The following is a 57477-nucleotide window of genomic DNA, read 5'->3' on the forward strand; positions in this document are numbered from 1 at the left end:
TGGCGGCTTCCGCCGGGACGACCGCCCCCAGGGCGGCGGCTTCAACCGCGACCGTGACGACCGCGGCGGTTTCAACCGCGACCGTGGCGACCGTCCCCAGGGTGGTGGCTTCAACCGCGACCGTGGCGACCGTCCGCAGGGTGGCGGTTTCAACCGTGACGACCGTGGCGGCGACCGTGGCGGCTTCCGCCGGGACGACCGCCCCCAGGGCGGCGGCTTCAACCGCGACCGTGACGACCGCGGCGGTTTCAACCGCGACCGTGGCGACCGTCCGCAGGGTGGCGGTTTCAACCGTGACGACCGTGGCGGCTTCCGTCGCGACGACCGCCCCCAGGGTGGCGGCTTCCGCCGGGACGACCGCCCGAGCGGGTTCCGTCGCGACGACCGTGACGACCGTCCGCGTCGTGACGACCGTCCGTCCTACGGCGACCGTGGCGACCGTGGCGGCGACCGCGGCGGTTTCAACCGTGACCGTGGCGACCGTCCGCAGGGTGGTGGCTTCAACCGTGACCGCGGTGGCGACCGTGGCGGCTTCCGTCGGGACGACCGCCAGGGTGGCGGCGGCTTCCGTCGTGACGACCGTCCGTCCTACGGCGACCGTGGCGACCGTGGCGGCGACCGCGGCCGTGGGGACTACGACGACCGTCGTGGCAACTTCGAGCCGGTCAAGCGCCTGCCGATCCCGGAGGACGTCACCGGCTTCGAGCTGGACGCGGACGTGCGCCAGGAGCTCAAGAGCCTGCCCAAGACCCTCGCGGACGACGTCGCGCGCAACCTGGTGATGGTGGCCCGGCTGCTCGACGGCGACGCGGAGGAGGCCTACCAGTACTCCCGCGTCGCGCTGCGGCTGGCGTCCCGCGTGCCCGCCGTCCGTGAGGCGGCCGGTTTCGCCTCGTACATGACGCAGCGTTACTCCGAGGCGCTGACCGAGTTCCGCGCCGCCCGTCGGATGACCGGTCGTGCCGACCTGTGGCCCGTGATGGCCGACTGCGAGCGCGGTCTGGGCCGTCCGGAGCGGGCGCTGGCGATGGCCGGCGAGCCCGAGGTGAAGCAGCTGGACAAGGCCGGCCAGGTGGAGATGCGCCTGGTCGCGGCCGGTGCCCGCAGCGACATGCAGCAGTTCGAGGCGGCCGTCGTCACCCTGCAGAGCCCGGAGCTGGCCTCCAGCGCCGTGCACTCGTGGACCGCGCGCCTGCGGTACGCCTACGCCGAGGCGCTGATCGCGGCCGGCCGTGGCGACGAGGCCCGTGACTGGTTCGCCAAGGCCGCCGAGGCCGACACCGAGGGTTCGACCAACGCCTCGGAGCGCCTGGCCGAGATCGACGGCGTGGAGTTCACCGACGCGCTCGACCCGGAGCTGGCCGACGAGGACGTCGACCGCGCCGAGGCCCCGGCGAAGAAGCGCGGCGGCGACGTCTCCGACGACCGTGTGATCTTCGAGGACGAAGAGGACGTCGAGGAGTTCTACGACGAGGACGACCTCGAGATCGACGAGGACTTCGACGGCCTGGTCCCCGAGCGCGCCGCGGACGCCAAGGCCGACGAGGCCGAGAAGGCCGACAAGGCCGAGGCCAAGGGCGACGCCCAGGCCTGAGCGTCCTGAAACACGCCGTGAGGCCCTGCCGATGCCCCTTCGGGGGAGATCGGCAGGGCCTCACGGCGTCCGGGGGTTCCTGCTGCCCGGCGGGCCGGCCGGTGGACCGGCCCCGGCGGCCTAGCCCAGCGGAAGGCTGCGCAGCACCAGCCCGGTGGCCGGCTTCGGCCCGAACGAGGTGGACTTGCGCGGCATGGTGACGCCCTGTTCGGCCAGCCTGCGCACCACGCTCTCCCGGACCGGGTGCAGCAGTACGGCGGTGCCTCCGGTGCGGGCGGCCTCGCGCTCGGCGGCCGCGGCGGTGTGCAGGTAGCCGATGTCGTCGGGGCCGTCGGGGACGTGCCAGGTGTGGTCGAGCAGGGTGGCGTGCAGCACGGTGGCGTCCAGGCGGCGCCACTCCTCGGGCCGGTCGTGCGGCACGGTGGCCCCCAGCAGGGCCTCCTCCGGCTCGCCGAGCAGCCAGAACACGCCGTCGCCGCCGGTGAGGACGAAGCCGTTGCCGCCGTGCCGCTTCTGCTCGGCGAGGGCCTGGAGGGCGGCGGTCAGCGGACCGGGGACCTCCTTGACCTTCCACTGGTCGCCGAGCTTCTCCAGGGCCTCGGCCACCGGCAGCCGGTACAGCACCCGGTGGATGGCCCGGACCCGCAGCGGGTAGCGGGCGGTGTCCACCAGCAGCACCATGCCGCGGTCCCACGGGCTGCGGGGCAGGTGGCGGTGCTCGCGCTGGAGCCGCAGGTACATCTCCCAGCGGTGGTGGCCGTCGGCGATCAGGGCCCGGCAGGTGGCCAGGTCTCGGCTGATCTCGCCGAGGTCGGCGGGGTCCGTGACCGCCCACAGGCGGTGGTGGGTGCCGTCGGTGGTGGCGGTGGAGAGCAGCGGCTCGCCCTCGACGGTCCGCTCGATGACGCCGGAGGCGCCGCCGTTGCCGCGGTAGGTGAGCAGCAGCGGTTCGAGGTTGGCCCGGGTGGTGCGCATCAGGCCGACCCGGTCGGCGACCGGCCGGGGCATCACGTCCTCGTGGGGGAGGACGACGCCGGCCTCGGGGCCGCTCACCGCGAGGGCGCCGATCAGGCCGCGCTGGAGCAGCTCGGGCGTGTCACCGTTGCCGGGGACCCGCTGCTCGTAGACGTAGATGGCCGGCTCCGGGTCGGCGGCGAGGACGCCCTCGCGCTGCCAGGCGGCCAGCAGCCGGGCGGCGTGCCGGTACTTGGTGTCGCGGTCGGGGCGGTCGCCGGCGTCCTCGGGCTCCGGGCGGGGCAGGATCAGCCGGACCACGTTGTGCGGGTCGGCGGTCTCCAGGTCGAGCCGGCGCCCCGGGTCGACGACGTCGTACGGCGGGGACATCACCGAGGCCAGCGCGCCGACCCGGTCGGGGACGTAGCGCAGGCCACGGAAGGGGGACAGGGACAGGCCTGCGGTGGCGACGTGCCCGGGATCGCCGGGGCCGCCCACGGGAGTCTCGACTCCGTCTTCTGCACTGGGTGTGCTCATTCTGGGCATCGTAACCGGGTACGCGTTGTTGAGAGATCGGAATCCCCGTGCCGAACGGTCGGACGGGTGTACGACCGAGGGCGAGGTACGGCATGGAGGACGGGCAGGAACGGTTGGACGGCGGTGCGTCGGGGGAGCGCGTGCCGACGGGCGGCGTGCCCGCCCAGGGGCGGACCGGGGAGCCGGTCGGGGACGTCTACGACTGGTTCCGCCGGGGCGCGAAGCTGCTGGCCCAGGGGCACCCGGCGGCGGCCGAGCAGTTGCTGGCCCGGGCGGCGGAGGCCGAGCCGCACTCGCGCAGCATCCGGGAGGCGCTGGCCCGGGCGCAGTTCGACGCCGGTTCGTACGCGGCGGCGCTGGAGAACTTCCGGGCGGTGGCGCAGGCCGATCCCTCGGACGACTACGCTCAGTTCGGGTGGGGGGTCGCGGCGGCCCGGCTGGGCGACTTCGAGACCTCCGCCGAGCACCTGGCGCTGGCGGTGGCCATGCGGCCGGGGACCGACCACTACCAGGCGGCGCTGCGGCAGACCAGGGCGACCCTGGCGGCCCGCGCCGGGGCCTACGGCCCACTGCTGCCGGGGGCGCCCGGCTACCGTGGGCCGGGGGTGCCCGGGCAGGTCGGGGGAGGGCCCGGCGGCGTCGACGAGGACGCCTGACCGGGCGGGCAGTGACGAGCAGACGAACCGCGGTGAACGCGGACGAACCGCAGTGAATGAGGTAGGGCAGGCATGACCGAGACGGCCACCCCCGCGCGACGGACCACCCCCGGCGGCAGCGACCGCCCGCTGACCGAGGCGTACGACACGGCACTGCTGGACCTGGACGGCGTGGTCTACGCCGGCCCGCACGCGATCGAGCACGCGGTGGACTCGCTGGCGACGGCCCGGACGGCCGGGATGCGGCTCGCGTACGTGACCAACAACGCCTCCCGCCCGCCGCGGGTGGTCGCCGAGCACCTGACCGAGCTGGGTGTGCCGGCCGAGCCCGCAGACGTGATCAACTCGGCCCAGGCGGCTGCCCGGGTGGTCGCCGAGAAGGTGCCGGCCGGGGCGAAGGTGCTGGTCGTGGGCGGGCTGGGCCTTGAGGAGGCGCTGGCCGAGCGCGGGCTGGTCGCGGTCCGCTCGCTGGCCGAGGAGCCGCTCGCGGTGGTGCAGGGCTTCGACCCGTCGGTCGGCTGGGCGCAGCTGGCGGAGGCCGCGTACGCGGTGCGCGGCGGGCTGCCGTGGGTCGCCTCCAACACCGACATGACGGTGCCGACGGCCCGCGGCATCGCGCCCGGCAACGGGACGCTGGTGGCGGCGGTGCGGGCGGCGGCGGGGGTGGACCCGGAGGTCGCGGGCAAGCCGCTGCCGCCGATGCACCGGGAGACCGTGCTGCGGACGGGTGCGCGGCGGCCGCTGGTGGTCGGGGACCGGCTGGACACCGACATCGAGGGCGCCTTCAACGGCGGGGTGGACAGCCTGCTGGTGTTCACCGGGGTGACCACCCCGGTGCAGCTGCTGGCGGCCCCGGTCGAGCACCGGCCGACGTACCTGGCGGCCGACCTGCGCGGCCTGCTGGTCGCGCAGCCGGCGGTGACGGCGGCGGGCGGCGGCTTCGGCTGCGGCGGCTGGACGGCGGTGGCGGAGGGCGGTGTGCTGCGGCTGACCGGTGCCGGGGACCGCTGGGACGGCCTGCGGGCGCTCTGCGCGGCGGCGTGGACGGCGCTGGACGCGGACGGCGGGCCGGTGGACGGGCGGAAGGCGCTGGCCGAGCTCGGGTTCTGAGGTCGCTCGGGACGGTCGTCCGGAACGTTTGTCCGGAACGTTTGTCCGGGACGGTCGTTCGAGACGGCTGTCCCGGACGGTCGTCTGAGTCGTACGTCCGATTCAGACGTCCAGGGCGGGGCCGGGTATCCAGGGCAGGGCCTTCGCAGCAGGCGTCTGACACGGACGTACGAACCGTTCCTCGGTACAGACGTCCGTGTCAGACGCCCGGCCCGGCCCTCAGAGCAGGGTGCGCAGCCGCAGCAGGTCCCGGAGGCCGGCTTCCAGCTTGATCCGGCCGCTCGCCCACGCGGAGGCGAAGTTGAGCTCTCCGCCGACCAGGGCGAGCAGGTCGTCGCCGGCCATGGTGAGCCGGATCGCGGCCTTCTCGGTGGGCGGGCCGGGCACGGCGGACACGTCCTGGATCCGGCCGTCGCGCAGCTGCCCGGTGAAGGTCAGGTCGAGGTCGGTGATCCGGCAGCTCAGCGAGCGGTCGAGGGCGGCGGCCTTCCGGACGTCGCCGGTGGCCTTCGCCATGTTCCGGCTGAGCTGCTCCAGCGCCTCCCGGCACTCCTCGGCGTTCGCCACGGCGCTCGCTCCATCCCCAGGTCACTACGGTGCGGACTGCCGGGCCACGGTACCTCAGGAGGGTTTTGGCGGTAGCGTCGTCGGTGGGGTGCCCGGAATCGCCCGGGTGCCGAGGGCGACGGAGCGCGGCGCGCTGTGCGCGCGCAGGCGCGGAGGAGGCACCCGGATGCTGCCGAGGACGGTGCGGGGAGCGGTGGCGGCCGCCGCCGTGGTGGTGGAGGAGGTCGGCAAGCGGGTCGTCGACACGGCGGCCGCGGTCCTGGAGAAGACCGGCGTCGACGTGGCCGAGGTCGAGCGCAGGCTGGGCGGCCAGTTCCCGCCGTCGGCGAAGACGCTGCAGACCCTGGCGGAGGAGGCCGTCACCGCCGGGCGGGCCGGGGTGGACCTGGCGGTCGGGGTGGCGCGCAACGAGGTGGAGAAGGCCTTCGAGAAGGTCGGGGACCAGGTGACCAAGGTCGGCGTGGTGCTGGCGTACCTGGAGAGCAAGCTGCGCGAGGTCGAGGAGGAGCCCGTCGCGGCCAAGGCCGGGCCGGGCCCGGCCTCGACCGGGTACCCGGCGGAGGAGCCGGTGCCGGCGCCCCGGGCGGACGACCTGTTCGGACGCGGCTGGGAGTTCGAGGACGAGCGTGTGGCGGCGGAGCCGATAGTGGCCGAGCGGGTCGAGGTGGACGAGCCGGTCGAGGTCGATCCGCCGGTGGCGCCGCCGGAGAAGGCCGCGGGGGAGAAGAAGGCCGCCGCCGCGAAGACCACTGCCGCCGCGAAGGTCGGCGCGGCGAAGAAGGCGACCACGGCGAAGAAGGCCGGTACGGCGAAGAAGACGGCCGTCGCCAAGAAGGCCACGGTGAAGAAGACGGCCACCGCGAAGCGGACCGAGGCGGACGGCCGGGCCGGGGCGGCGGCCGAGCGCACGGCGACCAGGAAGACCACCGTCCGCAAGGCCAGCAGCACGAAGAAGCCCGATGACCGGGACGAGTGAGCCGGGCGCACCGGCCGAGCCCGCCCAGCTCGTCGAGCCCACCCGGCCCACCGAGCCCACTGAGTCCACTGAGCCCACCGAGCCCACCGAGCCCACCAAGTCCACTGAGCCCACCAAGTCCACTGAGTCCACCGAGCCCGCCCGGTCCGCCGTGGCGGAGGGGCCGCTCGGCGTCGAACTGCTGCCCACCGGGCACCCCGGAGTGGATGCCGGGCTGGCCCGGTTGGAGGCTTTGGACGGGGTCCCGGCCGAGGCGCACGTCGCGGTGTACGAAGATGTTCACCAGCGGCTCGCCGACGCGTTGGCCGCGCTCGACCAGGAATGATCCGCAGGACCCGTAGGAGCTGAAACACCAGTGGCAGTGGCACGACGCCGACTCGACGCGGAGCTGGTCCGCCGCAAGCTGGCCCGGTCGCGTGAGCACGCGTCCGAGCTGATCGCGGCCGGCCGGGTGACCGTGGGTGGTACCACCGCGACCAAGCCGGCCACCCAGGTGGAGACCTCGGCGGCGGTCGTGGTGGCCAAGGACGACAACGACCCCGACTACGTCTCGCGCGGCGGGCACAAGCTGGCCGGGGCGTTCGCGGCCTTCGTGCCGCAGGGCCTGGTGGTCGAGGGCCGCCGGGCGCTGGACGCGGGCGCCTCCACCGGGGGGTTCACCGACGTGCTGCTGCGGTCCGGGGCGGCCCGCGTGCTGGCGGTGGACGTCGGCTACGGGCAGCTGGCCTGGTCGCTGCAGAGCGACGAGCGGGTGACGGTGATGGACCGCACCAACGTCCGCGAGCTGACCCTGGAGACGATCGGCGGCACCCCCGTCGACCTGGTCGTCGGTGACCTCTCCTTCATCTCGCTGGGCCTGGTGCTGCCCGCGCTGGCCGCCTGCGCGGCCGCGGACGCGGACCTGGTGCTGATGGTCAAGCCGCAGTTCGAGATCGGCAAGGAGAGGCTCGGCAGCGGCGGGGTGGTGCGCAGCCCGCAGCTGCGCGCCGAGATGGTCCGGCAGGTCGCCGGGCAGGCGTGGGAGCTGGGGCTGGGCGTGCGCGCGGTCACCGCGAGCCCCCTGCCGGGGCCGTCCGGGAACGTCGAGTACTTCCTCTGGATGCGCCGGGACGCCCCGCAGCTGGACCCCGCGGACGCGGACCGGGCCGTGGCGGAGGGGCCCCGATAGGGTGCTCTGCGAGCGTCCGGCCCGTCATGCTGGATGGCGCGGCCGCACCGGGCCGAGGGCGACCCGGCAGGCGTAGGGAGAGGGCAGCGGCATGAGCGATGGAGAACGCACGGTCTTCCTGATCGCGCACACCGGCCGGGAGGCGGCGCTGCGCAGCGTCGAGGCCCTGGTGCACGGGCTGCTGAAATCGGGGCTGCGGATCAGGCTGCTGGAGACGGAGGCGGTGGACCTCGACCTGCCGGACGGGGTCGAGAAGGTGGCCGAGGGGCCGGGCGCGGCGGACGGCTGCGAGCTGATCCTGGTCGCCGGCGGGGACGGCACGCTGTTGCGCGGCGCGGAGTTGGCGCGCTCGCACGGGCTGCCGATGCTGGGCATCAACCTCGGCCGGGTCGGTTTCCTGGCCGAGGCGGAGCGGGACGACCTGGCCGTGGTGGTCGAGCGGGTGGTGGACGCCGACTACGAGGTCGAGGAGCGGATGACGATCGACGTCATCGTCCGCACCAACGGCGACGTGGTGCACGAGGACTGGGCGCTGAACGAGGCGTCGATCGAGAAGGCGTCCCGGGAGCGGATGCTGGAGGTGGTGACCGAGGTGGACGGCCGTCCGGTCTCCAACTTCGGCTGCGACGGGGTGGTCTGTGCGACGCCGACCGGTTCGACGGCGTACGCCTTCTCGGGCGGCGGGCCGGTGGTGTGGCCGGAGGTGGAGGCGCTGTTGATGGTGCCGATCTCCGCGCACGCGCTGTTCGCCCGGCCGCTGGTGACCTCTCCGGACTCGGTGCTGGCGGTCGAGGTGCAGCCCAAGACCCCGCACGGGGTGCTCTGGTGCGACGGGCGCCGCTCGGTCGAACTGCCCGCCGGGGCGCGGGTGGAGGTGCGCCGGGGGAAGACGCCGGTGCGGTTGGCCAGGCTGCACCGGGCGCCGTTCACCGACCGGTTGGTCGCCAAGTTCGCGCTCCCGGTGACGGGTTGGCGCGGTCGCTCGAACACCCCCTGCTGACGGTCCGCCGGATCGTCCGGGCGGCTCAGACCGCCAGTGCCTGGCCCTCGTCGGCCGCGCCGAGCCGGCCGCCCGCGGTGGCGCGGGCGGCCACCGCGGCCAGCCGCCGCACGGCGGCGGGGACGGCGGCGGCGGGCACGGTGAGCGGGATCCGGATGTGGTGTTCGAAGGCGCCGTCCGAGCCGAACCGGTTGCCGGCCGCGATCCGGACCCCGGCCCGTTCCCCGGCCTGGGCCAGCGCCGCGCCGGACAGGCCGTCGGTGGTGACCCAGAGCGCGAGGCCGCCGGGCGGCAGCGGGAAGCTCCACTCCGGCAGCTGCTCGGGCAGCGCGGCGGCGAAGGCGTGCGCGGTGGCCCGCAGCCGGTCCAGCTGGTGGGCGCGGACGGCCGGGAGCGGTTCGCCCAGCAGTTCGGCGGCGATCAGCTGGTCGAGCACCGGGGTGCCGACGTCGCTGTAGACCCGCTCGGTGGCCAGCCGCCGGACCAGCGCGGGCGCGGCCCGGACCCAGCCGATCCGCAGGCCGCCCCAGAGCAGCTTGCCGGCCGATCCGACGGTGACCACCTGGGCGGCCCGGTCCAGTGCCGCCACCGGGCGCGGCAGCGGCGTGGACTCCGGTACGCCCCAGCCCAGTTCGGCGGTGGTCTCGTCCACCAGCACGATGCTCCCGACGGCCCGGGCGGCGGCCAGCAGCCGGCGCCGCTGGTCCTCGTCGATCAGTGCGCCGGTCGGGTTGTGGAAGTCCGGGATGACGTAGGAGACCTTGGGGGCGGCCCCGCGCAGCACCCGCTGCCACTCCTCCAGGTCCCAGCGCCTGGGGGCCGCGGAGGCGTCGTACGGGACCGGCACCAGGCGGGCGCCGGTGAGGCGCAGCGCCTGGAGGGTGTGGGCGTAGCTGGGGGCCTCGACGGCGACCCGGTCGCCGCGGCCGACCAGGACCCGCTGGACCAGGTGCAGTCCGCCCATCGCGCCGGTGGTGACGAGGATCTGGTCGGGGGCGGTGGGCAGGCCGCGCTCGGTGTAGCGGCGGGCGACGGCCTCGCGCAGCACCGGGACGCCGGTGGGGTAGTGGCCGTGCCCGGCGGCGTACTGCGGCAGCAGTTCGACGGCCCGGGCGGCGGCCCGGCCCAGCCAGGGCTGGGGGGCGGGCAGGGCGGCGACGCCGAGGTCGAGGATCCGGCCCTGTTCGTCCGGCGGGACGGGGTGCAGGGCGTCGCTGGGCGGCGGGGCGCCCTCGGGCAGGGCGGTCCAGCTGCCGGCGCCGCGCCGGCTGAGCAGGTAGCCGTCGCCGCGCAGGGCCTCGTAGGCGGTGGCGACGGTGGTGCGGCTGAGTTCCAGGGCGGAGGCGAGTTCGCGTTCGGCGGGCAGTCGGGCGCCGACCGGGAGCCGGCCCTCGGTGACCAGCAGCCGGATCTGCCCGGCCAGGGTGCGGTAGGCGGGGCGGCGGGCGGTGGCCGGTTCGGGCAGTCGCGCGGTGGCGAGCAGCCGGGCCAGCGCGGGCGGGGTGACGGTGGTGTGCCAGTCGGCCATCGCTGATCAGTCCACTTGCTCGGAATTGGCCCTGTCGGGGGCCGTATTGGCTCTCTCATCATGGCAGTGCGGCCGTCGAGTCCGCCACCGTCGGGCGCGACCCGGCGGTGCAGCACCACCCGCAGGAGCACCAGTGGCCACCACGACCGCACCCACGACCGCACCCACGCCGCCGCCTGCCGTCGGGCCCCGCCCCGGCCTCGCCGTCCGGGTCCTCGGCGACACCCACGCGCTGGGCCGCCGGCTCCCCCAGCTCGCCGTCGGCCTCGCGCTGTACGGGGCGAGCATGGCGCTGATGCTCCGCTCCGGCCTCGGCCTCGACCCCTGGGACGTCTTCCACCAGGGCCTGCAACGGGTGTTCGGGCTCACCGTGGGAGCCTGGGTGACCGTCTGCGGCGCCCTGGTGCTGCTGCTGTGGATCCCGCTGCGCCAGCGCCCGGGGGTGGGCACCGTCGCCAACGTGCTGGTGATCGGCGCGGCGATGGACCTCACCCTGCGGGTGGTCGACGGCCCGCAGGGGCTGCCCGCCCGGGCCGCGCTGACGGCCGCCGCGGTGCTGCTCAACGGCGTCGCCTCCGGCCTCTACATCGGCGCCCGGCTCGGCCCGGGCCCGCGGGACGGCCTGATGACCGGACTGCACCGGCGCACCGGGCGCTCGCTGCGGCTGATCCGCACCGGCATCGAGGTCACCGTGCTGGCCGTCGGACTGCTGCTCGGCGGTACCGCCGGGGTCGGCACGGTGGTGTACGCGCTGCTCATCGGCCCGCTGGTGCAGCTCTTCCTGCCATGGTGCACGGTGCCCACCGCCGCTCAAACGCCCCGGAAGGAGTGAACCCGGCGGCACGGAGTTGCCGCGCGCCGTTGCCGCTCGTCGCGCTCCGGGGGCGGAACCTCGTAAGGTCGTCTCCGTGTTGGACGAGATGCGGATACGGGATCTTGGGGTCATCGACGATGCGGTGGTCGAGCTGGCTCCCGGCTTCACCGCCGTGACCGGTGAGACCGGCGCCGGCAAGACCATGGTGGTGACCAGCCTCGGCCTCCTGCTCGGCGGCCGCGCCGACCCCGGCCTGGTGCGCCACGGGGCCGGCCGCGCCGTGGTGGAGGGCCGGCTGGAACTGCCCGCGGACTCCCCGGCGGCGGCCCGCGCCGTCGAGGCCGGGGCCGAACTGGACGACGGAGCGCTGCTGATCAGCCGGACCGTGTCCGCCGAGGGCCGCTCCCGGGCGTACGTCGGCGGGCGGGCCGTCCCGGTCGGGCTGCTCACCGAACTCGGCGAGGACCTGATCGCCGTGCACGGCCAGACCGACCAGCAGCGGCTGCTGCGCCCGGCCCGCCAGCGCGGCGCGCTGGACCGCTACGCGGGCGGGACGGTCGCCGAGCCGCTGGCCCGCTACCGGGAGACCTACCGCGCCCTGCGCGAGGTCGCGGCCACCCTGGAGGAGCTGACCACCCGGGCCCGCGAGCGCGCCCAGGAGGCCGACCTGCTGCGCTTCGGCCTGGACGAGATCGCCGCCGCCGAGCCGGTGGCCGGGGAGGACGTCGAGCTGGCCGCCGAGGCCGAGCGGCTCGGCCACGCCGACGCGCTCTCCTCCGCCGCGACCCTCGCCCACGCCGCCCTGGCCGGCGACCCGGCCGACCCGGAGGCGCTGGACGCGGGCACCCTGCTCGCCCAGTCCCGGCGCGCCCTGGACGCCGTGCGCCACCACGACGAGCGGCTGGCCGCCCTGGCCGACCGGCTGAACGAGGTCGGCTACCTGCTGGCCGACGTCGCCGGGGACCTCGCGGGCTACGCCGACGACCTGGACGCCGACCCGGTGCGCCTCGCCGCGGTCGAGGACCGCCGGTCCGTGCTGGCCCAGCTGCTGCGCAAGTACGGCGGCGAGGACAACGACCTCGCCGAGGTGATCGCCTGGGCCGAGGCCGGGTCCGCCCGGCTCGCCGAACTCGACGGCGACGACGAGCGGATCGACCAGCTCGGCGCCCAGGAGACCGAGCTGCGGGCCGAGTTGGCCGAGCTGGCGGCCGAGGTCTCGGCCGCCCGGCAGGCCGCCGCCGGACGCTTCGCCGAGGCCGTCTCCGCGGAGCTCGCCGAACTCGCCATGCCGCACGCCCGGGTGACCTTCTCGATCACCCGGGTCGACGACCTGGCCGGCATCGAACTGGACGGCCGCACCGTCGCGTACGGGCCGTACGGCGTGGACGAGGTCGAGGTGCTGCTCGCCCCGCACCCGGGTGCCCAGCCGCGCCCGATCGCCAAGGGCGCCTCGGGCGGTGAGCTCTCCCGGGTGATGCTCGCCGTCGAGGTGGTCTTCGCGGGCGCCGATCCGGTCCCCACCTACCTGTTCGACGAGGTGGACGCGGGCGTCGGCGGCAAGGCCGCGGTCGAGATCGGCCGCCGGCTGGCCAAGCTGGCGGAATCCGCCCAGGTCGTGGTGGTCACCCACCTCCCGCAGGTGGCCGCGTTCGCGGACCGGCACCTGGTGGTGGAGAAGACCCACGACGGCACCGTGACCCGTTCCGGGGTCAAGGTGTTGAACGACGAGGAGCGGGTGCGGGAACTCTCCCGGATGCTGGCCGGCCTGGAGGACTCGGAGCTGGGCCGGGCCCACGCCGAGGAGCTGCTGGCCGCCGCCCGGGCCCCTCGCCACAGCTAGGCCCGGTCCGGCCCTGGCCAGCGGATCTCGGCGGATCGGCCCGCCGGGATCGGCCGGACGGGGTCGGCCGGAACCGGCGGTCCTCCCCGCCGGGACGGCGACGCGCCCCCCGTGGCGCCGACTGTCCAAGAGGGCCGCCGACCTGGCATGGTGGCGGCTGGACACTGGCTTTCCAGTCCCGAGCGCCGCCGGGCGGGCAATCCTCGCGAAGCGGCGCGCGAACCTGATCGAGTCGGATGCGAGACGACGTGGACCATTCCGCCGCCCGGGCCACCGCGGCCGCCCCGGAACCGGGGCAGCTGCACGTGGTACTCGTCCTGGCCGCCAGCACCGGCGGCATCGGTGCGCACGTGCGTTCCCTGGCCCAGGGCCTGGTCGCGCACGGGGTGACCGTCACGGTCTGCGCACCGGCCGGCACGGACGCGCTGTTCGGTTTCTCCCGCACCGGCGCGCGGTTCCACACCGTCGACATCACCCCCACCGCGGGGGCCCGCAGCGACGCCACCGCGATCGGCGAGCTGCGCCGGGCGTTCACCGGCGCCGACGTGGTGCACGCCCACGGGCTGCGGGCCGGCCTGCTGTCCGACCTCGCGCTGCGCACCGCCGGCCGCTTCCCGGGCCTGCGCCCGGAGACCCCGCTGGTGGTCACCTCGCACCACGCGCTGCTGGCCACCGGCATGGAGCGGCGGCTGCAGCGGTTGATGGAGCGCCGGGTGGCGCGCGCCGCCGACCTGGTCCTCGGCGCCTCCTCCGACCTGGTCGCCAGGGCCCGTGAACTGGGCGCCACCGACGCCCGGCTGGGCCCGGTGGCCGCCCCGCCGATGCCGGAGGGGCGGCTCGGCCGGGCCGAGGCGCGCGCCGCGCTGCTCGGCGACGGCCCGGACCGCCCGCTGGTGCTGGCGGTCGGCCGGCTCGTCCCGCAGAAGGCCTTCGGGACGCTGCTGGACGCCGCCCAGGAGCTGTCCGCGCTGGACCCGGAGCCGCTGCTGCTGCTCGCCGGGGACGGTCCGGAGGCGGGCCCGCTGCGCGAGCGGGTGGCCGCCGAGAAGCTGCCGGTGCGCCTGCTCGGCTACCGCACCGACGTCCCCGACCTGCTGGCCGCCGCCGACGTGGTGGTGGTCTCCAGCCGCTGGGAGGCCCGCTCGCTGGTGGTCCAGGAGGCGATGCGGGCCGGCGTGCCGGTGGTCGCCACCGCCGTCGGCGGCATCCCCGAACTGGTCGGCGACGCCGCCCTGCTGGTGCCGCCGGGGGACCCGGCGGCGCTCGGCCGGGTGGTGCGCGGGCTGCTCGCCGACCCGGCCCGCCGGGAACAGCTGGTGGCGGCCGGCCGGCAGCAGGCCGAGACCTGGCCGGACGAGGCCGCCACCGTCGCCCAGGTGCTCAGCACCTACGACGAGTTGGTGCAGCGGGGCTGAGCACCCCCGGCGGTGGGCCTCAGACGCCCGCCCGCTCCACCCGCTCCGCGGCCCGGTCGGCCTCGGCGCCGTCCGGCTGGGCCGACAGGTAGGCGGCGCCGCAGGCGGTCAGCCGCAGGGCGGTGTCGATCAGCGGGACGTGGCTGAACGCCTGCGGGAAGTTGCCGACCTGGCGCTTGAGCCGAGGGTCCCACTCCTCGGCGAGCAGCCCGAGGTCGTTGCGCAGCGACAGCAGCCGGTCGAACAGTTCGCGGGCCTCCTGCACCCGGCCGATCATGGCGAGGTCGTCGGCGAGCCAGAACGAGCAGGCCAGGAAGGCGCCCTCGTGGCCGGACAGGCCGTCCACGTTGTTGCCCGACTCGTCGTGGGTGGGGTAGCGCAGCACGAAGCCGTCCTCGGTGGACAGTTCGCGCTGGATCGCCTCGATGGTGCCGATCACCCGCTTGTCGTCCGGCGGCAGGAAGCCGACCTGGGGGATGAGCAGCAGCGAGGCGTCCAGCTCCTTGCCGCCGTAGTACTGGGTGAAGGTGTTGCGCTCGGGGTCGTAGCCCTTCTCGCAGACGTCCCGGTGGATGGTCTCGCGCAGCACGCGCCAGCGCTCCAGGTGGCCGTCGGAGGGGGCGTCCTCGGGGGTCTGCTCCAGCAGCTTGATGGTGCGGTCGACGGCGACCCAGGCCATCACCTTGGAGTGGACGAAGTGCCGGCGCGGGCCGCGGACCTCCCAGATGCCCTCGTCCGGGTTCTGCCAGTGGTCCTCCAGGTACTCGATCAGGCGCAGCTGGAGGTTGTGGGCGTGGTCGTTGCGGACCAGGCCGGTCATGTGGGCCAGGTGCAGGGCCTCCACCACCTCGCCGTAGACGTCGAGTTGGAGCTGTCCGGCGGCGCCGTTGCCGATCCGCACGGGCAGCGAGCCCTCGTAGCCGGGCAGCCAGTCCAGCGAGGACTCGGTGAGCTCGCGCTCGCCGGCGATGCCGTACATGATCTGCAGGTTCTCCGGGTCGCCGGCGACCGCGCGCAGCAGCCACTCGCGCCAGGCGCGGGCCTCCTCGCGGTAGCCGGTGCGCAGCAGCGAGGAGAGGGTGATCGCGGCGTCGCGCAGCCAGGTGTAGCGGTAGTCCCAGTTGCGCTCGCCGCCGATGTCCTCGGGCAGCGAGGTGGTGGGGGCGGCGACGATGCCGCCGGTGGGGGCGTAGGTGAGGCCCTTGAGGGTGATCAGCGAGCGGACCACGGCCTCGCGGTAGGGGCCCTGGTAGGTGCACTGGCCGGCCCAGTCGTGCCAGAACTCGGCGGTGGCGTCGAGCATCGCCTCGGCGTCCGGGACGGCCGGCGGCTCCAGGTGGGAGGCCTGCCAGGTGAGGGCGAAGGCGATCCGCTCGCCGGCCCGGACGGTGAAGTCGGCGTAGGTGGTGAGGTCGCGCCCGTAGGTCTCGGCCTCGCCGTCCAGCCAGACCGAGTCGGGCCCGGCCACGGCGACGGTGCGGTGGCCGCCGTCGGCCTGCTCGACCCGGTGCACCCAGGGGACGATCCGGCCGTAGGAGAAGCGCATCCGCAGCGCCGAGCGCATCCGCACGGTGCCGGCCACGCCCTCGACGATCCGGATCATCTGCGGCACGGAGTCCTTGCCGGCCAGCGGGCGGGGCGGCATGAAGTCGATCACCCGGACGGTGCCGCCCTGGGCGTCCCACTCCTGCTCCAGGATCAGCGAGTCGCCCCGGTAGCGGCGGCGGTCGGCGGGCACGGCGGGGGCGGCGGCGGTGGGCGGCGGGACGCGCGGGCCGGCGGTGTCGCCGAGGCGCGGCAGGGCGGCCTCGGCGGGGGCGGCGGCCGGGGCGGGGAGCTCGGTCGCCACCGCCTCGGCCGGTCCGATCCGCCAGAAGCCGTGTTCATCGGTGCCGAGCAGGCCGGCGAACACCGCCGGCGAGTCGAAGCGGGGGAGGCAGAGCCAGTCCACCGCCCCGTCCCTGCTGACCAGGGCAGCGGTCTGCATGTCCCCGATGAGTGCGTAGTCCTCGATACGGCCGGCCACGTGGATCTCCAGTTCGCAATGTGGTCAGGGCATCGGCGAACCAGGGAGCGAGCGGGTCTGCGGGGCCGGGGGTTCACCCCGGGACGTCCGGCCCGCCGGGGGGTGGTGGCGGGCCTTGCTGGAGTGTCCGCGCGGGGCTCGGTCGAGCCCCAGGGGGTGGGTGGGGAGGAGCTGGATAACGGGGAGGTCCGGTCGCGCATCGGGGACCGGGAGTGTCCTGACGCTCCCACGCCCTCCGCGTGCTCGTGCTGTCGCGATGCGTCCGTGCAGCTTACGACGGACGAAAGGGGCGAAGCACGCGGGCGCAGCCTCGTGTGGCGCCGCAATTCGGCGGAAATGCCGTGCATCGCGGGGGCGCGGCGCAGGATGGTCCGGAAGGATCAGCTCCGGGTGGCCGTAACGGAGGGGCTGGCATGGCCCGGTCGGAGTACTCCGGCTGGCCCGGTCCGGTGGGTGGTGCGACCGGTGTGACGCGTGCGGCGGATGGTGCGCCGGTGGTGCGCCCGGCGCACGCTCCCGGAGTGCCGGGCGCGGGCCGAGCGCGGGCCGAAAGGCGTCCCGGTCAGGTCACTGTTACCCTGGTATCCCGTGGACCGGCGGGATCAAAACGCCCCGGACCAGCCGAACCGACGACCCTTCGAGCGCCGCGCAGCCTGCCGGCCTCCCGTCGCCCGGCGAGCCCCGAGCCTCCCGCCCACGTCACTTTCGACACGCGACCCACGGGAGCCCCCTCTTGGCACAGCCCCATTCCGGCAAGGCAGCGAACGGCCGCGCCGTGACGACCAAGCACCTCTTCGTCACCGGGGGTGTTGCCTCTTCGCTCGGAAAGGGGCTGACCGCCTCCAGCCTCGGCGCGCTGCTCAAGGCCCGCGGCCTGCGCGTGACGATGCAGAAGCTCGACCCGTACCTCAACGTGGACCCGGGCACCATGAACCCGTTCCAGCACGGTGAGGTCTTCGTCACCGACGACGGCGCCGAGACCGACCTGGACATCGGCCACTACGAGCGGTTCCTCGACACCAACCTGCACGGCTCGGCGAACGTCACCACCGGCCAGGTGTACTCGACGGTCATCGCCAAGGAGCGCCGAGGCGAGTACCTGGGCGACACCGTCCAGGTCATCCCGCACATCACCAACGAGATCAAGTCCCGGATCCGCCGGATGGCGACCGAGGACGTCGACGTCGTGATCACCGAGGTCGGCGGCACCGTCGGCGACATCGAGTCGCTGCCGTTCCTGGAGGCCGTCCGCCAGGTCCGCCACGAGGTCGGCCGGGACAACGTGTTCTTCGTGCACGTCTCCCTGCTGCCGTACATCGGCCCCTCGGGCGAGCTCAAGACCAAGCCCACCCAGCACTCCGTCGCCGCGCTGCGCAACATCGGCATCCAGCCGGACGCGATCGTGCTGCGCGCCGACCGCGAGGTCCCGCAGGCGATCAAGCGCAAGATCTCGCTGATGTGCGACGTGGACGAGGAGGCCGTGGTCGCGGCCATCGACGCCAAGTCGATCTACGACATCCCGAAGGTGCTGCACGGCGAGGGCCTGGACGCCTACGTGGTGCGCCGCCTGGACCTGCCGTTCCGCGACGTGGACTGGACCACCTGGGACGACCTGCTGCGCCGCGTCCACGAGCCGCAGCACATCGTCAAGGTCGCTCTGGTCGGCAAGTACATCGACCTGCCGGACGCCTACCTGTCGGTGACCGAGGCGCTGCGCGCCGGCGGCTTCGCCAACAACGCCCGGGTCGAGATCAAGTGGGTCACCTCGGACGACTGCGAGACGCCCGAGGGCGCCCGCGAGCAGCTCGGTGACGTCGACGCGATCTGCATCCCCGGCGGCTTCGGCGACCGCGGCGTCAACGGCAAGGTCGGCGCCATCACCTTCGCCCGCGAGAACAAGGTCCCGCTGCTGGGCCTGTGCCTGGGCCTGCAGTGCGTGGTCATCGAGGCCGCCCGCAACCTGGCCGGCCTGCCCGAGGCCAACTCCACCGAGTTCGACGCCGCCGCCAAGCACCCGGTCGTCTCCACCATGGCCGAGCAGCTGGCGATCGTCGACGGCAAGGGCGACCTGGGCGGCACCATGCGCCTGGGCCTCTACCCGGCCAAGCTCGCCGAGGGCTCGATCGTCCGCGAGGTCTACGGCGGCGAGCCGTACGTCGAGGAGCGCCACCGCCACCGCTACGAGGTCAACAACGCCTACCGCGCGGACCTGGAGAAGACCGGCCTGCAGTTCTCCGGCCTCTCGCCCAAGGGCGACCTGGTCGAGTACGTCGAGTACCCGCGCGAGGTGCACCCGTACCTGGTGGCCACCCAGGCCCACCCGGAGCTGAAGTCCCGCCCGACCCGCCCGCACCCGCTGTTCGCGGGCCTGGTCAAGGCCGCCATCGAGATCAAGACGGCCCCGGCCGCGGAGTAGTCCTCCTGCTCCCGGCCCCGGTCGCGCACCGGACGGCGGCCCCGCGATTCCCGCGGGGCCGCCGTTCGGCGTTAGATTGTGTCGTACTGACGAAAAGGGGAGAGCGATGGACGAGCAGAGCGACCTGGTGATCGCCGACACGGCCGAGGAGTGGGAGGTCCGGGCGAGCTCGACGCCGTTCCAGGGCCGGGTCACCGGCGTGCGCAGCGAGGAGGTCCGGATGCCCGACGGCAGCTGGTCCCGGCGCGACTACCAGACCCACCCCGGCTCGGTCTCCGTGCTCGCCCTGGACGACGAGCAGCGGGTGCTGGTGCTGCGCCAGTACCGCCACCCCGTCCGCCAGCGGCTCTGGGAGCTGCCGGCCGGCCTGCTCGACGTACCCGGCGAGAACCCGTGGCACGCCGCCCGGCGCGAGCTGTACGAGGAGGCCCACTGCCGGGCCGACACCTGGCGGGTCCTCGCCGACTACTACACCTCCCCGGGCGGCACCGACGAGGCGCTGCGGATGTTCCTGGCCACCGACCTCGCCGAGGCCGAGGGCCGGCGGTACGAGGCCGAGGGGGAGGAGCAGGAGATCGAGGTCGCCCGGGTGCCGGTGCCCGAGCTGATCCGGCTGATCCAGGCCGGGCAGCTGCACAACCCGACCCTGGTCACCGGCGTCCTCGCCGTGCACGCCGCGCTGACCTCCCCGAACGGCCTGGACGGGCTGCGCCGCCCGGACGCGCCGTGGCCGGCCCGCCCCTTCGAGGTCTGACCGCCCGTCGGGGCGTGGGCGAACCAGCGGGGTTGATGCCTTGGGGTGATTCACCGGTTCGTACGACCGGATGTCACCTCCGATCAGTCGGACGGTCGAACTACGCTTCGCAGACAGGGCGCCCGTCCCGGGCCGCCTCCGCCGAGCGCAGCGGGCCTTCCGGCCGGACGCCGGGCGCGGGATGACGTCGGGAGTGGCACGGGTGGCGAGGAAGACGGCGACGATGGACCCCGGCCCCGACGCGCCCGCCGGCGCCGTCCCGGGGCTCGACCGGCTGCCCGCCGGGCCCGCCCTGTTCGCCGGGCGGCGCACCGAACTGGCCGCGCTGCGGGCGGCCGCGACCCGCCGGGTGAGCGGCCGCTGCCCCGTCCTGGTGCTGGCCGGGCGCCCCGGCTCGGGCCGCACGGCGCTCGCCGCCCGCTTCGCCCGGACCGCCGCCGCCGACTACCCGGACGGCGTGCTGTTCGCCCGGCTGTCCGCCCCGGACGGCGGGCGGGTGCCGCCGGGCCGGGCCGCCCGGCTGCTGCTGGAGCAGCTCGACCCGCAGGCCGCCGTACCACTGCCCGGCGCCGTCGAGGACGGACGGGACGAACCGGGCGGCGTGGCCCTGCGGGAGGCCCTGGCGGGACGCCGGGTGCTGCTGGTGCTGGACGACGTCCGGGACGCCGGGCAGCTGTGGCCGCTGCTCGCCGACGAGCCCGGCTGCCTGGTGCTCGCCACCACGGCCGGGCCGCTCACCGGCATCGAGGACATCGACCCGGTGATCCTCGGCGGGCTGGACCGGCAGGCCTCCGGGGAACTGCTGGCCGACCTGGTGGGCGGCACCCGGGTCTCCTGCGACCCGGTCGGCGCGGCCGACCTCACCGAGGCCTGCGCCGCCGGGCCGGCCGCGCTGCGGCTGATCTCGCGGTGGCTGCGCGGCAACCCGAAGATCGCGGTCACCGACGCGGCGCGCGAGCTCACCCGGGCGGTGGGGGAGGAGTCCGAGGCCTCGGGCGCCAAGGGCACCGGGCGCGGCCGGGCGGGGAAGGCCGGGAAGGGCGCGAGGACCGCGAAGGCCGGCCGGACGCCGAGGACCGACGCGGCACCGGAGAAGAAGGAGGAGGGCGCCCAGGCGCAGGACGGGGCCGCGGAGCCCGCCGCCGCGCCCGAGCCGGCCGGCGACCCGTCGACCTGGGTCAAGCCCGAGCCCGCGCCCGCCGAGCCGGTGCCCGTCCCCGACAACGACCCGCTGCTGGGCGCCTTCACCCTGCTCTACCGGGGACTGTCGGCCGCCCAGGCACGGATGCTGCGTACCCTCACGCTCGCCCCGGCGCAGACCGCCGACCCGCGCACCGCCTCCGCCCTGGTCGGCTGCCCGGCGCCGGAGGCGGCCGCGACGCTGGCCGCGCTGGCCGAGCGGGAACTGCTCGGCGAGGAGGCTCCGGCCGCCGACGGCACCCCGCGCTACCGGGTGCCCGGGCGGCTCTACCAGCGGCTGGTCCGGCTGCGGGAGCAGGAGGACCGGCCCGCCGAGACCGAGCTCGCCCGGGCCCGGCTGCTGGAGCGGCTGGTCCGGCTGACCGAGTCGGCCCGCGCCCTGCTGGACCCGGCCGACGGCCCGGCCCCCGACCCGCTGCCCCCCGCGCTGCGGCTGGACTCGGCCGGGCACGCCCGGGACTGGCTGACGGCGGAGCGGGAGCTGCTGCTCGGCGCGGTGGCCGACGCGATCGGCCAGGGCGACCTGGACGGCTCGGCCGGCCGGCTGGTCACCGCGCTGCTGCGGGCCCTGCCGCTGACCGGCACGGCCGCCCCCGCCGACCTCTACCGGCTGCACGAGCTGGTGCTCACCGTCGCCGAGCGCAACGGGCGCCCCCGCCGGGCCTCGGCGGCGCTGCTCAACCTGGGCGACCTCCAGGCCTCGGCGGGCCGCTGGGAGCAGGCCGCCGGGCACTACCGGGCCGCCCTGGAGCACGCCCGGGAGGTCGGCGACGAACCGCTCTGCGCCCGGGCCCTGGAGGGCGCGGCGGGCTGCCACCGGGCGCTCGGCGACGCGGTGCGCGCCGCCGACTGGTACGGGCGGGCGCTCGGGCTGCGGCGGTCGCTGGGCGACCACGCGGCCGAGGCCCGGCTGCTGGCCCGGGTCGCCGAGGCGCACACCGCCCAGCGCCGCTTCGAGGAGGCCGACCGGGAGTACCGGGCCGCGCTGGCCGTGCTGCGCCGGATCGGCGACGAGCGCGGCCGGGAGGCGGTCGGCAGCGCCCTCGCCGACCTGCGGGAACGCGTCGACGGCGGGTGGTGAGGGCGGTTTCGGAGGTATCGTCGAAAGTGCCCTGTTACGACACCTATGACAGGTAAGTTCCAGTGGAAGCCTACGAACCTGCCAATGCCTTCGGCGAAATTGTTAGATTTGGAAGGCTGACAGGCCGCCTGGGCTTCATTACACTCGAACCCAGTCGCGCAGCGATCCCCTGCCCCGGCATGCCCGGAGGCTTCCCCACGTGCGCGTCGCCCACCGGTCTTCTCCGGTCGGGACCCCCATGGCAAGAGGACGTGTTCAGTCGTGAAGGTCGGCATCCCCCGCGAGGTCAAGAACCACGAGTACCGCGTGGCCATCACGCCCGCCGGCGTGCATGAGCTGGTCCGCAACGGCCACGAGGTCTACATCGAGGACAACGCCGGTCTCGGCTCCTCGATCCCCAACGAGGAGTACGTGGCCGCCGGCGCCACCATCCTCCCCACCGCCGACGAGGTGTGGGCCACGGCCGACCTGCTGCTGAAGGTCAAGGAGCCCATCGCCTCCGAGTACCACCGGCTGCGCAAGGGCCAGACCGTCTTCACGTACCTGCACCTCGCGGCCGACCGGGCCGGCACCGACGCGCTGGTCGCCTCCGGCACCACCGCGATCGCGTACGAGACCGTCCAGCTGGGCAACGGCGCGCTGCCGCTGCTCGCCCCGATGTCCGAGGTCGCGGGCCGGCTGGCCCCGCAGGTCGGCTCGTACCACCTGATGCGCCCGGCCGGCGGCCGCGGCGTGCTGCCCGGCGGCGTGCCCGGCACCCACCCGGCCAAGGCCGTCGTCATCGGCGGTGGCGTCTCCGGCTGGCACGCGGCCACCATCGCCATCGGCATGGGCTACGACGTGACCCTGCTGGACCGCGACATCAACAAGCTGCGTGAGGCCGACCGGATCTTCGGCACCAAGATCAAGGCCATCATGTCCAACTCCTTCGAGCTGGAGAAGGCCGTCCTGGACGCCGACCTGGTCATCGGCGCCGTGCTGATCCCGGGCGCCAAGGCCCCGAAGCTGGTCACCAACGAGCTGGTCTCCCGGATGAAGCCGGGCTCCGTGCTCGTCGACATCGCCATCGACCAGGGCGGCTGCTTCGAGGACTCGCACCCCACCACGCACGACGACCCGACCTTCCAGGTCCACAACTCGGTCTTCTACTGCGTGGCCAACATGCCGGGCGCCGTCCCGAACACCTCCACCTACGCGCTGACCAACGCCACCCTGCCGTACGTGCTGGAGCTGGCCAACCGGGGCTGGAAGGAGGCGCTGCGTCGTGACGCCGCGCTCGCCAAGGGCCTGAACGTCCACGAGGGCCAGATCACCTTCCCGGCCGTGGCCGAGGCCTTCGGCCTGGAGTCGGTCACGCTGGAGAGCGTGCTCGCCTGAACTCCCTGACCGCACGGCGGTCGTTCGCCCCCGACCCGATGCCCTCGGGTCGGGGGCTTCGCCGTGCCCGTGAACAGCGGGTGGACCGGGCGGGTCGCTCTGTCGTCAATTTCCGTCGGTGGTGTCACCCGACCCTCGGCGTCCCGCAGAAACGTTAGGGTCATGGGCCTGCTCATCCCTTGACAGCAGCCCGCCCGATAGTCGACACATCGTGCCCACTACCGTGGATTGTGTTGCTGCGAACGCCTTGAACGGCCTAGAGTCGCAAACCGTCGGCATGCTGCCACGCTGACGAATCGACATAGAGTCCTGGATCCCCAAGGAGGTAAGACGACTTGTGAATGAGTCGACAATTGCTCCCGGGGGTGGTCAGCCAGGACTGGCGGAGCTCACCGCCGGCCAGCCGAGTGAGGAGCCCGGGGCCCGGCAGGCATCCGTGGGCTCGGCCGAGGTCGGCTCGGTCGCACTCCGTACCTTCGAAGCACGCCAGAACACAGCGCAGGTGACCACGGTGACCGATCACGACGCCGACTTGGCGGCCTACGGCCTGGCCTACGGCGAGTTCGCCTACGGCGCCTACGACGACCCGGACGCCGAGTACGAGCCGGACCCGGAGTACGCGGCCACGCTGGCCCCCGACGCCGCGCGCCAGCGCCGCGAGCGGGTCGGCCCGACCGGCCGCCCGCTGCCGTACTTCCCGATCCCCGCGCCGGTCGCCGAGCACGGACCCGCCCAGATCATCGCCATGTGCAACCAGAAGGGCGGCGTCGGCAAGACCACGTCGACCATCAACCTGGGCGCGGCGCTGGCCGAGTACGGCCGCCGGGTGCTGCTCGTCGACTTCGACCCGCAGGGCGCGCTCTCGGTCGGCCTCGGCGTCAACCCGATGGAGCTCGACGTCACCGTCTACAACCTGCTCATGGAGCGGGGCCTGACGGCCGATGAGGTGCTGCTCAAGACCGCCGTCCCGGGCATGGACCTGCTGCCCTCCAACATCGACCTCTCCGCCGCCGAGGTGCAGCTGGTCAGCGAGGTGGCCCGGGAGTCCGCGCTGGCGCGCGCCCTCAAGCCGCTGCTGCCGGACTACGACTTCGTCATCATCGACTGCCAGCCCTCGCTGGGCCTGCTGACGGTCAATGCGCTGACGGCCGCTCACAGCGTGATCGTCCCGCTGGAGTGCGAGTTCTTCGCACTGCGCGGGGTCGCGCTGCTGACCGAGACCATCGAGAAGGTGTGCGAGCGGCTCAACCCCGAGCTGCGCCTGGACGGCATCCTCGCGACCATGTACGACTCGCGCACCGTGCACAGCCGCGAGGTGCTGGCGCGGGTCGTCGAGGCGTTCGGCGAGCACGTCTTCCACACCGTCATCGGGCGGACCGTGCGCTTCCCGGAGACCACCGTCGCCGGCGAACCGATCACGACCTACGCCACCAACTCGGTCGGGGCCGCCGCCTACCGCCAGCTCGCCAGGGAGGTGCTCGACCGGTGCCGCCCCGCCGAGTGAGTCTCCCGGGTGCCGACGAGCTGTTCCGGACCACCGGCGGGATGGCGCTGTCGCCGTCCCTCGCCCCGCGTCCGGCCGCCGAGGCATCCAGACCGGAGACCGCGCGGACCGTCAACGGCACGGAGGGCGCCGAGGGCACCGAGGCCGCCCAGGGGGCCCAGGACGACCGGCAGGCGCCCCAGGAGCAGCACCAGGGCGCCGCGGTGCCGCCGCCCGGCCAGCCGCCCGTCCAGCGGGCCGCCGGGGGCCAGGGCGCCGCCCCCGCGCCGGCGGGCCGCTCCCACGCCGGCGCCGCCGAGGAGCAGGCCGGCGCCGCCGGACGCGCCCGGCCGCGCAGCCGCGCGCCGCGCCGCCCGAGCGGGCGCGAGCGGCACGACGAGAAGATCACCGTGTACGTGTCCGCCGAGGAGCTCATGGACCTGGAGCACACCCGGCTGGTGCTGCGCGGCGAGCACGGCCTGGCTGTGGACCGCGGGCGGATCGTCCGGGAGGCGATCGCGGTCGTCCTGGCGGACCTGGAGCAGCGCGGCGAGGCCTCGATCCTGGTCCGGCGGCTGCGCGGCCGCTAGGGCCTGTTGCCCAGGTCTGTTTCCCGGGCCCGTCCGTCGGGCCTGCCCCGGCCGCCGGTGGCGGCGTGCCGCGGGTCCGTGGCGGGCCGGTCGGCGGCGTGTCGCCGGGCCCGTGGCCGGACGGCCGGTGCGGGCGGGTGAAGATGGACCGCCATGCCGAGCACCGTCGAACCAGCTGCCAGCGCCGTGAACGCCACCGTCGTGAAGGCCACCGAGGAGGAGCCCCGGGGCGGCTTCCGGGTACGGCTGGACAACTTCGAGGGCCCCTTCGACCTGCTGCTCGGCCTGATCGCCAAGCACAAGCTGGACGTCACCGAGGTGGCCCTGGCCACCGTGACGGACGAGTTCCTGGCGCACATCCGGGCGATGGGCCCGGACTGGGACCTGGACGCGGCGACCGAGTTCCTGGTGGTGGCCGCCACCCTGCTCGACCTCAAGGCCGCCCGGCTGCTGCCGGTGGCCGAGGTCGAGGACGAGGCGGACCTCGCCCTGCTGGAGGCGCGTGACCTGCTGTTCGCACGGCTGTTGCAGTACCGGGCGTACAAGCGGGCGGCCGCGCTGTTCGGCGAGCGCTGGGCGGCCGAGCTGCTGCGCCGCCCCCGGGCCGTCGGGCTGGAGCCCCGGCACGCGGAGCTGCTGCCCGAGGTGGTCATCACCGTCGGCGCGGAGCGGCTCGCCCAGCTGGCGGCCAAGGCGATGGAGCCCAAGCCCGAGCCGGTGGTGTACGTGGACCACATCCACGCCCCGCCGGTCAGCGTGCGCGAGCAGGCGGCGCTGGTGGTCGGGCTGCTCACCGAGCTCGGCGAGGCCTCCTTCCAGCAGCTGGTCGCGGACGCGCCGGACACCCTGGTGGTGGTCGCCCGGTTCCTGGCGCTGTTGGAGCTGTACCGGGAGCGGGCGCTGGACTTCGAGCAGCCGGAGGCGCTCGGGGAGCTGCGGGTGCGCTGGGTGGCCGAGGAGGGCCGGGGGCCGGTCGAGGTGACGGACGAGTTCGACCGGCTCGCCGACGGTGCGGAGCGGGCCGAGGAGGAGGACGGGCGGCGATGAGTGGTGGCGAGGGCGTCGGGAAGGGCGTCGGGAGGCCGGTGCGGCGCCCGCTCGGGCTGCCGGGGCAGCCGCGGGCGGAGGAGTGGCTGGAGCCGGCCTTCGAGCTGCTGCCGGAGCCGGTGGCGGCTCCGGTGGCGCAGGCAGCTCAGGAAGCCCCGGTGGCGCCGCCGGGTGCCGCCGCGGAGTCGGGGGACGGCGGGCCCCGGGTGGTGCACCAGAAGTCGGGCCCGCCGACTTCCGGTGCGACGGAGTCGACTGGAACGGAGCCGACCGGAACGGAGCCGACCGGCGCGGAGGCGGTCGGAACGGATCCGTTGGGGCCCGGAGCGGTCGGGCCGGGGCTGCGGGCCGAGCTGGAGGCGATCCTGATGGTCGTCGACGAGCCGGTCGGCGAGGAGCGGCTGGCCGGGGTGCTGGAAAGGTCGCGGGCCGAGGTGGGCGCTGCGCTGCGCGGCCTGGCCGCCGAGTACACCGCCCAGGGGCGCGGCTTCGACCTGCGGCTGGTGGCCGGCGGCTGGCGGTTCTACAGCCGGGAGACCTGCGCAGAGGCGGTCGACCGCTTCCTGCTGGACGGCCAGCAGGCTCGGCTCAGCCAGGCCGCGCTGGAGACCCTGGCGGTGGTCGCCTACCGGCAGCCGGTGTCCAGATCACGGGTTTCCGCCGTCCGCGGTGTGAACTGTGACGGCGTGATGCGTACCCTGGTACAGCGAGGACTGGCGGAAGAGGCCGGATCCGAGCCCGAAACAGGTGCGATCCTGTATCGGACGACGAACTACTTCCTGGAACGGATGGGGCTCCGCGGCTTGGACGAGCTGCCGGAGCTCGCTCCCTTCCTGCCCGAGGTCGACGACGTGGAAGCGGAGTCCCTGGAGGGCACGATGATCGCGGAGGCGGTCTCCGCCGCTGCCGCGCAGGCCGCGGACGGCAGTGGCGAGGCCGATCGGGCAACGCCTGATCGGTAGGGGGAGGTGAGGTCGGCCGAGACGACCGCACATCCCAGACGGAACGACGTACGGACACTTTGATGCGTAGCAGTGGCAACGGCAGGAACGGCAGCGGCGGCGGTAGCGGTCGCGGCGGACAGGGCGGGGGTCGGGGCGGCTCCTACGGCGGCAGCGGCGGCGGTCGCGGCGGTTCGGGCTCGGGCTCGGGCTCGGGTTCGCGCGGCGGTTCGTACGGCGGTGGCTCGTACGGTGGCGGCTCGGGTTCCGGTTCGGGTTCGCGCGGCGGTTCGTACGGCGGTGGCTCGTACGGTGGCGGCTCGGGTTCCGGTTCGGGTTCGCGCGGCGGTTCGTACGGCGGCGGCTCGGGTTCGGGTTCGCGCGGCGGCGGCTCGTACGGCGGCGGTTCGGGTGCGGGTTCGGGCTCGCGCGGCGGTTCCTACGGGCGCGACGGCGGCCGTCGGGACGACCGGCGCGACGACCGGCGTGACGACCGCCGCTTCCCGGACCGCCCGCTGCGGCCCGAGGAGCGCAAGTACGACCGCCCCGAGTTCGGTGGCGGCCCGAACGCCACCCCGGCCCGCGGCGGCTTCACCGGCCGGCGTCCCGGCCCGGCTCCGCGCCCGCGCCGGGAGGGCCAGGGCGCCCCGGGCGACCCGCGCCGCCAGCCGCAGCGCTCGCGCGAGCTCCAGGCCAGGATCGAGGACGCCGTGCTGGCCCGGCACGACAAGCCGGCCGTCAAGCTGCCCAAGACCTTCGGCGAGCCCGAGGGTGAGCGCCTGCAGAAGGTGCTGGCCCGGGCCGGCGTCGGCAGTCGGCGCGCCTGCGAGGAGCTGATCGAGCAGGGTCGGGTCTCGGTCAACGGCAAGCAGGTCACCGAGCAGGGCAAGCGGGTCGACCCGGAGAAGGACGAGATCAAGGTCGACGGCCTGACCGTCGCCACCCAGTCCTACCTGTTCTTCGCGCTCAACAAGCCGGCCGGTGTGGTCTCCACCATGGAGGACCCGGACGGCCGCCAGTGCCTGGGCGACTACGTGACCAACCGGGAGACCCGGCTGTTCCACGTCGGCCGGCTGGACACCGAGACCGAGGGCATCATCCTGCTCACCAACCACGGCGAGCTGGCCCACCGCCTCACCCACCCGAAGTACGGCGTGACCAAGACCTACCTGGCCGCCATCCAGGGCCCGATCCCGCGTGACCTGGGCAAGCAGCTGGCCAAGGGCGTGGAGCTGGAGGACGGCTACGCGCGCGCCGACAGCTTCAAGGTGATCTCCAACGTCGGCAAGAACTACCTGGTCGAGGTGACCCTGCACGAGGGTCGCAAGCACATCGTCCGCCGGATGCTGTCCGAGGTCGGCTTCCCGGTCGAGAAGCTGGTGCGCACCCACTTCGGTCCGATCGCCCTGGGCGACCAGAAGTCGGGCTGGCTGCGCCGCCTGACCAACCCCGAGGTCGGCCAGCTGATGCGCGAGGTCGGCCTGTAGGACCCCGGCCGTACGGCCGTCGTTCGTCGGAGGGTCCCCCGCCCGTGGTGGCGGGGGACCCTCCGACGTGTGTGAGCCGGGACGCAACCGCTGGTCACGGCCTTGTCAGCGCCATGATCCGTGGCCGAGGATGGCCACCGGACCACCGCCCCGCCGCGTGGCGGGACCGCGCCAGTACGGGCGGCCGGAGGGGTGTTCCGGAGCGAGCAGGGGGAGACGGCGTCGTGTCCGATGCAGCACTGGGGCGGTCCGCCGGACACGCGCTCGGCCCGTTGGGACTGGCCGAGCCGGACGGGCAGGTGTACGCGGCACTGGTCGCCAACCCGCAGTCCACGGCGGAGGAGCTGGCCGAGAGCTGCGGCCTGACGCTCCAGCAGGGCGTGCGCGCGCTGGACCGGTTGGCGCAGCAGGGGATGGCCACCCGGGCCCCGGTGGACCGGGAGCGCTACCTGCCGGTCGCCCCGGACGTGGCGATAGGGACCCTGATCGGCCACCGGGAGTCCGAGCTGCGCAGCGCCCGGGCCGAGATGCACCGGCTGATGGACGCCTTCCGGGAGGCCTCGCGGTACACCGACCCGGCGCACTCGGTGGAGGTGCTGACCGGCGGCGAGGCGATCGCCCAGCGGCTGGAGCACATCACCGGGAGCAGCCAGTACCAGGTCCGCGGCTTCGACCGCCCGCCGTACATCCAGGACCCGGTTTCGGCGATGCCGTTGCAGCGGCGGCGGCTGCGGGAGGGCCTGCGGTTCCGGACGATCTACGACCGGGAGGCGGTGGCCTGGCCCGGCCGCCTGGAGCGGAACATCCTGGTCGGCGTCGCGGACGGTGAGGAGGCGCGGGTGCGGCCGACGCTGCCGATGAAGATGATCATCTCGGACGACCGGATGGCGATCATCCCGATCAGCGTCGGCGACAGCGTGCTGGACGCGGCCTACGTGATCCACCCCTCGGCGCTGCTCCAGGCACTGGACACGCTGTTCGAGGCCGAGTGGGAGCGGGCCGTGCAGTTGCAGGCCGCGATCGGCACCGGGGACGCCTCGCCGGAGCCGGACGCCGACCACCGCAAGCTGCTGGGGCTGCTGGCCGCCGGGCTGACCGACGAGTCGATCGCCCGTTCGCTGGGCTGGAGCGCCCGGACCACCCAGCGGCGGTTGCAGGCCCTGATGCGCTCGCTGGGCGCCACCACCCGCTTCCAGGCCGGGATGGCGGCCCGGGAGCGGGGGTGGCTGTGAGGCGGGTCGGCTGTGATCCGGGGTGGCTGTGGGGCGGGTCGGCCGCTCAGCTCCAGGGGCTGAGCGAGGCCCAGTGGCCGTCCGGGCCGCGGTCGACCTTCTCCAGCCCGACCACGGCGGACCGGTTCAGCCGCCCGTAGATGTGCGGGAACAGCACGCCGGGGGTGGCGCCGGGCGGCGGGGCGCCGTGGGCGGCCTCCCACTTGACCATCGGCTCCACCAGTGCCTCCTCGATCAGCAGCACCATCAGCGGGTCCGGGGTGTCGGCGAAGAAGGAGTTGGCCACCGCGAGCGCCGTCCGCTCGTCCGCCGAGCAGTGGATGAACCCGTCGGTGAGCAGCGACGCGGTGGCGTACGGGCGGCCGGGGTCGGACAGCCAGTCGTCCAGGGGGGCGAGATGGAGGATCATGTTCCTTTTGTACCCGCTTTCCGGTCCTGAGCGGTCGTCACGGGGCCTCCGGCGTCACAGCCCGGCCACCTTGGCGGCGGCGGACACCTCGTACACCAGGGTGAGGCTGCGGCGGGCGCCCGGGCCGAGCGGGACGTCCCAGCGGACGATGCCCTCGGCGTCGAAGGCGTCCGGAGCCGGGGAGCACTCCTCCTTGCGCAGCCGCACCTCGACCTCGGCGACCTCGGAGACCGGCACCCGCTCGCGGACCGTGACCAGCTGCTCGTCGTGCTCCTCCGGGCCGGAGAAGCGGGACAGGTGCAGCCGGACGGTCCGGGTGGTGGTCCGGCGGCCGCTCAGGGCGGTGGTGCCGCTGCGCTCCTCGGTCTCGCGGACCACCCGGTAGCCGTCCGTACTGCCGAAGGACAGTTCGGCGTCGGCGCCGGCGGCGGTGAAGCGCAGCTCGCCGCGGCCGGTGAAGCCGCTGCCGCGGACCAGCTCGACCGGGCCGGCCAGCAGCGAGTGCCCGGCCGCGTTGCGGAACCGGACCACCCGGGTGACCAGCGGGGACAGCTCCGGGGCGCAGGCGAACTCGCTGCTCGCCGGGCCGGTGAAGGCGCCCAGCGGGACCCGGTGGGCGCGGCCGTCGGAGGGGACGGTGGCCGGGGCGGGGGCGGGCAGCACCCGGACCTCGCCGCCGTCGTCCAGGCCGGGGACGGCGGCGTCCGGGCCCAGGGTGCTGACCTCCTCCTCGCGCAGCTCGACCTCGACCGTGCGGCGCTCCTCGTCGGTGCGCTCGCGCAGGACCAGCAGGTCCTCGGCGAGCACCGGCGGGTCGGTGGCCAGGGCGGAGCGGGCGGTGGAGAAGGTCAGCCGGGCGCCGGTCCAGTCCTCGCCGGTGCGCTGCCAGACCACCGCCTCCGACTCCAGGCGCAGGCCGTCGGAGTCCAGCGTGGCGCGGTAGGAGGGGCGCCACAGCGCGCAAGGCACCAGGTGGTGGACGGTCAGCTCGGCCGGGCCGGGGTGCTCGGCCTCGACCGTGAGCTCCAGGTGGGCGTGCAGCTCGGCGGGCTCCTCCTCGGCCTCGTCCAGGGCCAGCAGGGCCTGGGAGCGCTCCTCGTCCAGGCGGCGCAGCCGGGAACGGGTCGCGCGCAGCTCCTCGCCGTGGCGCTCGCGCTCGGCGTCCACCCGGTCCAGCTCGCGGGCCCAGCGGGTGCGCTCGATCTCGCCGACGCCGGCGCCCTCGCCGACCTCGCGCAGCAGGTCCGCGGTCAGCTGGGCGAGCAGGGCGAGCCGGGCCTCCAGTCGGGCGCGGGTCCGGTCCGCGAGGCGGTACTCGGCCTCCAGCCCGTGCAGGCGGTGGCGCAGCGCGGAGTCCGCCGGGCCGGGCGGCAGCGGCGCGCGCGGGGACCAGGAGCGCACCAGCCGGGCCTCCAGCACCCGGGTGCCGGGGGTGGCGGACTCGGCGCGCAGGGTGCGGTCCACGGCGAGGGCGGTGAGCGGGCCCAGCCGCAGCCGCTGGACGCCCGCGGTGAGTCGGACGGTCACCGAGCGCTCGACCTGGGCCCGGTCCTCCAGACAGGTGACGGCGGTGACGGGGAGGGCGGCGGTGACGGGGAGAGAGGGGGGAACGGGGGCGGTGGGAACGGGGAGGGCAGCTGGGAGGGGGAGGGGAACGGTCTCTTCGGTCATCTGGTCAGTTCCTCCGGTTTCCGCCGACGATGGCCTTTCCGGCCGGGATCTTGATCTGGTAGCCGCCGTCCAGCTCGGTGCGGCCACCCGGCGCCAGCTCGACCCGCCAGAGCCGGGTGCCGACCGGGCACTCCGGGGTGGGGACGGCCGGGGCCTGCCAGTCCGCTCGCTCCTCGATCCGGATCTCGGTGTCCGAGGCGACCGGCACGCGCTCGCGGACCTCGACCGTGACGGGGCGGCCGAGGCGGTTCGCCAGGTGGACGTGCACCCGGTGGTCGAGCACGGTGCTGTTGCCCTTCAGCATGCCGGTGGCGGACTCGCGCAGCTCGGTGCGGCGCGCCACCTCGACGCTCTCGGTGACGCCGATGCCCAGGCTCCGGGTGCCGCCCGGGGCGAGGGTCGGCAGGGCGGCGGTGAGCAGGAACTCGTCGTCCACGGTGACCTCGACCGGGCCGGCCAGCACGGCGCGGTCGGTGCGGTTGGCGAGCACCAGGGTCGCGTACACCTTCTCCTCGACGGTCGGGACGGTGACGTACTCGGGGCTGACGGAGAGCGGGATCTCGTCCACCGTGACGGTGTGCCAGGTGCCGTCGGAGGGGACGTCGGCGGGGGCGGCGGCATCGAAGCGGTGGTCGAAGGAGCCGGCCGAGACGCGGGGCGGGACGGCGTGGCGGGGGAGGGCGAGGCCGGTCAGGCGGATGCCCGGGTGGATCTGCTGCCAGGTTTCGTGTTCGAGCCGGGCCGGGTCGGGGCGCAGGGTGCCGCGGCGGTCGGCGGGGGCGTCGGGGCCGGCCAGCTGGAGGTCGGGGTAGTCGAGCAGGTCGGCCGCCGGGACGAAGCCGGTGTCGGGCGGTGGGGTCGCGCCGCGGCGGCGCGCGGAGCGGAGGGCCTCGGCCGGCGGGGCGCCGCCGAAGGCCTGCGGCATCGGGGCCCCGGCGGGGGCCGGGGCGCCGGGGGCGGGTGGGCCGCCGTAGCCGGCGAAGCCGGGTGCCACGGGGGCGGGGGGTACGGGGGGCATGGGCACGGGGGCGGGGGCGGAGAACGCCGGGGCGGAGGGCGGCTCCGGGACGCTGAGCATTCCGCCGCCGGACGGGCCGGCGGGCGCCGCCTCGTCCGCGAGGAACTCGGCGCGGGGCCCGGCCGGGCGGGCGCCGCCGCGCCGGGCCGAGAAGCGGCGGCCGGGCCCGGGTGCGCCGGGCGGGACCGGGAGCGGGACGTTGCGGCGGCGAGGGCGGCGGGCGGGGCGGTCGGCCGTGGCCGCGTCGTAGCCGGTGAAGAGCTCGGACAGGCCGGCCGGGGGCTCGCGCCAGCCGGAGGGCGGCGGGGCGGGCTGGCTGCGCCCGATCCGGAGGGAGGCGAGTCGGGGGAGGTCGGTGCGGCGGTCGAGGTCGGCGGTGGACAGGGCGAGCCGGACGCCCGTCCAGTCCTCGCCGGTGTGCTGGGCGACGGCGGCGCGCAGGACCAGCTGGGCGGTGTCGGCACCGGTGCGGTGGCTGAGCCGGTAGGCGGGCACCCAGCGGGCGGTGGGGACGCCGTACTCCAGCTCCAGCTCCAGTTCGATCCGGTCGGGGGCGGTGGTTTCGGAGGCGGTTTCGGGGGCGTTGGCGTCGGGGGTGCCGGTGGTGAGGGTGAGCAGGACGGTTCTGGTGGTGCCGACCGGCTCGGTGCGGTCGGCGGTGGACGCGCGGTCCAGCCGGTCGGCGGCCAACTGGCGCTCGTGGTCCGCGAGTTCGATCTCCCGGGTGAGCTGCTCGGAGCGCTCCTGGAGCCGGGCCAGCCGTTCGTCGACGAAGTCGGCGAGCTCCAGCCAGGCGTCCGCCGGGGTGCGGCGCAGCGGCTCGTCGGGGCGGCGCTGGGGCGGGACGGCGCGCAGCGCGGCGGTCTCGGCGATCGCGGCCAGGACCAGCCGGTGGCGCTCGTTCAGGGCGCCCTGGTGTTCCATGGCCTCGTCCAACTCGCGCTGCATCTGCGGGAGTTCATCGGGCTCGTGGAGCTCGGCGAGCGTTTCGAGGCGGGCCTCGACCACCGTGGTGCCGGCCGGTCCGGACAGCACCCGGGCGCGCAGCGAATCGGCGCGCAGCGAGTCGGGCAGGCCGGTCAGCCGCAGCCGTCCGTCCGGGGGGAGGGGGACGGTGGCCCGGCGCCGGCACACCGCGCCCTCGGCGTACACCACGACGGAGTCGAGGGCCGACGGGTGGGCCGGTACGGCCGGCCGTTTCGACGGCCCGGTGTGGCTGCTGTGTCGATCGTCCATGCGCATCCCCTTCGTTCGCGTCCGGTGGTCCCGAGGCCCGGGAGTCCCGTGGCCCGGTGGTCCCGTGGACCGGTGTGCCGCGGCTCGCCCCGCCTGTCCCCCGGGCGGCCAGTCTGCCCCGCCGGGGGCCGGGCGTCGCCGGATTTCCCGGGGCACGGCGTGTGCACTGGGTGGGACGGGGCGCGGGGCGCGGTGGTTGCCGGGTGGGTGGCGGTTGCCGGGGCGTGGCGGTCAGCGGGGGCGTTGGTTGCCGGGGCGTGACGGTTGGCGGGGTCGGGGGTCGGCGGGGGGCGTCGGGTGGGAGGATGGGGCGCGGGCGCGCCCGGTCGGCTCCGGTACTTCGTCGCGCCCTCCGGCACCCGCTGAGCACCGCCCGTTCGTCGAGCACCGCCCGTGTGAACCGTCCCGTCGAGAAACCGTGATCGAGGAGAGCCACCCGCCATGCGCACTGCCGTCGTCGTCGGCACCGGACTGATCGGCACCTCCGCAGCCCTGGCCCTGGCCGCACGCGGGCTGACCGTCCATCTGGAGGACGCGGACCCGGACGCCGCCCGCACCGCCGAGTCGCTCGGCGCCGGCATCACCGAACCGGCCGAGGGCCCGGTCGACCTGGCGATCATCGCCGTCCCGCCGGCCCTGGTCGGCAAGGTCCTCGCGGACTGCCAGCGCCGCAACCTGGCGCACTGGTACACCGACGTGGCCAGCGTGAAGTCCGGCCCGGGCAGCGAGATCGCCACGCTGGGCCTGGACACCGTCCACTACATCGGCAGCCACCCGATGGCCGGCCGCGAGCGCTCCGGCCCGCTGGCCGCCCGCGCCGACCTGTTCGAGGGCCGCCCCTGGGTGCTCACCCCGACCGCCGACACCGACACCGACACGCTCAACGCCGCGCTGGAGCTGGTCGCGCTGTGCGGCGCGGTGCCGATCGTGATGGACGCCGAGGCCCACGACCGGGCCGTGGCCCTGGTCTCGCACGCCCCGCAGCTGGTCTCCTCGCTGGTCGCGGCCCGGCTGGAGCACGCCGACGAGACGGCCATAAGGCTCTCCGGCCAGGGCGTGCGCGACGTGACCCGGATCGCCGCCTCGAACCCCGGGATGTGGGTCGACATCCTGTCGGCCAACGCGGGCGCGGTCGCCGACGTGCTCGCCGAGGTCGCCAACGACCTCGGCGAGACCGTCACCGCGCTGCGTGCCCTGGAGGCCGAGGAGGAGGGTATGCGCCGCTCCGGTGCCGAGGGCATCGAGGCGGTCATGCGGCGCGGCAACACCGGCCAGGCCCGCATCCCCGGCAAGCACGGCGCCCCGCCCACCCGGTACGAGACCGTCGCGGTCGTCCTCGGCGACCAGCCGGGCGAGCTGGGCCGGCTGTTCGGGGAGGTCGGCGAGGCCGGGGTCAACATCGAGGACGTCCTGATCGAGCACTCGGACGGGCAGCAGGTCGGCTTCGTCCAGCTGTCGGTGGCGCCGACGGCGGTCAAGCGGCTCACGGCGGCGCTGCGCGCGAGCGGGTGGAGCGTCCGGGACTGACGCTCCCGGGCGGTGTCCGGGTGGGGCGGTGTCCGGGCGGGGCGCTGTTCGGGTCGGGGCCGTGTCCGGGGCCTGGTGGTTCGGGTCGGGGTGGTACGGGGGAGCGGGCGGGGAGGGGGAGTGGGCGTGATCATCGAGTTGCCGCTGGGGGAGACCCGGCACGGGTTCGCGGGCGAGCCGGTGGACCTCGGGAACGAGCGCTTCCTGCGGGCGGTGGTGGGCGGGGACTTCCTGGTCCGTCACCGCAGCGTGGCGGCGATGGTCGAGCGGCCCCGGCCGCAGCCGGTCCGGCCGGAGTTCTCCGCACCGGAGCCCGGCGAGCCCGAGCCGACCTGGAGCCTGCTGCTGCGCGCCGCCCACACGGCCTTCGCCGACCACCTGCCGCTGAGCCTGTCGCCGGACGTGCTCTGGTACGCGGTGGTGCACGAGGTCGCGGTGCACGTACGGATGTACCCGCCGCGCTACCGGGCGCTGTTCGGCGCGGCGGACCGCTCGCGGGCGCTCGTGGTGCGGGACGACTCGCTGCTGGGCGGGGGCGCCGACTGGGCCCGGTCGGTCCGGCTGGTCCGGGAGCCCCTGGTGGCGGCCCTCGGCGCGGAGGTGGTCGAGCTGTTCCGGCCGGCCTTCTCCACCACCACGCCGGACGACGAGGCCTCGGCCCTGGTCGCGCTGATGGACGTGGTCAGCCCCTACTACGACTTCCGCTGGGAGACCCGCTGCGGCATCCCGCGGATCCGGCTGGAGGGCACCGCCGGGGACTGGGCGCTGCTCGCAGGCCGGGTGGACGCGCTGGCGGAGCGCTTCGACTGGCTGGTGCCGTGGTTCGACGGGCTGCGCCCGGTGCTGGCGCAGATCGCCGCGACGGCGGCGGGCGGCCCGGTGGACGAGGGCTTCTGGCGTTCGCTGTACAAGTGGGAGTCGGTGTCCGGCGGCCCGCTGGTGACCGGCTGGCTCACCGCCTTCTTCGCCCACACCCAGACCCCGGACGGGCCCCGGCTGCGGCAGACCTTCTGCTGGCGCGAGGCCGCGGGCACCTCGTACCACCGGGACGCCTTCGCGGTGAACGACTTCCCCTCGCACCTGTCCACGGTGCCGTTCGTCTGGGACCTCCTGGGCGTCGAGCGGTCCATGGTGCTGGTCGGCGGGGTGCTCGGGATCGAGCGGGACGGGGAGTTCCTGCGGCCCCGGCTGGGGCACGCGGTGCTGGAGACGGGGGAGTCGCGATGATCGTGGACGTTCCGCTCGGTGAGGGCCAAGTACCGGGCGATGTGGGGGAGTTGACGGAGGCCGGGAACGACGGGTTCCTGGCGGCGGTGGTCGGCGGGGAGTTCGAGCTGCTGCACCGCAGCACCGGGACGCTGCTGGCCAGTCCGGAGGAGCGGCGGCCCGAGGGCGAGCCCGAGCCGACCTGGAGCCTGCTGCTGCGCGCCGCCCATACCGCCTTCGCGGAGCACCTGCCGCTGAGCCTGTCGCCGGACGTGCTCTGGTACGCGGTGGTGCACGAGATCGCGCTGCACGTACGGCTGAACGCTCAGCAGTACGAGGGGCTGTTCAGCGCCACCCCCGGTGAGAAGCGGACCATCGAAGTCAGGGACGACAGCCTGCTGGGCGCCGACGCGGACTGGGCGCGGTCGATCAGGCTGGTCCGGGGGCCGCTGGCGAAGGAGATCGGGCCCGAGCTGGTGGAGCTGTTCCAGCCGACCTTCTCGACCACCACGCCGGACGACGTCTCCGCGGTGCTGGTCGCGCTGATGGACGTGGTCAGCCCGTACTACGAATTCCGCTGGCTCACGCTGTGCGGCATCCCGCGGATCCGGCTGGAAGGCACGGCCGAGGACTGGGCGCTGCTGGCGGCGAGGGCCGGGGAGCTGGCGGAGTGGTTCGGGTCGCCCGAGGCGCTCGGGCCCTGGTTCGCGGGGCTGCGGCCGGTGCTGGCGGAGATCGCGGCGACGGCGGCCGGCGGGCCGGCGGACGAGGGGTTCTGGCGTTCGCTGTACAAGTGGGAGTCGGAGTCCGGCGGGGACTTCGTCTCCGGCTGGATCACCGTCTTTTTCGCCCACACCCAGACACTCTCGGGGCCCGAGCCGCGTACGGACTTCCGCTGGCGGGACGGGCGGGGGCGGTTCCGGGAGAACGCCTTCCCCTCGCACGTGTCGAAGGTGCCGTTCCAGTGGGAGACCCCGGCCGGGATCCGGAAGATGGCCTTCCTCGGCGGGGTGCTCGGCATCGAGCGGGACGGCGAGTACGTACGGCCCCGGCTCGGGAACGCCGTGCTGGAGGTGCAGCGGGAGCCCGTCGACCCGGCGAACGAGCAGGCGGCGCTGGCGGCGGCGCAGCTGCCGCCGGGGTGGACGGTCGAGCGGGTGCGGGAGGTCAGCGGGTCCCCGTGGGCCAAGCTGGTGAGGGCGGACGGCGTCACCGTCGAGAGACGGGAGGGCGGGCCCGTGGGTGCGGTCGCACTCATCCGCTTCAGCCACTTCTGCTTGGTCCGGTGCGCGGGCGACGACGATTGGTACGCCGCCTTGCCGCTGCCGGACGGCACGGTGCAGTTGGGGAGGTCGCGCGGGCCGGATCTGGCGGGTGCGTTGGCGGGGGCGGAGTACTGGTGATCGGCCCGGGACGGGGTCCGGCCGCGGTCCATTAACCTTGAGGGAGACAATCCCCGGCCGTCCGCCCCCACAGGCGTCCGGCTCCCGTGTTCTCAGCATGCTCAGAGAGAGGTTCGCCCCGTGGACACTGCCGACCGAGCGCACGCCCCGGTCGTCGTCGCCATCGACGGACCCTCCGGCTCCGGCAAGTCGACCGTCTCGCGGGCGGTCGCCGCCCGGCTGGGCCTGAGCTTCCTGGACACCGGCGCCATGTACCGGGCGATGACCTGGTGGATGCAGGCCAACGACGTGGACGTCGACGACCCGGAGGCGGTGGCCGTCGCGTGCGGCAAGCCCGTCATCGTGTCCGGTACGGACGCCGACGGGCCGACCATCACGGTGGACGGTCAGGACGTCTCCGGCCCGATCCGGGGCCCCGAGGTGACGGCGCAGGTCAGCGCGGTCGCCGCGGTGCCGGCCGTGCGGGCCCGGCTGGTGGAGCTGCAGCGCGGCTGCGCCGAGGTCGCCGAGCGCGGCATCGTCGCCGAGGGCCGGGACATGGGGACCGTGGTGTTCCCGCAGGCCACCGTCAAGGTGTTCCTGACCGCCTCCGAGTCGGCCCGGGCCGCGCGCCGGGCGGCCGAGCTGCGGGCCAAGGGCGTGGACGAGGCGACCATCACCGCGATGGCCGCCGACCTCGCGCGCCGCGACGCGGCCGACTCCTCCCGGGAGACGGCGCCGCTGACCCAGGCCGCGGACGCGGTGCTGGTGGACACCAGCGAGCTCACCCTGGAGCAGGTGATCGGCCGGATCACCGCCCTGGTGGAGGAGCGGGCCGGGCTGTCGTCGGTCTGACCGGCTGGCCTTCCGGTCCGGCCGGCCGACCATTTCGGTCTGACCAGCTGACCATTTTTGATCGTATCGGCCGACCGGCCGATCATTGAACGAACCGCGGGCCGTCAGGCGCCGCGGACGAAACCATCGCGCTGCCCCAGCGGGGCAGGTACGCACGGCACGCCCCTGGGAAGGGCCGGGCCGGGAAACGGAACAGACGAACATGACCGCAGAGCACTCCGCCGGCCCCGGCGAGCTGGATGCCGCCGACTACGCCGAGTACATGGCCCTGGCCGCCGAAGAGGGCTTCGACCTCGACGGCTTCGACGGCGTGGACGGCGCCGAGCTCGTCCGGCTGCCGGTGCTGGCCGTCGTCGGCCGCCCGAACGTCGGCAAGTCGACCCTGGTGAACCGCATCATCGGCCGCCGCGAGGCCGTCGTCGAGGACAAGCCGGGCGTCACCCGTGACCGGGTCACCTACGAGGCCAGCTGGAACGGCCGCCGCTTCAAGGTCGTCGACACCGGCGGCTGGGAGATCGACGTCCTCGGCATCGACGCCATGGTCGCCGCGCAGGCCGAGCTGGGCATCGAGCAGGCCGACGCGGTCCTGTTCGTCGTGGACGCCACCGTCGGCGCCACCGACACCGACGAGGCCCTGATCAAGCTCATCCGCCGGGCCGGCAAGCCGACCGTCCTGTGCGCCAACAAGGTCGACGGCCCGTCCACCGAGGCCGAGGCGGCCTACCTGTGGTCGCTGGGCCTGGGCGAGCCCTTCCCGGTCTCCGCCCTGCACGGCCGCGGCTCCGGTGACCTGCTGGACGCCGTCATGGACGCGCTGCCCGAGGCCCCGGCGCAGACCTTCGGCGACGCCGCCCCCGGCGGCCCGCGCCGGATCGCGCTGATCGGCCGGCCCAACGTCGGCAAGTCCAGCCTGCTGAACAAGGTCGCCGGCGAGGAGCGGGTGGTCGTCAACGAGCTGGCCGGCACCACCCGTGACCCGGTCGACGAGATGATCGAACTCGGCGGCAAGACCTGGAAGTTCGTGGACACCGCCGGTATCCGCCGCCGGGTCCACCTGACCGCCGGCGCCGACTTCTACGCCTCGCTGCGCACCTCCGCCGCGCTGGAGAAGGCCGAGGTCGCGGTCGTCCTGATCGACGCCAGCGAGACCCTGGCCGAGCAGGACACCCGGATCATCTCGATGGCCGTCGAGGCCGGGCGTGCCGTCGTCGTCGCCTACAACAAGTGGGACCAGCTCGACGAGGAGCGCCGCTACTACCTGGAGCGCGAGATCGAGCGCGACCTCGTCCAGGTGCAGTGGGCCCCGCGGGTCAACGTCTCGGCCAAGACCGGCCGGCACATGGAGAAGCTCGTCCCGGCGATCGAGACCGCGCTGGACGGCTGGGAGACCCGCATCACCACCGCGCGCCTGAACGCCTTCCTCGGCGAGCTGGTCGCCGCCCACCCGCACCCGATCCGCGGCGGCAAGCAGCCGCGCATCCTGTTCGGCACCCAGGCGGGCATCCGTCCGCCGCGCTTCGTGCTGTTCGCCTCGGGCTTCCTGGAGGCGGGGTACCGGCGCTTCATCGAGCGTCGTCTGCGGGAGGAGTTCGGCTTCGTCGGGACGCCGATCTCGATCTCGGTGCGGGTGCGGGAGAAGCGCAACAACAAGAAGAAGTAGGTCGCAGCTGTAGCTGTACGAGCTGGAGGGCTCCGTCACCGGTGGTGGCGGGGCCCTCGGGCGTTTCCGCTGCCGGTGGTGTGCGCCGACCGACGGTTCGGCTGCTTGCTCAGGCCGCGGTCGGGGACGGGCGGGGGCCGGGCGGGGGTCGCCCGTCAGTGGTGGTCGCCGGTGCGGCCAGGGGGGAGCGAAAGCATCTGGCGGTGGCGGCCGCCGGTCGGGGCGGGGGCCGTGGCGAGGCCGGTGGCCGTGCCCAGCAGCGGGGACGGGGCCGGCGGCGGGGCGGGCACGGTGTGCTGGACCGCGCCGAGGTAGCCGGCGGCGACCCAGCCCTGGCCGTTGGTGAACTGGGGAGCCGGGGGGCCGGCCTGGCCGTGGCCGTCGCTGGTGGCGGCGGTGGCGGCCATGGCGGCCATGGGCTCGGGGTGGGGGGTCGGCTGGTGCTGGGGGTGGTGCTGGTGCTGGTGCTGGGGGTGGACGTGCGCGTGGTGCTGGGGGGCGTGGTGCTGGGTGTGCGCGTGGTGCTGGGTGTGCGCGTGGTGCTGGGGGATGTGGTGCTGGGTGGGGGTGTGGTGCGACTGCGTCGGCATGAACTGGGGGAGGCCGGAGGGCTGGCCCGCGTAGGTGTGGAAGGCCTGCTGCTGCGCCGACGGGTACGGGCGCTGCTCGCCGAGCAGCGGGTGGCCGTCGCGGACCGCGAAGCCGGTGAACCTCAGATCCTCCTCGCCCGAGCGGTCGCCGGGCAGGGCGCGGAACAGCCGTCGGTACTCGGAGTACAGCTCGTCGTAGATCGGGGTCGTCGAGTGCGGGTGCTCCGCGTCGTACGACGGGCGCATGCCCGGGATCGAGCGGGGGGCGGTGGCCGACCGTCCGGCGGGTGCGGAGACGTCGTAGCTGTACACGTAGGGGCCAACGAGTGAGAGGCGGCGGGGATGCGGGGGCGTTCGGCGTACCGGGGGGAGGGCGCGGGCTCGCCGGGTGCTGCGGACGCGCCGTGCCTGCCGGGTGCGGCGGAAGGGCGGCGGGCCGTCCGCCCTTCCGCCGCACCCGGTGGGCCGGAGCGGCGGGATCAGGTGCCGGCGAGCGGGAGGGAGGCGGCGACCACCTGGCCCAGCGCGACCGCCCGCTCCAGCGCCTGGCGCAGCAGGTCCTCGCGGGGCTGGCGGCCGACCATCCCGGCCGGGACGGCGTACATGGTCACCTCGGAGAGCTGGCTGGCGGCCATCCGCCAGGCGTCGGTGACCTGGAGCGGCTGGTGGGCCTGCCACCAGCCGGTGCTGCCGCCGGCCGCGGCGGGCTGGAGGATCGCGTGCAGCTTGCCCATGGCGACCAGGACCGACCAGCCGGGCAGCTGCTCCGGGGTCTCGTCGAGGTCGGTGACCGGCTGGAAGCCCGCGTCCTGGAGCAGGTCGAGGAACTCGTCCTCGCCGGTGGTGCTGCCGGGCCGGCCGACCGGGCCGGTGGGCTCGACCACGAGGGAGGCGTGGCCGACCTTGCCGTGCAGGACGAGCCCGCAGGTGATGCCGAGGATGGCGGCCTGGCCGGGGGCGGGCGGCTGGGGGGCGGCCGGCGCGGGGAGGGCGAGGTCCGGGGAGGGCGCGGTGAGGTCCGAGGCCGGGACGGTGAGGCCGGGCGCGGCGGGCTGCGACTGGTTGATGCTGCGGACGGCGCCGACCAGCTGCTCCTCGGCGACCGGCACCACCTGGGAGGGGATGCACCGGGCGTGGGCGAAGGCCAGGACCGCCGTCTCGTCGCCGACGAACAGCACGGTGCTGGTGGGCTCCACGTGGGTGTCGCCGGGGGTGCGGCAGGAGGTGCATTCGTAGCTGTCGGGGGCGCGGTCGCCGCCGAGCAGGCGGTCGGCCTCGTCGTCGCCGATCTCGGACCGGACCTCGTCGCTGACGTCGAGCATGCGCGGCACGGGTTCTCCTCGGATGGGTGCGGGTGGGTCAAGGGCGGGCCCGGGGGCGGGCACGGGGCGGGCATGGGGCGGGGCATGGGGAGGTCGCCATGCCCAACGGGCCCTTGTGTCAGGCGTCACGGGTGCCCGGTGAGGCTGACGGGAATTGCCCCGGATCCGACCGCGCCGCGTGTTCTCGTGGTCGCAATCTGTCGATGTCGGTGCCAGGACTGCCGGAATGAAACGGTGAGGTGAGTCACGCCGACTTGATGTTTGATCTAGGAATCGATGGCCAAAGCGGACATTTCGGGCAAGAATGTGTGGCCATTACCGCCGGTAACCCTTTGCTGAGCTGGGAAGACCGGTGGTGTTTTGGTTTCCCCGCCGACCGACCCCTAGCTTTCTTGGCGGCGCAACGAGCGCCACCCGGGTTCACCCCCGACGCACCGCTCCCCGGCTCCGGCCGGGCGCGGCAGGTGCCCGCCGACGCGATCGCTCGAACAGGTCGCCGGCGAGCGGCTGGGTGGCCAGGGCGGCAGAGGCACGTCCGACACGTGCACGGCCGTCCGACGGACGCGGCAAGCGAAACGCGACCCTCCCCAGGGTCTGGTTCCGCATGCCCGCCCGGGGCTGTCGAGAGGAACCCCATGACCTTCCGTAACGAGAACGCCGCTGCCACCACCACCGCCGCCACCAAGCGCAACCGCGTTCGGATGGCCGTCGTGGCGGGCGCCGCTGTCGCGGCCCTGCCGGTGGCCGGCCTCGTCACGGCCACCTCGGCCTCCGCCGCCCCCGTCTCCACCTGGGACTCCGTCGCCCAGTGCGAGAGCGGCGGCAACTGGGCCATCAACACCGGCAACGGTTTCTACGGCGGTCTGCAGTTCACCTCCAGCACCTGGGCCGCCTTCGGCGGCACCGCCTACGCCGCGCAGGCCAACCAGGCCACCAAGGCGCAGCAGATCTCCGTCGCCGAGAAGGTCCTCGCCTCGCAGGGCCCCGGCGCCTGGCCGGTGTGCTCCGTCAAGGCGGGCCTCACCAAGGGCGGCGCCCCGGCCGCCGTCGACACCTCGGCCGGCACCTCCGCCGCCAAGCCGGCGCAGACCCCCGCGCCGAAGACGGCCACCCCGAAGGCCGCGGCCGCGCCGAAGGCCGACGTGGCCCCGAAGGCCGCCGCGCCCAAGGCCGACGCCGCGCCGAAGACCGACGCCCCGTCGAAGAAGGACGCCGCGAAGTCCTCGAACGGTGCCAAGTCCTGGAACACCTCCAACGACGCCAAGCCGGCCAAGGGCAACTACACCGTCAAGTCCGGTGACACCCTGAGCTCCATCGCCGCCGCGCAGGGCCTGGACTGGCACGACCTGTACAAGAACAACGCCAAGGTCGTCGGTGGCAACCCCGACCTGATCTTCCCGGGTCAGACCCTGAGCATCTGAGGCCCTGAAGCTTGCTGAGCTGACCTCTGGTCGCCTCCGGTCGTCTCTGGGTGCTCGGTTGTTCGTCACGGCCGCTCCTCCGCCACGCGGGGGAGCGGCCGTCGGCGTTCCCGGCGTGGCGGGGTGGGGTGAGGTCCGGGCTCCCTAGGGTCGGCTGCTGTGCCGCATTCGTCTGACGTGTCGTGCGGGGGTGCCGTGTCGTGCGGGGTCGAGGTCCGGTGCGGGTGCGGGTGCGGGTGCGGGTGCGGGTGCGGACGGGGGCCGGGGCAGGGGCCGGGGCCGGGGCAGGGGTGGCCGGGGCGGTGTGATGGTCGGACAGCCCGGGCCGTGATCCGGGCGGGCGCCGCCGTGGCGGTGGTGCTGGCCGTGGTCGCGGGCGACGTACGGGCCGGTGCGGCGACGCGGGTCGCGGACCTCGTCTGGGACGAGCTCGCCGACTGCGAGAGCGGCGGCGACTGGCACGCGGACACCGGCAACGGCTTCTACGGAGGTCTGCAGATCCGGCCGACCACCTGGGCGGAGGCGGGCGGGCTGCGCCTCGCCGACCGGCCCGACCACGGGAGCCGGCGGGAGCAGACCACCGTCGGGGAGGAGATCCTGCGGCAGCAGGGGTGGGAGGCGTGGCCGACCTGTGCGCGGGAGCTGGGGATGATCGGGCCTGGGCCGGGGGCGGGTCCGACATCGGGGCCGGGGTCGGGGTCGGGGTCGGGGTCGACATCGGAGCCGGAGCCGTAGTCGGAGTCCGGTGGCGGGGGAGCGGCTCGTGCCGGGGTGGGGGCTGCGGGAGGATGGTGGGGTGATCCAGGGTGAGCTGTTCGGGGAGCCGTCCGGCGAGCAGGCCGTCCGGGAGCGGTCCGAACCGGCTCCCGGCGCCGTGCTGCTGCCCGGCTGGCTGGACCGTGCCGCGCAGCAGCGGTTGGTCGCCGCCTGTCGGGAGTGGGCCCGCCCGCCGGCCGGGCTGCACAGCGTGCGGATGCCCACCGGCGGGCTCATGTCGGTGCGGATGGTGAGCCTCGGCTGGCACTGGTACCCCTACGGGTACGCGCGGACCGCCGAGGACGGCACCCCCGTCAAGCCGTTCCCGCCCCTGCTGGGGGACCTCGCCCGGCGGGCGGTGGCGGACGCGTACGGCGGAGCGGTCGGCGGGATCGCGGGCGCGGCGGACTACGAGCCCGACACCGCGATCGTCAACCACTACCCCCACGGCGCGAAGATGGGCCTCCACCAGGACCGCGACGAGCGCGCGGACGCGCCGGTGGTCTCGCTCTCGCTCGGCGACACCTGCGTCTTCCGGCTCGGCAACACGGAGACCCGGACCAGGCCGTGGACGGACCTGGAGCTGCGCAGCGGGGACCTGCTGGTGTTCGGCGGGCCGGCCCGGTTCGCGTACCACGGGGTGGTGCGGACGCTGCCGGGGACGGCGGATCCGGGCTCGGGGCTGGAGCTGGCCGGGCGGCTGAACATCACGGTGCGGCAGTCGGGGCTGGCGACGTAGCCCGGGCGGTTCGCTTACTCGTTCGAGTGAATCGGTGGGTGGGGGTCGGTGAGCGGGAATGCCCCGGGTCGCCGGACAATTCGAGTGAGCTGGAGAACCGAACACCATTACGAGAGGGAGCGCGCGCATGGGTACCCCCGTCGACGACCTCGTCGATCTGCTCGACCTGGAGCAGATCGAACTGAACATCTTCCGCGGGCGCAGCCCCGAGGAGGCCCTGCAGCGCACCTTCGGCGGTCAGGTCGCCGGGCAGGCACTGGTCGCGGCGGGGCGCACGATCGACGACGCGCGCCCCGTCCACTCGCTGCACGCGTACTTCCTGCGCCCCGGGGTGCCCGGCGTGCCGATCGTGTACCAGGTCGACCGGATCCGCGACGGCCGCTCGTTCAGCACCCGCCGGGTGCTCGCCATCCAGGGCGGCCGGTCGATCTTCTCGCTCACCGCCGACTTCCACAGACCGGAGGAGGGCAGCATCGAGCACCAGTACCCGATGCCGGAGGTCCCGGCCCCCGAAGGCCTGCCCAGCGCCCTGGACGAGGTCGGCTCCCGGCTCGGCGAGCTCCCCCCGTTCATCAGCCGTCGCCAGCCCTTCGACATCCGCTACGTCGAGCGGCTGCGCTGGAACAAGGAGGACCTGGTCGACGTCGAGGCGCGCAGCGGTGTGTGGCTGCGCACCAACGGCCCGCTGCCGGACGATCCGCTGATCCACGTCTGCGCCCTCACCTACGCCAGCGACATGACGCTGCTGGACGCCGTCCGAGCCCCCGTCGAGCCGCTCTGGGGCACCCGGCACTTCGACATGGCCTCGCTCGACCACGCGATGTGGTTCCACCGGCCGTTCCGGACCGACGACTGGCTGCTCTACCAGCAGGAGTCCCCGATCGCCCACGGCGCGCGCGGCCTGGCCCGCGGGCAGATCTACGACCGGAGCGGGCAGCTGGTGGTGTCGGTGGTGCAGGAGGGGCTGTTCCGGCCGTTGAAGGGCTGACCGCTGGTGGTGGTGGCGCTCGTCGTGGCGGTGGCGCTTGTCGTGGCGGTGGTGGTGACGGTCGTCGGAGGAGCGGGCTCCCGGCCGCCCTCTGTTGCCGCGGCATTGCAGTCTCCTTACGGGTCCGGCGGCTTGCCGTAAGCCGGGAATGATCCGCACCGGCGGGCGGTGTTGTGCAGGATGACCGATACGGACGGCCCGAACAGCGGGCCGTCCGCGGACCGGACCGGGAGGGTTGACCGATGACGGCGACGGCCGCGGAGGACTGGAAGCACTGGAGTGACGGGCGGGCGGCGTCGGTGAGCGCGCTGCACGGACAGCTCGCACTCACCGGCACGCACTGGCTGGAGCCCGAGCCGGCCGAGGTCCCGGGCCTGCCCGGCCTCTGGTGGGCCGACACCGAGGGCGTCCGGGTACGGGCCGCCGCCGGCGACGGCATCACCGTCGACGGCGCCGACGGGCCGATCGACGGCGAGGTACTGCTCCGCCCGGACACCGACCCGGCCGCCGGCACCGCCACCCTGGGCGACCTGCTGCTCGTCCCGATCGAGCGGGAGGGCGAGCTCGCCCTGCGGGTCTTCGACCCGGCCGCGCCGACCCGCACCGGCTTCGCGGGCATCGCCGCCTACCCGTACGCGCCCGAGTGGGCCGTCCCCGCCGTCTACACCCCGTTCGAGGAGGAGGGGCAGTCGGTGCTCGTCCCGAACGCGGACGGCAAGGACCGGCCGCTTGCGGTCACCGGGCGGATCGAGTTCACCGTCGCCGGCGAGCACCGCACCCTGACCGTCGGCCGCTCGGGCCGCAACCTCACCGGCGTCATCGCCGACGCCACCAGCGGCATCGACACCTACCGCTTCCGCTTCATCACCCTGCCGGCGCCGGACGACGAGGGCCGGACGGTCCTCGACCTCAACCGGGCCTACCTGCCGCCCTGCGCCTTCGCCGACCACTTCATCTGCCCGTTCCCGCCGCCGGGCAACCGGCTGGACTTCGCCGTGGAGGCGGGGGAGAAGCAGGTGCTCACCAGGTAGTGCGGGCGGGCGTACAGGGGCCCCGGTGTCGGCTGCGGCGGAGGCCGGGGCAACCATGGACTGTTGTGACCACCAACCAACCCCCTGATACCCCGACCGCCGCCGCCCCTGCCGCCGACGCCGTTCCTGCCGACGCCGTTCCTGCTGCCACGGCTGCTCCTGCCACCACCGCTGCTCCGGCGGTACCGGTGCAGGTGCCCTGGTACCGACGGGCCTTCGCCGACCTCAGCCCCCTGCGCGAGAACGCCGACTACCGCCGGGTCTGGTCCGGGCAGGCCGTGTCCTCCATAGGCCAGCAGATGACCGCGGTGGCCGTCTCCGTCCAGGTCTACGACCTGACCGGCTCCGCCTTCGCCACCGGCCTGGTGGGCCTGTTCTCGCTCGTCCCGCTGGTCGCCTTCGGCCTGTACGGCGGCGCGATCGCCGACACCGTCGACCGCCGCAAGCTGGGCCTGATCGGCTCGGCCGGCCTGGCCGTGGTCTCCGCCCTGCTCGCCGCCCAGGCCCTGGCGGGCTTCCATCTGGTGGCCTTCCTCTACGCCGCCGTCGCCCTCCAGGCCGGGTTCTTCGCGATCAGCTCGCCCGCCCGCTCGGCGATGATCCCCCGGCTCGTCCCCGCCCACCAGCTCCCGGCCGCGAACGCGCTGAACACCGTCAGCATGAACCTCGGCCTCACCGTCGGCCCGATGCTCGGCGGCGTCCTGATCGGCGCCTTCGGCGCCCAGGCCGCCTACCTCGTCGACACCGTCGCCTTCGCCGGCACCCTGTACGCCGTGTGGCGCCTGCCCGCCATGCGGCCGGAGGGCGAGCGCAAGGGCCGCGCCTCCGTCCTCGACGGCCTGCGCTTCCTGCGCGATCAGCCCAACCTGCGCACCAGCTTCCTCGCCGACCTCGCCGCGATGATCTTCGGCATGCCCCGGGCCCTCTTCCCGGCGATCGCCGTCACCTTCTACGCCGGCGACGCCCGCACCGTCGGCCTGCTCGTCTCCGCCCCGGCCGTCGGCGCCCTGATCGGCGCTCTCTTCTCCGGCTGGGTCGGGCGGGTCCACCGCCAGGGCGTCGCGATCCTCGCCGCCGTCTCCGCCTGGGGCCTCGCCATCGCCGCCTTCGGCGCCCTCCACAACCTCTGGCTCGGCCTCCTCCTGCTCGCCGTGGCCGGCTGCGCGGACACCGTCAGCATGATCTTCCGCAACACGATGATGCAGGTCGCCGCCCCCGACGAGATGCGCGGCCGCCTCCAGGGCATCTTCATCGTCGTCGTGGCCGGCGGCCCCCGCCTCGGCGACTTCGAATCCGGCGCCGTCTCCGCCCTCACCAACCCCGCCACCTCCGTCATCACCGGCGGCCTCGCCTGCGTCGCCTGCGTCCTCCTCCTCGCCGCCCGCCGCCCCGCCTTCCTCACCTACGACGCCCGCCGCCCCACCCCCTGACCCCCTCCCCGCCCCACCCCCGAAACCTGGCAGCGAGCACCCCCCGACGTGCTGTATTGTTTTCCACGTCGCCGGGACAACAACCGGAGACAAGGTCGAGAAGCCGACCGGCAAGGCCCCCCAGGCCCCACCGCAAGGCACCGAGACCACGGGACGTGGCGCAGCTTGGTAGCGCACTTGACTGGGGGTCAAGGGGTCGCAGGTTCAAATCCTGTCGTCCCGACATTGTGTCGGAAGGCCGTTGGCCGGGAGAGATCCCAGGTCAGCGGCCTTTTTGTTGATGGTCCGACAGGCGGTCCATGGCGCTGGAGTGGCCGGTCCGTGATCTTGCCAGGGACCAGCCGGGGACCAGGGAGCTGGCGGCCCCGCCGCGGCCTACCGCAGCCCTGGGATCGCGTGGCACAAGGGCCTCGCGGATTTTGCCGAATCAGCGCGCGTCGTTGGGTGCCCGACGGGCATGCCGTCGGCGCACGCCCCAGGCCACCAGCGCGGTGACCAGCGCCACTGCGAGTCCGCCGAGGAACTCCGGCACCGCGGCCACCAGCAGCTCCGGAACGCCACCCAGATGGCCGGCGCATCCCTCGCCGATCGCCTCGGCTGCCTCGTTGATCTCTGTCGACATCGCAGTACGCCTCCACCGCTCGGAACATCTCACGGCCGCCGTCGACCGCGCAGCCAGCGTGCTCGGCGTGGGCGGTGTCCCCAACCCGCGCTGGGACAGCCTGGGGCAGCCCGGGACCGCTCGGGGCAATCGCCCTCTGGCCGAGGGCCCAATCTGGGAGGATCGCGGGTGTCCCGGGCTCGTCCCAGGGACACGCATGAGGCGCCCCCGGGGCAGGAGTTCGAGGGAAACCAGCGATGAGCGCACCAGCGGGAGACGGCGCCGATGCCGCGTACGCACTCGGGGTCTTCCTCCGGACCCGGATGCAGGAAGCGGGCCTGAGCACGCGTGAGATCGCCCGTGCCTTCCAGCAGCGGGCCGAGCGGGAGAAAGCGCAAACTGCGGAGGGGGCGGGTGGGTCGGCCGCCCCAGTGCGTGGGATGAGCTTCTCCAAGTCGCACCTCGACCGCCTCTTCAAGGGGGGTGCCGCGCTGCCGTCCGTCGGGTTCCTCCGGGTCTTCCTGGAGATCACCAGCGCCACCGTCGGCCTGCCTCCGCAGCGCCACCAGGCGCTGTTCCGGGAGGCGACGGAGCTGTTGACCGAGGCCCGGCGGCTGCGAGCCCGCCCAGCTGCGCTACGGCAACCACAGTCGCCGCCGGAGCCGCCCACCACGGTGGCGGCCATTGCCACGCTGCAGGCGCAGCTCGACCTCGAACGGGCGCATCGCGCCGGGGACCGCCTCCGCCGGGAGCTGAGCGACGCCCAGGCGCTGATGGGCACGTTGCTGCAGATCATCGACGCGCTGCGGGACATCATCACCGAGCTCGATCTCGACCTGTTCTGCGCACCACGCACCGCCGGGAGGACAGTTCCGCGCTCGCTGGCCGAGCGGCAGCGCACCGAGGCGGTCGAGTACAAGGCGGCGGCGGAGACGGAGTTCGACCGGGTTGATCACCGGCGGCGGATGCTGGAGCTGCTGTGGGACCAGGCGCAGGGCAACTTGCGGCGGCTGGCCGCGCACACCGACGTCGGGTACCTGCGGCCGCTACCCGACCCCCCGCCGTTGCCGCCCCGGGGCGTCCTCTCACCCGCCCTCCACGCCGAGTCCGCGCTCGCGGACATTGCGACCGCCCTCGGCCGGGTCCAGGAGTACAACGATGCCGAGGAGGAGAAGGTCGACGGGCTGCGGCGCGTCCTGGCGGACGACTCGCCGCTGGCCCCCGACGACGAGCTGGCGATCCTGGTGGCCGCCACTCGCCTGAGTGACCCGCTCGCCCGCGGCGCCGCCCTGCGGACCATGCTGACTGGTTGGGCCCACCACCCGCGCACCCGCGACACTCTTCTGCGCCTCGTCCATGATGATCAGTCGGCCATTCGCCAGAACGCGGCCTGGGGCCTGGCGGCCGCGTGGGCCGGGAGCTCCGAGGCCCAAGGCGCCGTCGCGGCGCTGGCCGCCGACCCCGAGGACCACGTTCGGCAGACGGCGGCGCTGGGGCTGGTGCACGGCTGGGCGGGTGACTGTACCGCGCGCGACGCGCTGGCCCGGCTCGTCCATCACGAGGATCCGGAAGTCCGGCAGACGGTGATGCCGGCGCTGGTCCAGGGGTGGGCGAACGATCCGGTGGTCCGCGACTGCCTGATCACCCTGGCCCGTGACAGCGAGGCTTTTGTCCGGGCGGTTGCCGCGGAGCTCCTCGCCGAAGGCTGGCCCGACGACGGCGTCGCACTCGCCGCCCTCACCTCCCTCTGTGACGATCCCGCGGAATCCATTCGCTGGATTGCCATGCAGGGGTTCGCACGCCAGGGCTACACCTCGGCCACCTCTCCGGTGGCAACCAACGCCATCCTCCAGGCTGCCGAACTGCCACCTTCCTATAAGGCACTTGGGACCCTGCCGGTCGCCGCGGCGCTGCGCCAGGGAATCGGCTTCCACGAGGGGATCACCGTGCTGGTGGGTGCCAACGGCAGCGGGAAGACCGTCCTGCTGAATGCCCTGGCCTTGTTGATGCGCTCGATGCGCTCCGTTCTCCCGGTCGATCAGTCGACGGCGAGCCGGGACCTGGCCAAGCACCTCCGGATCACCTGGAACGGCCGACGGACTCCGTACAGTTGCGACCACCTCTCCGCCGACGCCGTCCCGGTTCTCGACAGCCGGGCCTCCGGGATGGAGAACTGGCAGGCGTACCTGCGCTCCCTGCTCGAGTCGGACGGTGCGCCGAACAGGATTGTCCTAATCGACGAGCCCCTCGGATTCCTGCATCCCATGTCGGAACCCAACGTCTTTGACGTACTCTCGGAACTTGCCGACCGAGGCTTCCAGTTGATCGTCACCTCGGTGCGAACCACCTGGACGGCCCTCCCCGCGGCCCGCGTCATCAGAATTGACCAAAGTGCCCACCGCACCGCCTCCTTCGATCCAACGAAGCTCCCTGACGGCCCGACGCTGTTGATCTAGGCCGATTCTTACTGATCATCGGATCGTTGATCCGGCTGTGCCGTTGATCGACGTGAAGTGGGCCCAGTCGCGCGCTTCGTGGGACGGGTGGCTCGGGGAGGCCCCGGATAAGCCCACGTACGACTTCACACGAGGTCGTCGGCCTGCCAGCCCGGGGGGACCTTGGGCAGTCCGATCAGGGCGTCGATGTTCAGGTGCTCGGCGAGCAGGGCTTTGAGGTTGCGGCCGTCGATGAGGCGGAGGCGGCCGTTTCGGCGGGCGAAGTCGTAGCTGTCCTTGCCGAACCACGAGGTGGTGACGACGATGCCGTAGCCGGCGTCCTTGTCCTGCATGACGCCGGACATGGCGCGGACGGTGTTCACCGGGACCACGTTCTTGGAGCGTTTGGCCTGGATGGCGAAGATGGTGGATCCGGTCGGGTCGGTCAATGTGGCGACGGCGTCCACGCCGTCGTCGCGGGAGCCCTGGGTGCGCCAGGTCTCGTAGCCCATGGCTTCGAAGAGTTCGCGCACCAGGCGTTCGAAGTCGTAGGGGTTCATCTGGAGCAGGTCGGGCCGGCTGTCCAGGGTGGCGACCACGGCGGTGTCGGTGGTGATGCGGTAGCGGGATAGGTCGGCCTCGACGATGGGCGTGACCGGTTCCAGGTCGTGGGGGTGCTTGGAGACGGTGGCACCGAGCCGGTGGAGGCACTGCTGTGGGTCGAGTCGGGGTTCGTCCAGGATCAGTTCGGCGAAGTCCTTGCGCTCGGCGACGACGCTGACGACGCATGCTCGGACGGCCTGGCCGGTTGCCGGATCGGTGGCGTTGACGCGGCCGTTGAGGATGACGCTCTCCACGAACGCGGCCGGTGTGGCGGAGAACGCCTCGTCCAGAGCGCGCAGGGCCAGGCGGGCCACCAGCCTGGCGTAGGCCTCGTGGACTTCGGCCTGCTTGGCGGGCTGGGGGACGACCTCGGCCCGCTGCGCGACGAAGCGGTAGGAGGCCACCGCAGGGACGATCTCGTGGTTCGGCAGCTCGACGTCGACCAGGAGCTGCTGGGCCTCGGGGACGTAGACAGCCAGGGCCGCGGTCCGGCAGCCCAGGGGGACAGGAGAGCGCTGCAGCAGATCTTCGATCCGCTCCGCGACGCCCTGAGGACCGTCGTGGGTGAAGGCCTCTTCGATGTGAGGGTGCCACGCCTCCAGGCCCTCAGGGCGCAGCAGCAGGACTGATTCCAGTTCCTCACGGCGCCGGTTGCACTCGGCGGTGCTCTCCTCGGCCTGGGCTTTGAGTCGGGCCGTCTCGGCTTGCCGGGCTTGCCGTTGGGCTTCCTTCTCGGCCTGGGCGTCCGCGCGTTTCTTCGCCTCCTCCTCCCGGCGGCGAGCCGTCTGGCGCTTGGCCAACTCGGCTTCCACGCGGGCGGCTTCCTTGGCGCGGGCGGCCTCCTCACGTTGGAGGTGCTTCTCGCCGGCGGCCAGGAGACGGGCGTGTTCGACGGCTGGGTCCACCTTCCGCTTCCTGGGCCGGGGTTGAGTAGCCGGGGCGGCAGCGCGGCCGGTCGCCTGTTGAGCCCCGCCCTGTGCCTGCGCGGCTCGCGCCTGCTGCTTCAAGCGGTACGCCTCGGCAAGGATTTCCGCCACGGTCTTCCGGCGTGCCACCCAATCCACCCCCTGGTCGACGGCAGCGCGGACCCGCAAAGGGGTCCGCGCTGCCTGCGCGGTATGCCAGCAGCCCTACCCGGCTGTGGCCACCGAGAATCCGTGGCGCGGAGCGGAGTAGAGGGTGGGCAACCGGTGCAGGGCCACACCGTGCGGAATTGGAGAATGGCTGCCGTCGTGAGCCTCGACCGGGCGATTGCACAGCACCTAGTTGGTGACCAGTCGGAGTGCTGGACGGATGGGGGCGCTCAGCTCGCCTCCACCGTCGACCGGAGTGATGGGTACAAGGCCGAAGACATAGTCGTTCAGCTCTTCATGGAAGATGTTCATCTGTGCGGCCACATCACTGGGCGACATGTTGAGTGGTGGCTTGCGTAGGGCGCTGAAAACCTTTGCCAGTAGTTGGCTGCTTTCGCGGGCCAACAAGGAGCCGGGTTCGGCTGTGCGGTACCCCATGCTTGCCAACTGCTTCATGGCCTGGTTGTAGCGCCACTCCGAGAGCAGGTCGAGCTTGCGTAGACGGTAGGTCAGTGCCATCGCGGACACGCCCCAGCGGCGTTTTGCGCTGAGGATGCGCTCTACTGAGGCGTTGCCGAGCTTCTGGGTGGTAATTCCGGCTGCGGGCATCAGGAAGGCGGAGGCGAAGTCGTTCGCCTCGCCCTCGGAGTCCCGGCCGTGAGGAATGCGGTGCTCACAGTGCAGGACAAGGTGGCCGAGTTCGTGGGCCGCGTCGAAGCGACCACGCTCGCCTGTCTTGCGGGTGTTGAGGAAGACGAACGGAGTGCCGGATTTGATGGTGGAGAAGGCGTCCGCGTCCAGGCAGTCCGGGGCCAGCGAGAACACTCGTACGCCGTTGGCTTCCATCAGGTGCACCAGGTTCGGCACTGGCGCCTCACCTAGCCCCCAGAAGGCCCTGAGCTGTTCGGCGGCTTCCTCTGCGTTCAAGTGCGGGTAGGTCGGCAGATTGGGCTTCGGAAGCCTGAAACGTTCCTCCAGCCAGGTGTTCAGCGTGGTTGCCACGGTGCCTGAACTCAGGGTGCTGTCGCGTTCTAGGGCGCTCATCTTCGACGGCGCCCTGAAACTCACCATGTCAGGCAGCATCTCTCCGGGGGCGGGCGCCTCGAAGAACGACACTGGATATCGCAGAGCCGTGGCGAGTGAGGAAAGTGACTCCTCCGAGGGCTGTTTGCGGTTGTTCTCGAACGCCGTGATGCTCTGCGACGAGACTCCCGACTCTCGCGTCAGGGCTGCCAGCGTCATCCGCCGGCGCTTGCGCGCGAGAACCAGCCGTTCAGGGGTGAACACTTTCCTCAACTCCCACGTTGTACCAGGTGATGCTCTGTCAGTCCCCCAGCAGCTCTACGATGACTTCGGTGTTGCCGTTGTCGTCCTCGGGGGCGTCAAGCAGGTTGACGTCCACGCCGATCTCTCCGAGGTCGGGCAGGTCCAGCGGGATCCGCTCCAGCCACTCGTCGACGAACTTGCCGCTCATCTTGATCGGCAGGGACAGTTCGGCCAGGAGCCGACCCTTCTCCCACTTGTAGAGCAGGCACCAGGTCGGAATCTCGTCGAGCTCCCGGCCGTACAGAACCGCGTCGCGCGACATGAGTGCGAACTGCCCGTTGCGCTCCACGATCCGGGCCATCTTCGGCCCCTTCGGGTTCCTGGAGCGCACCTTCTTCTTCGGGTCGCCGACTCCGCCGGCTGCGCTGACTGCAGTGACCGCGTGGCTGCGGGACGGGTGGATCGTGCGCAGGATGCTGTCCCGCGTCGTGTAGTCCCACCCTTCCTTTGCCTTCCTCTCGCCGATGAAGCGGTTTGTGCGGCTCCAGAAGGTGGTGCCCCGCATCGCTGGTGCGTCGTAGTCGGTGCAGCGGCGAACCTCGTCGCCGGCTGCATCGAGGGACTCGTGGAACAGGTCGATCGTGAAATCGAGCTGGGCGAGACGCTCCTCGCGCCAGTCGCCGCTGAGGTTCGGCAAGGACCCCTCCAGACAACCGTAGGTTTCATAAACCATACCTCAAATGAGGGCCGGTTTTTGAAACCCGGATCATCTTCGCACACCAGTTCGCATCTGTCACGCCGGTCCGACTGGCCATTGAAGGGCACGGGCGCGGATTGACCTGGGGATCTCTTCGGCGTGTCGGCCGCCCCGTGCCTGCTGGTCGCCTGTTCGGCTCTGGGGTACCGCCCTTCGCGAGTGACCGGCCGGGCCGGGGCGCTGGCGGGGTCGCGCTGGGGCTTCCCCGTGCTTCTGAATTGATGACCGCGGCGCGTGGGCGCCGCAGTAAGCCGTCCCGAATGGCCGCCGATGAGGCCGCTCACTGGACGAGGCGTAGATGACGCGTCGGGAGCTCTGCTGATGCTGGACTGGCGAAGGCTGAGACCTGCGTGTTGCCTCGGTCTACTGACAGATGCTTGCTGAGCGTCCGGCCAGCCTTCTCGATGGAGCTCTTGTCCGGGTGGAGGTATCGCTGGGTCGTGGTGATGTGCCCGTGCCCGGCGATCTTCTGGAGGACGTGGATGGGGACGCCGGCGTCGGCGAGCCAGGTGAGGCCGGTGTGCCGGAGGTCGTGTCGGCGCAGGTATTCGTAGCCGAGGCCGACGACGACTTCGTCCCAGTGGGTGGCGTCTCGCAGGATCGCGGTGGTGATGCGTCCGCCGCGAGGTCCGGTGAAGAGACGGGCCATGGGGTCGTTGCCGACCACGGTTATGCGCCAGCTCACGAGGTCGCGGATCTCTTCGATGATGGGGACGGTGCGCCGCCGCTTGCCCTTGGTGCCCTTGTCGATGAGGCCGCCGGGGCCGGTGGTGGTCTGGCGGCACAGATCCCAGGTCCAGTCGAAGCGGTTGATGTCCTTGACACGGACGCCCGAGACCTCGCCGATGCGAGCGGCGGTGCAGGCGGCGAAGCGGACGATGTCGCCCCAGCCGCGGTAGTGGTTGTGGGAGCGCTCGACCAGGGCGTTGGCGAGTGCGTCGAGGGCGTCCCAGTCGGCGAGGGCGAGGGATCGGGGGTCGTCGAGTTCGTCCTCGGCTTTCTTGTAGAGGCGCTGCCAGCCGCTCATGCGTGAGGGGTTGAAGTTGATGAGGCCGTCGCGGACGGCTTGTTCCATGATGCGCACGAGCGGGGCGAGGCTGTTCTTGACGGAGGAGATGCTGAGTCCGTCGGCGATCCAGGAGTGCAGGGCTCGGTCGGTGATGCCGTTGGTGATGCTGGTGACGGGTATGTGGCCGAGGACCGGGGTGACGCGTAGCTTCCAGCCGGCGGTGTAGGGGTCGAGGGTGGTGGTCTCGAGGCCGCGCATCGCCAGGTCCCAGTTCTCGTCGCCGTAGTCGGCGAGGGTCATGGTGAGGGTTTTGGGCGTGATACCGCGTGCTGCGGCCCGTTGCATGCGGGTGATCCAGGCTTCGGCTTCCTCCTCCGTGGGGACGGAGGAGGAAGCCGACTTGCGGCCGCCGCCGTTGGGGTCGGTCCAGCGCACGCGGGCGCGGTAGCGGAACTGTGGGCGTCGGTCGGGTCGGTGCTCGATGTCGGTGGTGAGGTCGACACCCATGGGGATGAGCTGGGTGTGGTCGGGCATTCAGGCTGCCTCGGATGGGTCGGTGCGCTTCTCGGCGAGCCACAGCTGGGTGTCGGGGATGCTGTACAGGTAGAGGCGGGGTGCGATCTGGACGAAGGGCGGGCCCTGCGGGGGAGTGGCGGTGCGCCAGCGCCGCAGGGTCGAGGGGTCGACGTTCAGCAGCGT

The 57477-nt window shown here is 73.7% G+C and carries 47 protein-coding genes, 1 tRNA gene and 1 pseudogene (1 of these 49 running past the window's edge); 34 read left to right on the forward strand and 15 right to left on the reverse strand.

Translation table 11 applies throughout. The features are described from left to right. Both ACFY2K_RS30105 and ACFY2K_RS30110 read left to right on the forward strand, forming a co-directional pair. Positions 1 to 604 (forward strand): annotated as a pseudogene (locus ACFY2K_RS30105) (RNA helicase); the annotation flags it as partial. A gap of 69 nt (positions 605 to 673) precedes the next feature. Continuing rightward, positions 674 to 1594 (forward strand): hypothetical protein, encoded by a 921-nt coding sequence (locus ACFY2K_RS30110; RefSeq protein ID WP_380533151.1) that lies wholly within the window; start codon positions 674 to 676, stop codon positions 1592 to 1594. 120 nt (positions 1595 to 1714) lie between these two features. Here the strand turns inward: ACFY2K_RS30110 and ACFY2K_RS30115 are convergent, their stop codons facing one another. Further along, a complete protein-coding gene (locus ACFY2K_RS30115) occupies positions 1715 to 3085 on the reverse strand; it encodes a DUF1015 family protein (protein ID WP_380527719.1) in 1371 nt (456 codons plus the stop codon). Positions 3086 to 3177: 92 nt separating this feature from the next. Here ACFY2K_RS30115 and ACFY2K_RS30120 point away from each other — a divergent pair, with 92 nt between their 5' ends. Together ACFY2K_RS30120 and ACFY2K_RS30125 are read left to right on the forward strand one after the other, a co-directional pair. Continuing rightward, the gene (locus ACFY2K_RS30120) at positions 3178 to 3741 is read left to right on the forward strand and encodes a tetratricopeptide repeat protein (protein WP_375887056.1); all 564 of its coding nucleotides are present in this window, start codon (positions 3178 to 3180) and stop codon (positions 3739 to 3741) included. 72 nt (positions 3742 to 3813) lie between these two features. Continuing rightward, positions 3814 to 4851: an HAD-IIA family hydrolase gene (locus tag ACFY2K_RS30125; protein ID WP_375887059.1), complete on the forward strand. Its 1038-nt coding sequence runs from the start codon at positions 3814 to 3816 to the stop codon at positions 4849 to 4851. 219 nt (positions 4852 to 5070) lie between these two features. Here the strand turns inward: ACFY2K_RS30125 and ACFY2K_RS30130 are convergent, their stop codons facing one another. Beyond that, the gene (locus ACFY2K_RS30130) at positions 5071 to 5418 is read right to left on the reverse strand and encodes an SCP2 sterol-binding domain-containing protein (RefSeq protein ID WP_387715615.1); all 348 of its coding nucleotides are present in this window, start codon (positions 5416 to 5418) and stop codon (positions 5071 to 5073) included. A 166-nt stretch (positions 5419 to 5584) separates the two neighbouring features. Between ACFY2K_RS30130 and ACFY2K_RS30135 the strand changes: the two genes are divergently transcribed. From ACFY2K_RS30135 to ACFY2K_RS30150, 4 genes are all read left to right on the forward strand, one after another. Next, positions 5585 to 6394: a hypothetical protein gene (locus ACFY2K_RS30135; protein WP_387715617.1), complete on the forward strand. Its 810-nt coding sequence runs from the start codon at positions 5585 to 5587 to the stop codon at positions 6392 to 6394. Then, positions 6378 to 6719, forward strand: a complete 342-nt coding sequence (locus ACFY2K_RS30140; protein WP_387715620.1) for a hypothetical protein — start codon at positions 6378 to 6380, stop codon at positions 6717 to 6719. Before ACFY2K_RS30135 ends, ACFY2K_RS30140 begins: the two co-directional genes overlap by 17 nt. Before the next feature lie 36 nt (positions 6720 to 6755). Further along, positions 6756 to 7562, forward strand: a complete 807-nt coding sequence (locus ACFY2K_RS30145) for a TlyA family RNA methyltransferase (RefSeq protein ID WP_387715813.1) — start codon at positions 6756 to 6758, stop codon at positions 7560 to 7562. A 91-nt stretch (positions 7563 to 7653) separates the two neighbouring features. Beyond that, positions 7654 to 8562 (forward strand): NAD kinase, encoded by a 909-nt coding sequence (locus tag ACFY2K_RS30150; RefSeq protein WP_375887069.1) that lies wholly within the window; start codon positions 7654 to 7656, stop codon positions 8560 to 8562. 25 nt (positions 8563 to 8587) lie between these two features. Here the strand turns inward: ACFY2K_RS30150 and ACFY2K_RS30155 are convergent, their stop codons facing one another. Beyond that, complete coding sequence (locus ACFY2K_RS30155; RefSeq protein ID WP_387715623.1) at positions 8588 to 10090, reverse strand: PLP-dependent aminotransferase family protein; 1503 nt, start codon at positions 10088 to 10090, stop codon at positions 8588 to 8590. Positions 10091 to 10376: 286 nt separating this feature from the next. Between ACFY2K_RS30155 and ACFY2K_RS30160 the strand changes: the two genes are divergently transcribed. From ACFY2K_RS30160 to ACFY2K_RS30170, 3 genes are all read left to right on the forward strand, one after another. Next, entirely contained in the window at positions 10377 to 10922 is a 546-nt protein-coding gene (locus ACFY2K_RS30160) for a YitT family protein (protein WP_380408396.1), read from the forward strand. An 88-nt stretch (positions 10923 to 11010) separates the two neighbouring features. After that, entirely contained in the window at positions 11011 to 12744 is a 1734-nt protein-coding gene (gene recN / locus ACFY2K_RS30165) for a DNA repair protein RecN (protein WP_375887347.1), read from the forward strand. 248 nt (positions 12745 to 12992) lie between these two features. Beyond that, positions 12993 to 14159 carry a glycosyltransferase family 4 protein gene (locus ACFY2K_RS30170; RefSeq protein ID WP_380527708.1) on the forward strand — a complete coding sequence of 389 codons (1167 nt, stop codon included), beginning with the start codon at positions 12993 to 12995 and terminating at the stop codon, positions 14157 to 14159. Positions 14160 to 14178: 19 nt separating this feature from the next. Here the strand turns inward: ACFY2K_RS30170 and ACFY2K_RS30175 are convergent, their stop codons facing one another. Next, complete coding sequence (locus ACFY2K_RS30175) at positions 14179 to 16185, reverse strand: glycoside hydrolase family 15 protein (RefSeq protein ID WP_375887078.1); 2007 nt, start codon at positions 16183 to 16185, stop codon at positions 14179 to 14181. A 733-nt stretch (positions 16186 to 16918) separates the two neighbouring features. Between ACFY2K_RS30175 and ACFY2K_RS30180 the strand changes: the two genes are divergently transcribed. From ACFY2K_RS30180 to ACFY2K_RS30225, 10 genes are all read left to right on the forward strand, one after another. After that, positions 16919 to 18601 carry a CTP synthase gene (locus ACFY2K_RS30180; RefSeq protein WP_375887081.1) on the forward strand — a complete coding sequence of 561 codons (1683 nt, stop codon included), beginning with the start codon at positions 16919 to 16921 and terminating at the stop codon, positions 18599 to 18601. A 106-nt stretch (positions 18602 to 18707) separates the two neighbouring features. Next, positions 18708 to 19355 (forward strand): NUDIX domain-containing protein, encoded by a 648-nt coding sequence (locus tag ACFY2K_RS30185; RefSeq protein ID WP_375887084.1) that lies wholly within the window; start codon positions 18708 to 18710, stop codon positions 19353 to 19355. A 202-nt stretch (positions 19356 to 19557) separates the two neighbouring features. Then, a complete protein-coding gene (locus ACFY2K_RS30190; RefSeq protein WP_387715628.1) occupies positions 19558 to 21636 on the forward strand; it encodes a tetratricopeptide repeat protein in 2079 nt (692 codons plus the stop codon). A 261-nt stretch (positions 21637 to 21897) separates the two neighbouring features. Then, the gene (gene ald, locus ACFY2K_RS30195) at positions 21898 to 23013 is read left to right on the forward strand and encodes an alanine dehydrogenase (protein WP_380408371.1); all 1116 of its coding nucleotides are present in this window, start codon (positions 21898 to 21900) and stop codon (positions 23011 to 23013) included. A 436-nt stretch (positions 23014 to 23449) separates the two neighbouring features. Beyond that, positions 23450 to 24517, forward strand: a complete 1068-nt coding sequence (locus tag ACFY2K_RS30200) for a ParA family protein (RefSeq protein WP_208869108.1) — start codon at positions 23450 to 23452, stop codon at positions 24515 to 24517. A 41-nt stretch (positions 24518 to 24558) separates the two neighbouring features. Further along, positions 24559 to 25086, forward strand: a complete 528-nt coding sequence (locus ACFY2K_RS30205; protein ID WP_387715817.1) for a hypothetical protein — start codon at positions 24559 to 24561, stop codon at positions 25084 to 25086. 153 nt (positions 25087 to 25239) lie between these two features. Continuing rightward, entirely contained in the window at positions 25240 to 26133 is an 894-nt protein-coding gene (locus ACFY2K_RS30210) for a segregation and condensation protein A (RefSeq protein WP_387715633.1), read from the forward strand. A 368-nt stretch (positions 26134 to 26501) separates the two neighbouring features. Continuing rightward, a complete protein-coding gene (locus ACFY2K_RS30215) occupies positions 26502 to 27095 on the forward strand; it encodes an SMC-Scp complex subunit ScpB (RefSeq protein ID WP_380408390.1) in 594 nt (197 codons plus the stop codon). Between the two features lie 62 nt (positions 27096 to 27157). Then, the gene (locus tag ACFY2K_RS30220) at positions 27158 to 28561 is read left to right on the forward strand and encodes a pseudouridine synthase (protein ID WP_387715636.1); all 1404 of its coding nucleotides are present in this window, start codon (positions 27158 to 27160) and stop codon (positions 28559 to 28561) included. A gap of 224 nt (positions 28562 to 28785) precedes the next feature. Further along, complete coding sequence (locus ACFY2K_RS30225; protein WP_375887094.1) at positions 28786 to 29793, forward strand: helix-turn-helix domain-containing protein; 1008 nt, start codon at positions 28786 to 28788, stop codon at positions 29791 to 29793. Between the two features lie 46 nt (positions 29794 to 29839). On the opposite strand, the gene ACFY2K_RS30230 is transcribed toward ACFY2K_RS30225, so the two are convergent. The 3 genes from ACFY2K_RS30230 to ACFY2K_RS30240 are packed head-to-tail and all read right to left on the reverse strand — an operon-like array spanning position 29840 to position 34127. Further along, a complete protein-coding gene (locus ACFY2K_RS30230) occupies positions 29840 to 30202 on the reverse strand; it encodes a DUF952 domain-containing protein (protein ID WP_375887095.1) in 363 nt (120 codons plus the stop codon). 54 nt (positions 30203 to 30256) lie between these two features. After that, positions 30257 to 31873, reverse strand: a complete 1617-nt coding sequence (locus ACFY2K_RS30235) for a DUF4139 domain-containing protein (RefSeq protein WP_387715641.1) — start codon at positions 31871 to 31873, stop codon at positions 30257 to 30259. A gap of 4 nt (positions 31874 to 31877) precedes the next feature. Beyond that, positions 31878 to 34127, reverse strand: a complete 2250-nt coding sequence (locus ACFY2K_RS30240) for a DUF4139 domain-containing protein (RefSeq protein WP_387715643.1) — start codon at positions 34125 to 34127, stop codon at positions 31878 to 31880. A gap of 441 nt (positions 34128 to 34568) precedes the next feature. Here ACFY2K_RS30240 and ACFY2K_RS30245 point away from each other — a divergent pair, with 441 nt between their 5' ends. From ACFY2K_RS30245 to der, 5 genes are all read left to right on the forward strand, one after another. Then, positions 34569 to 35654: a prephenate dehydrogenase gene (locus ACFY2K_RS30245; protein ID WP_380586551.1), complete on the forward strand. Its 1086-nt coding sequence runs from the start codon at positions 34569 to 34571 to the stop codon at positions 35652 to 35654. Positions 35655 to 35780: 126 nt separating this feature from the next. Next, positions 35781 to 36881 (forward strand): DUF4419 domain-containing protein, encoded by a 1101-nt coding sequence (locus ACFY2K_RS30250; RefSeq protein WP_380531283.1) that lies wholly within the window; start codon positions 35781 to 35783, stop codon positions 36879 to 36881. Then, positions 36878 to 38263, forward strand: coding sequence for a DUF4419 domain-containing protein (locus ACFY2K_RS30255; RefSeq protein WP_380586554.1), 1386 nt, complete (start codon positions 36878 to 36880; stop codon positions 38261 to 38263). Before ACFY2K_RS30250 ends, ACFY2K_RS30255 begins: the two co-directional genes overlap by 4 nt. A gap of 120 nt (positions 38264 to 38383) precedes the next feature. Then, on the forward strand, positions 38384 to 39097 hold the full coding sequence (cmk, locus tag ACFY2K_RS30260) for a (d)CMP kinase (RefSeq protein ID WP_380531289.1): 714 nt from the start codon (positions 38384 to 38386) through the stop codon (positions 39095 to 39097). A 202-nt stretch (positions 39098 to 39299) separates the two neighbouring features. Further along, positions 39300 to 40757, forward strand: a complete 1458-nt coding sequence (der, locus tag ACFY2K_RS30265) for a ribosome biogenesis GTPase Der (protein ID WP_380531292.1) — start codon at positions 39300 to 39302, stop codon at positions 40755 to 40757. 155 nt (positions 40758 to 40912) lie between these two features. Here der and ACFY2K_RS30270 read toward each other — a convergent pair whose 3' ends face one another. Together ACFY2K_RS30270 and ACFY2K_RS30275 are read right to left on the reverse strand one after the other, a co-directional pair. Next, positions 40913 to 41659, reverse strand: coding sequence for a hypothetical protein (locus ACFY2K_RS30270; RefSeq protein ID WP_380644992.1), 747 nt, complete (start codon positions 41657 to 41659; stop codon positions 40913 to 40915). Positions 41660 to 41826: 167 nt separating this feature from the next. Beyond that, positions 41827 to 42678, reverse strand: coding sequence for a hypothetical protein (locus tag ACFY2K_RS30275; protein WP_387715649.1), 852 nt, complete (start codon positions 42676 to 42678; stop codon positions 41827 to 41829). Positions 42679 to 43304: 626 nt separating this feature from the next. On the opposite strand from ACFY2K_RS30275, the gene ACFY2K_RS30280 reads away from it, so the two are divergent. The 7 genes from ACFY2K_RS30280 (at position 43305) to ACFY2K_RS30310 (ending at position 49257) form a co-directional block, all read left to right on the forward strand. After that, entirely contained in the window at positions 43305 to 44090 is a 786-nt protein-coding gene (locus ACFY2K_RS30280; protein ID WP_380586560.1) for a transglycosylase family protein, read from the forward strand. Positions 44091 to 44417: 327 nt separating this feature from the next. Next, positions 44418 to 44825 carry a transglycosylase family protein gene (locus tag ACFY2K_RS30285; protein ID WP_387715652.1) on the forward strand — a complete coding sequence of 136 codons (408 nt, stop codon included), beginning with the start codon at positions 44418 to 44420 and terminating at the stop codon, positions 44823 to 44825. Positions 44826 to 44889: 64 nt separating this feature from the next. Further along, the gene (locus tag ACFY2K_RS30290; RefSeq protein ID WP_375887354.1) at positions 44890 to 45585 is read left to right on the forward strand and encodes an alpha-ketoglutarate-dependent dioxygenase AlkB; all 696 of its coding nucleotides are present in this window, start codon (positions 44890 to 44892) and stop codon (positions 45583 to 45585) included. Between the two features lie 127 nt (positions 45586 to 45712). Beyond that, the gene (locus tag ACFY2K_RS30295; RefSeq protein ID WP_375887124.1) at positions 45713 to 46573 is read left to right on the forward strand and encodes an acyl-CoA thioesterase; all 861 of its coding nucleotides are present in this window, start codon (positions 45713 to 45715) and stop codon (positions 46571 to 46573) included. Between the two features lie 242 nt (positions 46574 to 46815). Further along, entirely contained in the window at positions 46816 to 47604 is a 789-nt protein-coding gene (locus ACFY2K_RS30300) for a DUF1684 domain-containing protein (RefSeq protein WP_375887126.1), read from the forward strand. Positions 47605 to 47669: 65 nt separating this feature from the next. Beyond that, complete coding sequence (locus ACFY2K_RS30305; protein ID WP_380639445.1) at positions 47670 to 49034, forward strand: MFS transporter; 1365 nt, start codon at positions 47670 to 47672, stop codon at positions 49032 to 49034. Between the two features lie 149 nt (positions 49035 to 49183). Beyond that, positions 49184 to 49257: transfer RNA gene (locus ACFY2K_RS30310), tRNA-Pro, on the forward strand. A gap of 204 nt (positions 49258 to 49461) precedes the next feature. On the opposite strand, the gene ACFY2K_RS30315 is transcribed toward ACFY2K_RS30310, so the two are convergent. Further along, positions 49462 to 49656, reverse strand: a complete 195-nt coding sequence (locus tag ACFY2K_RS30315) for a hypothetical protein (RefSeq protein ID WP_387715657.1) — start codon at positions 49654 to 49656, stop codon at positions 49462 to 49464. Between the two features lie 236 nt (positions 49657 to 49892). On the opposite strand from ACFY2K_RS30315, the gene ACFY2K_RS30320 reads away from it, so the two are divergent. Further along, positions 49893 to 52091, forward strand: coding sequence for a HEAT repeat domain-containing protein (locus ACFY2K_RS30320; RefSeq protein ID WP_387715660.1), 2199 nt, complete (start codon positions 49893 to 49895; stop codon positions 52089 to 52091). 125 nt (positions 52092 to 52216) lie between these two features. Here the strand turns inward: ACFY2K_RS30320 and ACFY2K_RS30325 are convergent, their stop codons facing one another. The 5 genes from ACFY2K_RS30325 to ACFY2K_RS30345 form a co-directional block, all read right to left on the reverse strand. Further along, the gene (locus ACFY2K_RS30325; protein ID WP_387715663.1) at positions 52217 to 53578 is read right to left on the reverse strand and encodes a restriction endonuclease; all 1362 of its coding nucleotides are present in this window, start codon (positions 53576 to 53578) and stop codon (positions 52217 to 52219) included. Positions 53579 to 53935: 357 nt separating this feature from the next. Beyond that, a complete protein-coding gene (locus tag ACFY2K_RS30330) occupies positions 53936 to 55033 on the reverse strand; it encodes a helix-turn-helix domain-containing protein (protein WP_387715666.1) in 1098 nt (365 codons plus the stop codon). A gap of 37 nt (positions 55034 to 55070) precedes the next feature. Then, a complete protein-coding gene (locus ACFY2K_RS30335; RefSeq protein ID WP_387715669.1) occupies positions 55071 to 55709 on the reverse strand; it encodes a hypothetical protein in 639 nt (212 codons plus the stop codon). 340 nt (positions 55710 to 56049) lie between these two features. Further along, entirely contained in the window at positions 56050 to 57312 is a 1263-nt protein-coding gene (locus tag ACFY2K_RS30340; protein WP_387715672.1) for a tyrosine-type recombinase/integrase, read from the reverse strand. Continuing rightward, positions 57313 to 57477: the 3' portion of a helix-turn-helix domain-containing protein gene (locus ACFY2K_RS30345; RefSeq protein WP_387715674.1), read on the reverse strand. Its footprint extends 144 nt past the window's final position; the window shows 165 of its 309 coding nt (coding positions 145-309); the start codon falls outside the window, past its right edge — the gene reads right to left on this strand; the stop codon is at positions 57313 to 57315.

Origin of the sequence: Kitasatospora sp. NPDC001309, assembly GCF_042896295.1 — a bacterium.
In the GTDB taxonomy this organism is placed as follows: Bacteria; Actinomycetota; Actinomycetes; order Streptomycetales; family Streptomycetaceae; genus Kitasatospora.

What these genes read in the sequence shown, in the direction of transcription:
- ACFY2K_RS30280 (WP_380586560.1), top strand. Translation starts at nt 43,305, where the DNA reads ATGACCTTCCGTAACGAGAACGCCGCTGCCACCACCACCGCCGCCACC.
- ACFY2K_RS30155 (WP_387715623.1), bottom strand. Translation starts at nt 10,090, where the DNA reads ATGGCCGACTGGCACACCACCGTCACCCCGCCCGCGCTGGCCCGGCTG.
- ACFY2K_RS30340 (WP_387715672.1), bottom strand. Translation starts at nt 57,312, where the DNA reads ATGCCCGACCACACCCAGCTCATCCCCATGGGTGTCGACCTCACCACC.
- ACFY2K_RS30295 (WP_375887124.1), top strand. Translation starts at nt 45,713, where the DNA reads ATGGGTACCCCCGTCGACGACCTCGTCGATCTGCTCGACCTGGAGCAG.
- ACFY2K_RS30240 (WP_387715643.1), bottom strand. Translation starts at nt 34,127, where the DNA reads ATGGACGATCGACACAGCAGCCACACCGGGCCGTCGAAACGGCCGGCC.
- ACFY2K_RS30115 (WP_380527719.1), bottom strand. Translation starts at nt 3,085, where the DNA reads ATGAGCACACCCAGTGCAGAAGACGGAGTCGAGACTCCCGTGGGCGGC.
- ACFY2K_RS30220 (WP_387715636.1), top strand. Translation starts at nt 27,158, where the DNA reads ATGCGTAGCAGTGGCAACGGCAGGAACGGCAGCGGCGGCGGTAGCGGT.
- ACFY2K_RS30245 (WP_380586551.1), top strand. Translation starts at nt 34,569, where the DNA reads ATGCGCACTGCCGTCGTCGTCGGCACCGGACTGATCGGCACCTCCGCA.
- ACFY2K_RS30150 (WP_375887069.1), top strand. Translation starts at nt 7,654, where the DNA reads ATGAGCGATGGAGAACGCACGGTCTTCCTGATCGCGCACACCGGCCGG.
- der (WP_380531292.1), top strand. Translation starts at nt 39,300, where the DNA reads ATGACCGCAGAGCACTCCGCCGGCCCCGGCGAGCTGGATGCCGCCGAC.
- ACFY2K_RS30205 (WP_387715817.1), top strand. Translation starts at nt 24,559, where the DNA reads ATGGCGCTGTCGCCGTCCCTCGCCCCGCGTCCGGCCGCCGAGGCATCC.
- ACFY2K_RS30125 (WP_375887059.1), top strand. Translation starts at nt 3,814, where the DNA reads ATGACCGAGACGGCCACCCCCGCGCGACGGACCACCCCCGGCGGCAGC.
- ACFY2K_RS30185 (WP_375887084.1), top strand. Translation starts at nt 18,708, where the DNA reads ATGGACGAGCAGAGCGACCTGGTGATCGCCGACACGGCCGAGGAGTGG.
- ACFY2K_RS30120 (WP_375887056.1), top strand. Translation starts at nt 3,178, where the DNA reads ATGGAGGACGGGCAGGAACGGTTGGACGGCGGTGCGTCGGGGGAGCGC.
- ACFY2K_RS30255 (WP_380586554.1), top strand. Translation starts at nt 36,878, where the DNA reads ATGATCGTGGACGTTCCGCTCGGTGAGGGCCAAGTACCGGGCGATGTG.
- ACFY2K_RS30315 (WP_387715657.1), bottom strand. Translation starts at nt 49,656, where the DNA reads ATGTCGACAGAGATCAACGAGGCAGCCGAGGCGATCGGCGAGGGATGC.
- ACFY2K_RS30160 (WP_380408396.1), top strand. Translation starts at nt 10,377, where the DNA reads ATGGCGCTGATGCTCCGCTCCGGCCTCGGCCTCGACCCCTGGGACGTC.
- ACFY2K_RS30140 (WP_387715620.1), top strand. Translation starts at nt 6,378, where the DNA reads ATGACCGGGACGAGTGAGCCGGGCGCACCGGCCGAGCCCGCCCAGCTC.
- ACFY2K_RS30135 (WP_387715617.1), top strand. Translation starts at nt 5,585, where the DNA reads ATGCTGCCGAGGACGGTGCGGGGAGCGGTGGCGGCCGCCGCCGTGGTG.
- ACFY2K_RS30215 (WP_380408390.1), top strand. Translation starts at nt 26,502, where the DNA reads ATGGTCGTCGACGAGCCGGTCGGCGAGGAGCGGCTGGCCGGGGTGCTG.
- ACFY2K_RS30300 (WP_375887126.1), top strand. Translation starts at nt 46,816, where the DNA reads ATGACGGCGACGGCCGCGGAGGACTGGAAGCACTGGAGTGACGGGCGG.
- recN (WP_375887347.1), top strand. Translation starts at nt 11,011, where the DNA reads ATGCGGATACGGGATCTTGGGGTCATCGACGATGCGGTGGTCGAGCTG.
- ACFY2K_RS30320 (WP_387715660.1), top strand. Translation starts at nt 49,893, where the DNA reads ATGAGCGCACCAGCGGGAGACGGCGCCGATGCCGCGTACGCACTCGGG.
- ACFY2K_RS30210 (WP_387715633.1), top strand. Translation starts at nt 25,240, where the DNA reads ATGCCGAGCACCGTCGAACCAGCTGCCAGCGCCGTGAACGCCACCGTC.
- ACFY2K_RS30230 (WP_375887095.1), bottom strand. Translation starts at nt 30,202, where the DNA reads ATGATCCTCCATCTCGCCCCCCTGGACGACTGGCTGTCCGACCCCGGC.
- ACFY2K_RS30235 (WP_387715641.1), bottom strand. Translation starts at nt 31,873, where the DNA reads ATGACCGAAGAGACCGTTCCCCTCCCCCTCCCAGCTGCCCTCCCCGTT.